General features: G+C 71.6%; 31 protein-coding genes and 2 pseudogenes (1 of these 33 running past the window's edge). 14 read left to right on the forward strand and 19 right to left on the reverse strand.

Translation table 11 applies throughout. From position 1 onward, the window contains the following. The 5 genes from ACZ7NC_RS18115 to ACZ7NC_RS18135 form a co-directional block, all read right to left on the reverse strand. Positions 1-2,245 carry the 5' portion of an NHLP bacteriocin export ABC transporter permease/ATPase subunit gene (locus tag ACZ7NC_RS18115; RefSeq protein WP_471489345.1) on the reverse strand. The gene continues 572 nt to the left of window position 1, outside the view, so the window shows 2,245 of its 2,817 coding nt (coding positions 1-2,245); its start codon is at positions 2,243-2,245; the stop codon falls past the left edge of the window. Position 2,246: 1 nt separating this feature from the next. Then, positions 2,247-4,469 (reverse strand): NHLP family bacteriocin export ABC transporter peptidase/permease/ATPase subunit, encoded by a 2,223-nt coding sequence (locus ACZ7NC_RS18120; RefSeq protein ID WP_471489347.1) that lies wholly within the window; start codon positions 4,467-4,469, stop codon positions 2,247-2,249. Continuing rightward, positions 4,466-5,272 carry a biotin/lipoyl-containing protein gene (locus ACZ7NC_RS18125; RefSeq protein WP_471489349.1) on the reverse strand — a complete coding sequence of 269 codons (807 nt, stop codon included), beginning with the start codon at positions 5,270-5,272 and terminating at the stop codon, positions 4,466-4,468. Before ACZ7NC_RS18125 ends, ACZ7NC_RS18120 begins: the two co-directional genes overlap by 4 nt. Positions 5,273-5,417: 145 nt before the next feature. Next, the gene (locus tag ACZ7NC_RS18130) at positions 5,418-5,633 is read right to left on the reverse strand and encodes a hypothetical protein (RefSeq protein WP_030052098.1); all 216 of its coding nucleotides are present in this window, start codon (positions 5,631-5,633) and stop codon (positions 5,418-5,420) included. Positions 5,634-6,107: 474 nt separating this feature from the next. Beyond that, positions 6,108-6,521, reverse strand: coding sequence for a PaaI family thioesterase (locus ACZ7NC_RS18135; RefSeq protein ID WP_471489351.1), 414 nt, complete (start codon positions 6,519-6,521; stop codon positions 6,108-6,110). Between the two features lie 188 nt (positions 6,522-6,709). On the opposite strand from ACZ7NC_RS18135, the gene ACZ7NC_RS18140 reads away from it, so the two are divergent. Next, complete coding sequence (locus ACZ7NC_RS18140; RefSeq protein ID WP_471489353.1) at positions 6,710-8,017, forward strand: S1 family peptidase; 1,308 nt, start codon at positions 6,710-6,712, stop codon at positions 8,015-8,017. Between the two features lie 171 nt (positions 8,018-8,188). Here the strand turns inward: ACZ7NC_RS18140 and ACZ7NC_RS18145 are convergent, their stop codons facing one another. Next, on the reverse strand, positions 8,189-10,339 hold the full coding sequence (locus tag ACZ7NC_RS18145) for a SpoIIE family protein phosphatase (protein WP_471489355.1): 2,151 nt from the start codon (positions 10,337-10,339) through the stop codon (positions 8,189-8,191). 291 nt (positions 10,340-10,630) lie between these two features. Here ACZ7NC_RS18145 and ACZ7NC_RS18150 point away from each other — a divergent pair. Beyond that, positions 10,631-11,191, forward strand: a pseudogene (locus ACZ7NC_RS18150) (response regulator); the annotation flags it as partial. On the opposite strand, the gene ACZ7NC_RS18155 reads toward ACZ7NC_RS18150, so the two are convergent. From ACZ7NC_RS18155 to lanKC, 4 genes are all read right to left on the reverse strand, one after another. Then, a complete protein-coding gene (locus ACZ7NC_RS18155; RefSeq protein ID WP_471489357.1) occupies positions 11,114-13,243 on the reverse strand; it encodes an ATP-binding cassette domain-containing protein in 2,130 nt (709 codons plus the stop codon). The pseudogene ACZ7NC_RS18150 and the gene ACZ7NC_RS18155 overlap by 78 nt on opposite strands. Then, a complete protein-coding gene (locus ACZ7NC_RS18160; protein WP_471489359.1) occupies positions 13,240-14,961 on the reverse strand; it encodes an ABC transporter transmembrane domain-containing protein in 1,722 nt (573 codons plus the stop codon). The genes ACZ7NC_RS18155 and ACZ7NC_RS18160 overlap by 4 nt, the downstream gene beginning before the upstream one ends. A 97-nt stretch (positions 14,962-15,058) precedes the next feature. Next, entirely contained in the window at positions 15,059-15,169 is a 111-nt protein-coding gene (locus tag ACZ7NC_RS18165; RefSeq protein ID WP_048578973.1) for a SapB/AmfS family lanthipeptide, read from the reverse strand. 46 nt (positions 15,170-15,215) lie between these two features. Then, entirely contained in the window at positions 15,216-17,930 is a 2,715-nt protein-coding gene (lanKC, locus tag ACZ7NC_RS18170) for a class III lanthionine synthetase LanKC (protein WP_471489362.1), read from the reverse strand. Between the two features lie 196 nt (positions 17,931-18,126). Here lanKC and ACZ7NC_RS18175 point away from each other — a divergent pair, with 196 nt between their 5' ends. From ACZ7NC_RS18175 to ACZ7NC_RS18195, 5 genes are all read left to right on the forward strand, one after another. Beyond that, entirely contained in the window at positions 18,127-20,577 is a 2,451-nt protein-coding gene (locus ACZ7NC_RS18175) for a SpoIIE family protein phosphatase (RefSeq protein WP_471489364.1), read from the forward strand. A 93-nt stretch (positions 20,578-20,670) separates the two neighbouring features. Then, complete coding sequence (locus ACZ7NC_RS18180; RefSeq protein ID WP_471489366.1) at positions 20,671-21,738, forward strand: glucose-1-phosphate thymidylyltransferase; 1,068 nt, start codon at positions 20,671-20,673, stop codon at positions 21,736-21,738. Then, complete coding sequence (gene rfbB / locus ACZ7NC_RS18185; protein WP_471489368.1) at positions 21,735-22,724, forward strand: dTDP-glucose 4,6-dehydratase; 990 nt, start codon at positions 21,735-21,737, stop codon at positions 22,722-22,724. The genes ACZ7NC_RS18180 and rfbB overlap by 4 nt, the downstream gene beginning before the upstream one ends. Next, a complete protein-coding gene (rfbD, locus tag ACZ7NC_RS18190; RefSeq protein WP_471489369.1) occupies positions 22,721-23,602 on the forward strand; it encodes a dTDP-4-dehydrorhamnose reductase in 882 nt (293 codons plus the stop codon). The genes rfbB and rfbD overlap by 4 nt, the downstream gene beginning before the upstream one ends. After that, positions 23,589-24,392, forward strand: a complete 804-nt coding sequence (locus tag ACZ7NC_RS18195) for a class I SAM-dependent methyltransferase (protein ID WP_471489371.1) — start codon at positions 23,589-23,591, stop codon at positions 24,390-24,392. Before rfbD ends, ACZ7NC_RS18195 begins: the two co-directional genes overlap by 14 nt. Positions 24,393-24,407: 15 nt before the next feature. Here the strand turns inward: ACZ7NC_RS18195 and rfbC are convergent, their stop codons facing one another. After that, positions 24,408-25,022 (reverse strand): dTDP-4-dehydrorhamnose 3,5-epimerase, encoded by a 615-nt coding sequence (gene rfbC, locus ACZ7NC_RS18200; RefSeq protein ID WP_471489373.1) that lies wholly within the window; start codon positions 25,020-25,022, stop codon positions 24,408-24,410. A gap of 4 nt (positions 25,023-25,026) precedes the next feature. Then, positions 25,027-26,964, reverse strand: a complete 1,938-nt coding sequence (locus ACZ7NC_RS18205) for a glycosyltransferase family 2 protein (RefSeq protein ID WP_471489375.1) — start codon at positions 26,962-26,964, stop codon at positions 25,027-25,029. 144 nt (positions 26,965-27,108) lie between these two features. On the opposite strand from ACZ7NC_RS18205, the gene ACZ7NC_RS18210 reads away from it, so the two are divergent. After that, positions 27,109-27,609, forward strand: coding sequence for a metallophosphoesterase family protein (locus ACZ7NC_RS18210; protein WP_471489377.1), 501 nt, complete (start codon positions 27,109-27,111; stop codon positions 27,607-27,609). 282 nt (positions 27,610-27,891) lie between these two features. Here ACZ7NC_RS18210 and ACZ7NC_RS18215 read toward each other — a convergent pair whose 3' ends face one another. Then, on the reverse strand, positions 27,892-28,992 hold the full coding sequence (locus tag ACZ7NC_RS18215; protein ID WP_471489378.1) for an XdhC family protein: 1,101 nt from the start codon (positions 28,990-28,992) through the stop codon (positions 27,892-27,894). A 17-nt stretch (positions 28,993-29,009) separates the two neighbouring features. After that, positions 29,010-30,146 (reverse strand): carboxylate-amine ligase, encoded by a 1,137-nt coding sequence (locus ACZ7NC_RS18220; RefSeq protein ID WP_471489380.1) that lies wholly within the window; start codon positions 30,144-30,146, stop codon positions 29,010-29,012. A gap of 291 nt (positions 30,147-30,437) precedes the next feature. On the opposite strand from ACZ7NC_RS18220, the gene ACZ7NC_RS18225 reads away from it, so the two are divergent. The 4 genes from ACZ7NC_RS18225 (at position 30,438) to ACZ7NC_RS18240 (ending at position 36,428) form a co-directional block, all read left to right on the forward strand. Then, the gene (locus tag ACZ7NC_RS18225; RefSeq protein WP_471489382.1) at positions 30,438-32,444 is read left to right on the forward strand and encodes a GTP-binding protein; all 2,007 of its coding nucleotides are present in this window, start codon (positions 30,438-30,440) and stop codon (positions 32,442-32,444) included. Between the two features lie 72 nt (positions 32,445-32,516). Further along, entirely contained in the window at positions 32,517-34,376 is a 1,860-nt protein-coding gene (locus ACZ7NC_RS18230) for a cellulase family glycosylhydrolase (protein ID WP_471489384.1), read from the forward strand. 64 nt (positions 34,377-34,440) lie between these two features. Further along, positions 34,441-35,232: a MerR family transcriptional regulator gene (locus tag ACZ7NC_RS18235; RefSeq protein WP_471489386.1), complete on the forward strand. Its 792-nt coding sequence runs from the start codon at positions 34,441-34,443 to the stop codon at positions 35,230-35,232. After that, positions 35,229-36,428: a glycosyltransferase gene (locus ACZ7NC_RS18240; RefSeq protein WP_471489387.1), complete on the forward strand. Its 1,200-nt coding sequence runs from the start codon at positions 35,229-35,231 to the stop codon at positions 36,426-36,428. The genes ACZ7NC_RS18235 and ACZ7NC_RS18240 overlap by 4 nt, the downstream gene beginning before the upstream one ends. On the opposite strand, the gene ACZ7NC_RS18245 is transcribed toward ACZ7NC_RS18240, so the two are convergent. After that, positions 36,429-37,679 (reverse strand): YncE family protein, encoded by a 1,251-nt coding sequence (locus ACZ7NC_RS18245; RefSeq protein WP_471489389.1) that lies wholly within the window; start codon positions 37,677-37,679, stop codon positions 36,429-36,431. It abuts the gene before it with no gap. Positions 37,680-37,864: 185 nt separating this feature from the next. Here ACZ7NC_RS18245 and ACZ7NC_RS18250 point away from each other — a divergent pair, with 185 nt between their 5' ends. Then, positions 37,865-38,527 (forward strand): TetR/AcrR family transcriptional regulator, encoded by a 663-nt coding sequence (locus ACZ7NC_RS18250; protein ID WP_471489408.1) that lies wholly within the window; start codon positions 37,865-37,867, stop codon positions 38,525-38,527. A 36-nt stretch (positions 38,528-38,563) separates the two neighbouring features. Here the strand turns inward: ACZ7NC_RS18250 and ACZ7NC_RS18255 are convergent, their stop codons facing one another. Both ACZ7NC_RS18255 and ACZ7NC_RS18260 read right to left on the reverse strand, forming a co-directional pair. Continuing rightward, positions 38,564-38,887, reverse strand: a complete 324-nt coding sequence (locus ACZ7NC_RS18255; protein ID WP_471489390.1) for a PepSY domain-containing protein — start codon at positions 38,885-38,887, stop codon at positions 38,564-38,566. A 100-nt stretch (positions 38,888-38,987) separates the two neighbouring features. Beyond that, positions 38,988-40,194: pseudogene (locus ACZ7NC_RS18260) on the reverse strand (glycosyltransferase). Between the two features lie 199 nt (positions 40,195-40,393). Here ACZ7NC_RS18260 and ACZ7NC_RS18265 point away from each other — a divergent pair. After that, positions 40,394-42,358 carry a ricin-type beta-trefoil lectin domain protein gene (locus ACZ7NC_RS18265; RefSeq protein WP_471489392.1) on the forward strand — a complete coding sequence of 655 codons (1,965 nt, stop codon included), beginning with the start codon at positions 40,394-40,396 and terminating at the stop codon, positions 42,356-42,358. A 10-nt stretch (positions 42,359-42,368) separates the two neighbouring features. Here the strand turns inward: ACZ7NC_RS18265 and ACZ7NC_RS18270 are convergent, their stop codons facing one another. Further along, a complete protein-coding gene (locus ACZ7NC_RS18270; protein ID WP_471489393.1) occupies positions 42,369-42,692 on the reverse strand; it encodes a hypothetical protein in 324 nt (107 codons plus the stop codon). Then, a partial coding sequence (locus tag ACZ7NC_RS18275) for a cytochrome c oxidase subunit I (RefSeq protein ID WP_471489395.1) occupies positions 42,689-43,666 on the reverse strand: 978 nt, incomplete at its 5' end. The genes ACZ7NC_RS18270 and ACZ7NC_RS18275, both read right to left, overlap by 4 nt.

Raw genomic sequence — 43,666 nt, forward strand, 5'->3', positions numbered from 1 at the left:
GCCTGAGCAGTGTCGACTTGCCGCAGCCGCTGGGGCCGACGATCGCCACGAACTCGCCCGGCCGGACGTCGAAGGAGACGTCGTCGAGGACCAGAGGGCCGTCGTCGGAGTACCGGAAGGACAGGCGGCGCGACTCCATCGCCCCGGTCAGCGGGCCCGGCCGGGTGCTCGCCGTGCGTACCTCCGGCGTGGCCTCCAGCACCGGCTTGATCTCCTCGAACAGCGGCAGCGCGGCCACCGCCGAGACGAACGCGCCGGTCAGCTGGGTGACCGAGGTCAGCAGCATCGTCACCGAGGTGTTGAAGGTCAGGAACGCCGCCGCCGACATCGACCCGCGCGCCGGTCCCGCGAGGAGCATGAACATCAGCAGCGTGCACAGCGGCAGATACACCGCGCCCATCACCGTGGTGAGGTTCTTGATCCGCCCCACCTTCTGCTGGAGCTCACGGCTGCGCGCGAACTGGGACGCCCAGGCCGCGTAGGCGTAGTTCTCCGCCGCCGCCACCCGCAGCTTCGGCAGTCCGCGCAGTGTCTGGAACGCCTGGTTGTTGAGCTTGTTGCTCAGTACCACCAGCCGCCGCTGCCAGCGCACCTGCCACAGTCCGAGTCCCAGGAACACGGCGGCGATGACGACGAGCATCCCGATCGCCGCCAGCGCCATCGGCACGCTGTACCAGAACAGCAGCGACAGGTTCATCGCGCCGACCGTCACCGACTGCGCGACGACCGGGCCGACTCCGGCCATCAGCCGGCGGATCGCGCTGATACCCATGGCCTGGCTCGCCAGCTCGCCGGTCGAGCGTTCGGTGAAGAACTTCGTGGGCAGTCGCAGCAGCCGGTCCCACAGGGCCGGCTGGAGCGTCGACTCGATCCGGCCCTCCAGGCGCAGGATCGTCAGGTTCTGCAGCAGCATGAACGCCGCGGCCACGACACTGCTGATCATCACGGCCAGACAGAACTGCACGATCAGCCCGGTCTGGGCCTTCGGCACGAACTCGCCGAGCACCTTGCCGGTCGCGATCGGCACCAGCGCACCGATCGCCACCGTGACCAGGCCGCTGATCAGGAGGTTCGTGAGGTCGCCGCCCGTGCCCCGCATGCTGAACCGCAGCAACCTCGCCGGGCTCAACGCGCGGTCGGGCAGCGGACGGTAGAACATCACCCCGCGCGGCTCGAACTCCTCCGCGTTGGCCTTCTCGATCGGCGTCTCACGACCGGTCGCCGGATGGACGGCGACATAGCCGCCGCGCCGCCACAGCAGCGCCACCGGGGCACCGGACAGCGCCCGGTGACCCACCAGCGGGCCGATGTTGTCCCGCCACCACCGTCCGTCGAGGCGTACGGCCCTGGTGCGCACCCGCGAGGCGATGGCCACGCGCTCCACCGGGTCGAGCCGGTCGCTCTCGGCGCCGCTCTGCGCGGGCTCGGCCAAGGTGATCCCGGCCGCCTCGGCGACCAGCTTGCACGCCGCGTAGCTGGCGTCCGCGTCGGCGGCAGTCGTGCGCTTGCCGTCGCGCTTGCCGATGGACGCCAGCAGGGTCCGGTCGGCCTGCGCGCGCACCGCCTCGCCGGCCTTGATGCCCTCCGCCGTACGCGTCTCGTGGGTGCGCTCCAGCTGCTCGATCCAGCGGTCCAGCGTGGTCAGCAGGCGGTACTGCTGGTCGACCATGGACTGCCAGACCGCCGGGTCCATCAGCAGATCGGCGGCCGCCTCGGCGCCGTACAGCGAGCCGTACTGCACACTGCCCGGCGGGACCTGCATCCAGAAGACGTCGTCGTCGGTCATCTCGGCGGCCCGCTCGGTGGCCATCGGCGCCTGGAAGAGGATGGAGAGGCTGCGGCCGACGCCGAGCGCGAGGGCGTACTCCAGCGGGCTCGTCGTCGGCGGGATGTACTGGGGGTTGCCGTACTCGTCGTAGGACCAGGTCTGGGTGTTCGCGGGCTGGTACAGCTCGCGCAGCCCGATGCGGTGCACCACGCAGTCCCTGAGCGGACGTGCGACCAGCGTGTGCTGGGGTCCGGCGACCGGGCCGAGCAGCAGCGAGCCCGCCTCCAGCCGGCCGAGGTGGTGCCAGTGGCCCTGCTGCCCGGCGTCGACCGCGAACAGGTCCACGGCGCCGGACGCGACCAGCCACAGCACCTGAGGGCCTTCCAGATCCAGGCGGTTGAAGCCGGCGCAGTCGATGCGCGTGCCCATCTGTCCGAGCGCGTTGAGAACGAGGTCGCCCTCGTGGACGGAGGTCATCTCACCGCTCCTTGACCAGTGCCGCGTACGCGCCGCCGCGCGCCACCAGCTCCTCGTGCCGCCCGCGTTCCACGATCGTGCCGTGCTGGAGTACGACGATCTCGTCGCTGTCGCGCACGGTGCTGAGCCGGTGCGCGATCACCACACAGGCACAGCCGCGCTTGCGCAGATTGTCCATCACGACCAGCTCGGTCTCGGCGTCCAGCGCGCTCGTCACCTCGTCGAGGACGAGGATGCTGGGGCGACGTACCAACGCCCGGGCGATCTCCAGGCGTTGGCGCTGTCCTCCGGAGAAGTTGCGGCCGTCCTGCTCGACCTTGCTCTGGATACCGCCGGGGCGGCGCATGACCACGTCGTACAGCGCCGCGTCGCGCAGCGCGTCCACCACCGCGTCGTCCGGGATCGACGGGTCCCACAGCGCCACGTTGTCGCGGACGGTGCCCTCGAAGAGGAACACCTCCTGGTCGACGAAGGAGACGGAGGCCGCGAGGGCGCCGCGCGGGATGTCCTCGATGCGCTGGTCGTCGATGCGGATGACGCCCTCCCAGGGGGCGTACAACCCCGAGATCAGCCGGGAGACCGTCGACTTGCCGCTGCCGGAGCCGCCGACCAGGGCCACCTGCTGGCCGGGTCCCACCGTCAGGTCGAAGCCCGTCAGCAGTGGCTTGTCGAGCGGGCTGTAGCCGAAGGTGATGTTCTGGAGCTCGACGTGGCCGTGCAGCCGGCGCGTCGACTCGCCGGTGCCGGGACGGCCGTAGAGCGGGTCCGCCTCGAAGTTCTCCACGTCCTTCAGACGGGCCACGTCGGCGGCGAAGTCCTGGATGCGGCCCGCGACGCCGTTCAGGCGGGTGATCGGGGCGGTGAAGCGGGTGACCAGGGCCTGGAAGGCGACCAGCAGGCCGACCGATATACCGCCCTCGACCGCGCGCATGCCGCCGATCCAGAGGATGAGCGCGCTGTTGAGCGTGGCGAGCGTCGGCGCGACCACGCCCAGCCAGGCGCTCGGCACGCCGAGGCGCTGCTGCTCCTCCAGTGTGGTGGCGTGCTGTCCGGCCCACTTGCGGAAGTAGCCGTCCTCGCCGCCGGTCGCCTTCATCGTCTCGATCAGCTGGAGGCCGGTGTAGGCGGTGTTGGTCAGCCGGGCGCTGTCCGCGCGCAGCTTGGCCGTGCGGGTGGCGCGCAGCCGGATGACGACGCGCATGGCGACGACGTTCAGCAGGGCGACGCCGATGCCGACGAAGGTGAGCTGGGGGTCGTAGGTGTAGAGGAGGATCGCGTAGAGGACGACGACCACCGCGTCCACGCCCGCCGCCGCGAGGTCGCGGGCCAGGGTCTCGGACACCGCGTCGTTCGACTGGAGGCGCTGCACCAGGTCGGCCGGGCTGCGCTGGGAGAAGAACGTCACCGGCAGCCGCAGCAGATGCCGTAGGAAGCGGGCGCTGGAGAGGGTGGAGGAGATGATGCGGCCGCGCAGCAGGTTCGCCTGTTGCAGCCAGGTCAGCACGACCGTGAGCGCGACGCAGGTCCCCATCGAGGCGAACAGCACACCCAGCAGGGAGGTCTCGCCGCCGATGAGGAACATGTCGATGTAGGTGCGGCTCAGGGCGGGGACCGCCGCGCCGACCAGGACCAGGAGCAGGCTCGCCAGGACGGCGGCGGGCATCGTGCCGGCGGTGCCGCGCAGACGGGCCGGCATCGCGCCGAGCACGCCCGGCTTGCGCCCGCCCCTGGAGAAGTCCGCGCCGGGCTCCATCACCAGGACGACGCCGGTGAAGCTGCCGTCGAAGTCCTCCATGGGCACGAAACGGCGGCCCTTTGCGGGGTCGTTGATGTAGACGCCCCGGCGGCCGAAGCGACGGCCCATGCCGTCGTAGACGACGTAGTGGTTGAACTCCCAGAACAGGACGGCCGGCGTCTTCACCTCGGCGAGGGCGGCCGTGTCCATCTGCATGCCCTTGGCCGTCAGACCGTAGCTGCGGGCGGCCTTCAGCAGGTTGCTGGCGCGCGAGCCGTCGCGGGAGACGCCGCACGCTATGCGCAGTTCCTCCAGCGGGACATGGCGTCCGTAGTGGCCGAGCACCATCGCGAGGGAGGCGGCGCCGCATTCCACGGCCTCCATCTGGAGCACGGTGGGCGTGCGGACGGTCTTCGACTTCCCCTTGGGAACGGGGCGCTTCGGCGGGGCGGCGCGGCGCCGGCTGCGGGTCTGCTGTGCGGCGCTCACGGCAGCAGCCAATCGACGGGACGCTGGTCGGCCAGCCGGATCGAGGCGTCGGCCGTGGTCATGGAGGTGAGGGAGAACGGCGGTCCGTCGGCGGACGACCACTTGTAGCCGCTCTCGGTGCTCGACTTCTTGTCCAGCCGCACCAGCACGGCCACCGGCCTGCCGTCCTTGGTGAACTGCTCGCCGAGCTGGTTGTCACCGAGGAACGCGGCGATTTGCTGTGCCGACTGCGCGGAGCGGTCCACCGACTTCACATGGCCGCGCAGCACGCCGTACTCCTGGGTGGGCACCGACTGCACGGTGAGGTCCACGGCGGCGTCGTCGGGTATGGAGGCCGCGTTCTCGGCGGGGACGTACACCGTGGCGTACAACGGGTCCTTGGCGTGGGCGACCTTCTCGACCGCGGCGACGTTCGCGCCGGTGGCGATGATCTGCCCGATGGTGGCGGCGAGCGCGGTGACCCGGCCGGCGGCGACCGTGCGGACGACCGTCTCGCCCTTGGCGGTACGGACCTTCAGCACGGGCGAGTCGGCCGGCAACTGCTGGCCCTGCTTGGCGAGGACCGCGGTGACCTGGCCGGCGACCGGACTCTGGAGGATGTAGCTGCCCTGGCCGTGCGTGAGGATGGCGGGCGCGCCGACGGTGGAGGCGACCGAACCGGTCACCGCCCACACGGAGGCGGCGGCCATGACGACCACCGTCACGGAGAGGACCAGCCACCCCTGCGGGCGGGCGAAGCGCACCGGAAGGTCGAGCTCCTCCGGTGACTGGAGCTTGGCGAGGGCCTGTTGGCGGAACTGCACGGAACTTTCCCTCACCTGAGGATGAGTGGAGACCGGCGCGCGTGGGCCGGTCGTGCTGCGGGGCGGTGCCTGCTTGTTTTGCGGCACCCGAAGAGTCCCGGAACCGGGAAACGGCTCCGGGACTCAGCGGTTGCAAAAGGTGCGATCAGAGACCGGCGACCAGGCCCGAGACCGGGGCGGTGTTCAGGCCGGTGACACCCTCCACGGTGCCGACGACCGTGTCGACCAGGCCGGAAACCGGGGCGATGCCGTTGACAGCGTCGAGGGCACCGTTCACGGCGTTGACCTGCAGGCCGCCGGAGACGTTGTCGAGCTCGGCGTCGGAGATCTCGACGGTCGCAACCTGGGGGGTGGAGTTCATGATGGAACTTCCCTTCCTAATGGATATTCACAAGGGGGAGCGGCCCCCTCTGGGGACAGATGACGGCCGCGACCGCGGGCGCCCGGCGCCCGTTTCCGGGAACCGTTCGTGGCCCCTGCGGTGCGATGGATCAAAGCACGCTGCGGGTACGGGCTTCCAATCAAACATCGGCCTCACCAGGGCATTTCGGCCCCAGCGGCCTCGTTCCGTGCAGACGTGCGCACGTCTCGTCGGCGACTTCTTCACATGCGTCACAGCATCGGCTCGGAAGGGTTGTTGCATCGGCTCGGGAGTACCCGGGCCATAGCTGTGGCGAATGCGACACTCCCGTCCCAATGACGTAACCGGCGGTAGCGGCATGTGCAGAACTCAGGTCCCCGGTGACTTCGTTGAGTATTGAATGTGCGGATTCGTTGAAGCCCTGATTCCGCTACGGGTTCACAACCGATCGTTACCGACCGGTAGCGGATCGTGTCAGCCCAGAAGCGCATACACAGTGCTCGCGCGGGCCGCGATTTCTCCCGAACTCCCGTCGGTCATCGCGATGTCGGCGAACGCCATACGGCGGCCCAGCTTGGTCACGACCGCTTCGATCAGGACATCCGAACCGATCACCGCGCGCTGGAACGAGGTCGACTGCTGCACCGTCGTCATCGGCCCGTACGAACCGCGCGCTGCGGACACGGCGATCACGGTGGCGGTGTCGGCGGCGGCCATCAGCGCCTGCCCCGACAGCGCGCCGCCCTCCCGCGCCAGCTCATCCGACCAGGGCAGTCGCAGAATCGCGCGGTGATCCTCCACCGCCTCGACGGACAGGCCAAGGCGGAGGACCCAGGGGGCGAAGTTGGCGGAGAGGATCTTGTCGGCTTCGGCGGTGGTCATCGTCATATGGGGGATTGTTCCCGCCGTCGGCGGTCAGGACGAGTTCCTTGGCCGGATAGGTGTCCCGAGTCGCTTGAGCGCAAACGGAATTGAACGCCCCACCCGGCTCCTGCGTACCCATGGCCAACCAGGCGCCCCGAACAGCTGCCGCAGAGACGGCGGCACAGACCCCGTCCCCCAGGAGGTCGAGAAGTTTGAGTCACAAGCGAATGCCGAAGCGCAAGGTCGCGATAGCCGCGGGCAGCGTGGTGGCGCTCGGAGCGGCCGCGATCCTGTTGCCCAACGCCAACGCGTCCCAGGACGACACGTCGGACGCCGCCGCCCCCAAGACCCTCAAGGCGGCGGCAGCCTCGGATCTCGCCTCGCAGCTCGCGGGAATGCTCGGCGACGCCTTCGCCGGTTCGTACTACGACGCCGAGAGCCAGCAGCTCGTCGTCAACGTCGTCCCCGGCGACAACAACAACGTGGTCGTCCAGGCGAAGAAGGCCGGCGCGAAGGTCCGCGAGGTCGAGAACAGCATCGACGAGCTCAAGTCCGGCGCGCAGACCCTGAAGTCCGAGGCGACCATCCCCGGCACGGCGTGGGCGGTCGACCCCAGAACGAACAAGATCCTCGTCACCGCCGACAGCACCGTCACCGGCGACAACTGGGACCAGCTGGAGTCGACGGTCGAGAGCCTCGGCTCGGACATGGCCACCATCAAGAAGTCGGCCGGCACCTTCAAGACGTTCCTCTCCGGCGGCGACGCCATCTTCGCCGGCGGCGCGCGCTGCTCCGCGGGCTTCAACGTCACCGCGGGCGACGGCACCCCCGCTTTCCTGACCGCGGGTCACTGCGGGGTCGCGGCCGAGCAGTGGTCGGACGCCGAGGGCGGTCAGCCGATCGCCACCGTCGACCAGGCCACCTTCCCCGGTGACGGCGACTTCGCGCTGGTCAAGTACGACGACCCGGCGACCGAGGCGCCCAGCGAGGTGAACCTCGGCGACCAGACCGTCGCCATCAGCCAGGCCGCGGATGCCGAGGTCGGCCTCCAGGTCTTCCGGATGGGCAGCACCACCGGTCTGAACGACGGTCAGGTCCTCGGCCTCGACGCCACCGTGAACTACCCGGAGGGCACGGTCACCGGGCTCATCCAGACCGACGTGTGTGCCGAGCCCGGCGACAGCGGCGGCTCCCTGTTCACCCAGGACGGTCTGGCGATCGGACTGACCTCCGGCGGCAGCGGTGACTGCACCGCAGGCGGCGAGACCTTCTTCCAGCCGGTGACCACCGCCCTGGAGGCGGTCGGCGCGACCCTCGGCGGAGACGCCGCGGGCGGCGGCGCGGGCGCCGGCGACGAGGCAGGTGCCGGTGACGAAGCGGGCGCGGGCGATGAGGCCGGCGCGGGTGAAGAGGCCGGCGCGGGTCAGGAAGCCGGTGCAGGTGAAGAGGTCGGCAACGGCAACGCCGACGGCACGGGCAACGGCCTCGGCGAGATCGTCGGCAACGGCGTCGGGAACTGACACCCCGGTAGCCGACACCCGCACTCCGGCACACGGATCCAAGTGATCCGGCCGGGAAGGAAGGAACGTGGTCCGGCCCTCCGGCGGGAGGGCCGGACCGCTCCGTTTCCGGGGGGCCGTCGGACATGCGAGGGGTGCACACACGTCGGCCATGTGCCCGCCCAACCCCCGTCAACCACCCGCCCGCAGCAACAACAGCGCCACGTCGTCGATCCGCTCCCGCACCGACCCGCTGTACTCCACGAGCAGGTCGGCCAGCTCGTCCAACGGCAGCTCCCCGGCCTCCGTCAGCACCCGCCCGAGGTCGGCGAGCGCGTCCTCGATGTCCAGGCCGGGGGACTCGATCAGCCCGTCGGTGTAGAGGACGAGCACACACCCGGGCGTGAGGTCGAACTCCGTCGTCGGATAGGTCGGCGAGCCGTCGATGCCCAGCAGCGGGCCACCGGCGAGATCGAGCACCCGCACCCGACCGTCCGGCCGCCTCAGCAGCGGCGGCGGATGCCCGGCACGGGCCATCACCGCCCGCCCGCGCTCCGGGTCGATGCGCAGATACAGACAGCTGGCGAACAGGTCGGAGCCCAGTTCGATCAGCAGCCGGTTGGTGCTGCGCATGACCTCCTCCGGCGAGTGCCCCACGGTCGTGTACGCCCGTACGGCGGTGCGGATCTGGCCCATCAGCCCGGCCGCGGTGACGTTGTGGCCCTGCACGTCGCCGATCACCGCCGCCGTCAGTCCCTCGTCCGTCGGCATCAGGTCGTAGAAGTCGCCGCCGATCTCCATGCCCTGAGTGGCGGGCAGATAGCGGGCCGCCGCCTCGATGCCGGGCAGCACCGGCAGGGTGTGGGGGAGCAGGGCGGCCTGGAGGCCGTGCGCCAGCTGGTGCTTGGCGTCGTAGAGCTGGGCGCGCTCCAGCGCCTGCGCGATGAGCCCGCCCAGACTGGTCAGGACCGCGCGCTCGTCCGCCGGGAAGGGGTGCGGCTCGGCATAGGCGAGCACACATGTGCCGACCGGCCGGCCGGAGGCGATGAGCGGCAGATACGCCCAGGCCGCGAAGCCGTCGGGGGTCGAGTGCCGAATCGGATACAGGCGCTCCAGCTGCTGCTGGGAATCGAAGAACGCGGGCACGCCGGTGCTCAGGGCATGGGCGCCCGGGGTCCGTTCCGCCAGCGGCAGCCCGTCGAACCGTTCGACGACATGCGGGTCGTGGTAGCCGCGATGGCCGAGCACATGCAGGCGTCCCGACCGCGAACCCAGCACGACGAGCGCCTGACTGCCGACGGCCGGGACGATCTCGTCCGCGACGAGCTGCACCACGTCCTGCACGCTCGCGGCCTCCGTGAGCGCCCCGGCCAGGCTCAGCACCTGCGAGATCGTCACCAGCCGGCTCGGCGCGTCGCCGGGCCCCGGTCCCTGGCGGCCCATCTCGGCCACCGCGCGTGCCCTGCTGATGCGCACGCTCAGTCCGGTCGTGCTCGGATACATGCGGAAGGACAGCCAGTCGCCGGGCGGGCGCAGCGCAACGAACGACGTGGTCTGCTGGCTGAGCAGCGCGGCCCGGTAACGGTCCTCGTAGACGGGGTCGTTGAGCCAGGGCACCGCCGCCCACAGCTGGTTGCCGAGCAGCCGGGCGACGGGTACGCCGATCAGCTCGGCCGCCGCGGCGTTGGCGAAGCTGATCCGGCCGTGCAGATCGAGCGAGCACAGTCCGTACGGCAGCCGCGACACCATGCGCGCCGCCTCCACCGTGCCGAACAGGCCGGACGTGCCCCCGAACGCCGGCCCGGCGAGCAGGTCGGGCTCCGGCAGGGGCGGACGGCTCTTGTCGAAGGCGCGCTCCAGCCGCATCGCGAGCCGCCTGCAGGCAGCGGTCAGATGCTCCCGGTCCCGGTCCGACAGCTCCGGAGGATGCGACCCGGGCCAGGTCACGAAGATCGCGCCGTAGGCGGTGGTCTCGGTGGCCACGGGCAGCGCGGCGAGCGCGAAGGGATACGGCAGCACGACCGCGATCCGCGGATACCGGGTCGCCATGTCCTCCTCGCCCCCGATCCAGACGAGCCGCCGCTCCCGCACCGCGTCGGCGACAGGGATCGGCGCGCTCAGCCCCACCCGCTCCCACGGCGCCGCGAACGCCCGGGGCAGCCCCGCCATCACCGCCATCTCCAGCACGGGCTCGTCGGCCGCGAGCAGGTACACGGCACCGGAGTGCGCGTGCACCTCCTCCATCATCGAGGCCAGCGCAAGCGACAGCAGCGGCCGGCCGACCCGCGTCTTCGCGGCCGCCGGCGCCTGAATGGACGTCTGCCCGTCGGACACGCCGACCACCTCCTCCGCGGAGCCGCGCGACGGGTCCCTGGGCTCAAATCTCCCTCCTCCGGGCTCGCCGCGCACGGCGAGCGGCCTGTGGACCGACCGAGGGGGCCGGGAGCCTCGCGTCGCGCCCGGGAGAGGGCCCGCCATACCCCTCGACCGACTGCCCATGCCCCCACAGTCGATGCGCGGCACGGCGTACGGGCGCCTGGCGTGCGCCCCCGCGCACCCTGATGGCCGGATCTTCGCGCCCGCAGGCTGTCATGAACGCCAACAATGGGGCACGCGCTCAACACCATGAAAGCGATGAACGCGGCGAACGGCGGGCTGGAGGGGGCAGCAGTGATCCGTGTCCTGGTGGTGCACGACACGTGTCTGGTGCGATCGGTGCTTGCGGAGTGGCTGCGCAGAGAACCCGACCTGGGGGTTTATGACGCGCCCTGGCGCAGCGCGCTCGCCCGGGTGCGATCGGTGCGCCCGGACGTGTGCGCGGCGGACCTGGACTGCTCGGACGCGTACGGCATCCCGCCGCTCGGCGAGCTGCGGGTGCGGGACGCGGGCATGCCCTCGCCGCACCTTGTCGTGCTTGCGAGCGCGAAGCGTCCGGGGCTGCTGAAGCGTGCCCTGGAGGCCGGGGCGCTCGGCTATGTCGACAAGGAGGGCTCGCCGGACCGACTGGTGCGCGCGATCCGCCGGGTGGCGGAGGGGGAACGTTTCGTCGACGACTCTCTGGGCTTCGGTTTCCTCAAGGCGGCCGAGATGCCGCTGACCCGACGCGAGCTCAGCGTGTTATCCCTCGCCGCGGAGGGGGCGTCCATCGCGGAGATCGCGGGGAACCTGCACCTGTCCCACGGGACCGTGCGCAACTACATGGCGGCCATCACCCGCAAGACCGGGGCCCGCAACCGCATCGACGCCATCCGGATCTCGCAGGGCGAGGGCTGGCTGTGACCGTTCGCGCGGTACGGGGGTCCAGGCGCCGACGAGTTCGCGGTAGCGCGCCGAGCACCGGACGAGCTCGTCGTGCGTGCCGTACGCCGTGTCCCGGCCGTCCATCATCAGCACCCGGTCGGCGCGGCGGGCCGAGCTGATGCGGTGGGCGACGACGACCAGGGTGCCGCCGGTGCGGGCCGCGAACGCGCGCTCGGCGCGTTCCTCCGCCCGCGCGTCGAGGTGGCAGGTCGCCTCGTCGAGCAGCGCGAGCGGAGCGTGCGCCAGGTAGGCCCGGGTCAGCGCGATCAACTGGCGCTCGCCCGCGGACAGCGCCGCGGGATCCACCAGGCCCTCAAGCCCGCCCAGCGTCTTGAGCAGCGGCACCAGCCCGACCGCCTCGGCGGCCGCGAGCAGCTCCGCCTCGGGGACGGGGTCCGGCCGCAGGTGGGCCAGGTTCTCGGCGAGGCTGCCGGTGAACACGTACGCCTCCTGCGGAATGAGCACACGCCGCGCGACGGCCTCCGGCCCCGGAACCGCTTCTCCGCAGACCCGGATCGTGCCGCGCCGGGGTCGCAGCAGACCGGCGACCAGTGCCGTCAGGGTGGACTTCCCGATGCCGCTCGGCCCGACGACGGCCAGGTGTGAGCCGGGCGGGAGGGTGAGGTCGAGATTGTCGATCACAGGAACCGAGGTCGGACCGTAGGCGAAGGTCACGGAGGAGAGAGTGAGGGCCGGGGGGTCGGTGGGGCGCGGACGATTCGTGGGTGGCCGTGGGGAGGGGACAGGCCGGGGGAGTGGTTCGGGGGTCTTGGCCGCCATGGATTCGACGCTCGGGTCGTTCACCGTGGGCTCGACGCTCGGGTCGGTCGGTGTCTCGGTTCGGGGCCGGCGGGGGGCGCCGATCGGTCCGGGCGCCTGGTGCGGGTCCGGCTCGTTGCCCGCGCCGCCCCCGCGCGGCCCCTGTAGGCCGTCCGGCGCGTCGGATGCACGAGCCCGGCTTCGCCCGCCCTGAGCGCCGGAACCGCGCCGGTCGTTACGACGCCCCGACCCGCCCCCTGGCGCCTCATCCGGCGCCAGCCGCCGCAGCACCACCGCCAGCCGTGAGCCGCTCGTGCCCAGGCCGTGGACCAGGTTGTGCAGGGCGGGGAGCAGGGACTGGGTGACATAGGACAGGGCGCCGATCAGGGCACCGGTGGTGACGTCCTGCCGCAGCAGCCAGGGCGCGGTCGCGAGCAGCAGCACGATCGGGAGGTGTCCGCCCAGCGCGAGGGCGGTCACGCGGACCACGCCGAAGCGGGCGAGGGAGCGGGCGGCCAGCAGTTCGGCGTGGACCAGGTTCTCGACGTCGGCGGACATCCGCTCCTCCGCTCCCGCCGCCGTGATGTCCCGCAGTCCCGGGCAGACGGTGCCGAGTCGGTCGGCCAGGGCCTCGTCGGCGACGAGGAACGCCTCCTGCCGGCGGGCCAGGGGACGCAGCGTCGCCGCGAACAGGCCCACTCCCGCGGCCAGCGGCGGCAGGACGACGAGCAGCAGCAGCGGGGCGAGCGAGAACAGGCCCACCAGCGCGCCCACCGCGGTGAACACGAACGACCGGGACACCATCACCAGCCCCGCGAAGGTGTCCCGCGCGATCTCCACCTGCTGGGTGAGCCCGGACAGCGACCCACGGTCCGCCTCGCGCACCCCGCGCCCCACGACCCGCCGCACGAGCCGGTCCCTCAGCGGTTCGACCAGCGCCGCGACGGCCGCGTACACACGAGCCGTGCCGTACGCGCCGACTACGACCCCGAGCCCGGCGACACCCAGCCAGCCGAGCCCGGTCCCCGTGCGGCCCTGAAGGAACCCGTCGTCCAGGGCGCGGGCCGGGGCGTAACCGATGAGGAAGCTCTGCCCCGTCTCCAGCACGGACAAGAGACCGAGCCGTACGAGAACCCGCCGACGGGCTCGCAGGAAACGGAGCCCGCGCGATTGGAGCCCGCCGGTCATGGACACGCTCCCTCGGTCGCCGGTTCCGCTCCGGTGAACGCCTCCCGGTACGCCGTGATCCCCCACAGCTCCTCGTGCCGTCCCACCGCTCGCACCTGCCCGCCGTCCAGCCAGGCCACCGTGTCGGCCCGGGCCGCCGTGGCCGCCCGGTGGGCGATCAGGAGTCGGGTGGCCGACGAGCCGCCGCCCGCCAGGGCCTCGGTGATGCGGGCCTCCGTCACCGTGTCGAGGCTGGACAGGGCGTCGTCGAGGATCAGCAGCCGGCCGCCGTGGGCGAACGCGCGGGCGAGACCGAGGCGTTGGGACTCGCCGCCGGAGCGCGGGGCGTCGGCCAGGGCGGTGGCGTAGCCGTTCGGCAGGTGGCCCACGAAGTCCTCGGTGCGGGCGGTGCGGGCGGCCTGCCGGATGAGCGTGGGTGAGGGGGAGGGCAGAGAGAGGCCGATCGCGTCCTCGATGGTGTCGCCGAGCAGGACGGGGCGTTCGAAGGCGTAGGCGATGGCCCGGCGCAGGTCGTCACGGGTCAGTTCGCTCAGGGGCACTCCGTCGAGCAGGACCTCGCCGCCGTCCGGGTCGGCCAGCCGCCCGGCGAGCGCGGCGAGCAGCGACTTGCCCGTGCCGGAGCGGCCGACCAGGGCGAGGGTGGTCCCGCCGGGTACGACGAGGTCCACCCCGTCCAGCACGGTGTGGCCCCCGCGCCGGGCGGTCACCCCGCGCAGCTCCAGCCGGCCGGGGCCGGGCGGCAGTCGGCGCCCGCCATGGCCGGGGGCGGGCTCGGTGACGACCTCGCCGAGGCGTCCGGCCGCCGCCCGGGCCCGGGCCACGCCCGCGAGCTGGGCGACGAGCATGCCTACGCCGGTCGCCAGCACCGCGTAGCGGGAGGCGGCGAGCACCTCGCCGACGGTCAGCCGGTGCCGGGCGAGCAGGACGCCGGCGACGGCGACCACGCAGAGCTGGAGGAGCGGTGCCACGGCGACCGCCCGGGCGGCGGCCCGGCCCTGCACCTGCCACATGCGGTGCCCCGCGCGGGAGAGTTCGGGCAGCGGCCGCAGGATCCGTGCCGTCTCCCGGTCCGCCGTACCCGCCGCCGCGATGGTGCGGTGACCGTCGACGGCCTCGGCGAGGGCCGCGGCGATCCGCCCCTGTTCCCGCTGGTACCGCGTCACACAGTGGGACGTGTCGCGGGCGAAGGCCCGCAGCAGAAGGGCCAGCACCGGCGCTCCGGCGAGGAACACGGCAGCGAGCCACGGGTCGATCAGGGCGAGGGCGACGATGCCCCCGAGCGGTCCGGCGAGCGCGGCGACCAGCGCGGCACGGGCGGCGGGCGCGGTGCCCGCCTGCGCGGCGTTGCCGACGAGGCGCGCCACGAGGTCGCCGGCCCCGAAGCGGGCGGTGGCCCGTGGGCCCACGGCCAGGACGTGTCGGGCAAGGTGTCCGCGCAGCCACGCGGTGGTGCGGGCGTCCACGGTGCCGACCAGGACGCTCTGGCACGCGTCGAGCAGGGCGAGCGACAGCACCAGTGCGGCGCAGCACAGCACCCAGGCCGTGGCGGGGGTCCGCGCCAGCAGGAGGTCGAGTGTCCGGCCGAGCGCCAGGGGCAGCAGCAGTCCGGCGCCGGTCGCGGCCGTGCTGACCAGGCACAGGGCCGCCGTACGGGCCGCGCTGTGCCGGGTGGCCGAGCGCAGCAGCGCCCGGGACGCATCGTCGGCAGGAGTCGTCATACGGCTGCGGCCTCGCTCCCCGGTCCGGGCAAGGGCCCCGGACGGCCCCTCCCGTGAGGGAGGGGGACCGCCCGGGGCCGCGGCTGCACGATGTGCGTCAGAGACAGAGCGTGATGCTGGCCTGGCTGGCGCAGAGCAGCAGGCTGGCCACGCTGCCGCCGCCGGTGTACTCCTCGGTCTCCATCGTCTGCAGGTCGAGCAGTGCCATGTCGTGTCCTCTTCTCTTGTGGGGACGGGGTTGTGTCACGACTCCGTCAGGTGGCGGAGCCGCGTTCCGGGTGCCGCTGTGGCGGCGGGAGGAAGGGCAGGTGGGCCGGGGCCGCGCCCGCGGTGTCGGCGCCGAGCGCCGCCTGGAGGGCGAGCAGGCACCCGGCCGTTCCGGTGCCCAGGTCCATGGAGAGCCGCATCATCTGGTGTCCGGGGAAGGCCAGTTGGCCCTGGTAGGACATCGCGTACCAGCCGAGCCCGGCGATCTGGGCGGCCAGCCGGTCGGCGCCGGCGCCCGGCGCGGTGGTGCGGCTGAGGTGGAGGATCATCCCGGCGCGTCCTTGGAAGAGGCCGGGCTGTGCGTAGAAGCGGGAGGTGGCGGCCGTGATGATGCCGGTGCGGGCGCTCTCCAGCGCGCCGGTCCCGTCGGCGGCGCGGTCCGGCTCGGACGCCTCGGCGTAGGCCCGCTCCAGCGCGTCGGCCCCGTCGTCCGCGCAGGCAAGATAGTCGTCCAGGACCATCCCGACGCCCACGCTGCCGTCGCCCAGATACGGCATGGTCCGCCAGCCCTCGTCGACCTCAAGCGAGCCGCCCTTCTGCACGACGCAGCACGCCAGGTCCCGGCGCAGTGCCTCGCCGGCCGCCGCCAGCAGCCGACGGTCGCCGGTCCGTTCGTAGCGCCGCAGCAGGAAGAGGGCCGGACCGCTCGCTCCCCGCATCAGCCCGGCGCGCGGCCGGGGCCCCTCCGGGGCCGGTTCGGAGAGACGCCGTACGAGGATCTCCGCGGCCTCCGCCGCCCGCTCGCGCAGCTCCGGCTCGCCCGTCGTGTGCGCCAGTCCGTCCAGGACCAGCCCCAGCCCGGCCAGCCCGCCGCGCAGGTCGGAGGAAAGGCGCTGCCACCTCTCGCGCAGGACCGTGTCGATCAGGTCCAGGGCCCGCTGCCGGTGGCCGAGCAGGTCGAGGACATGGGCCACGCCCGCGAGCCCGTCGTACAGACCCAGCGGGGTGCCGACCGGTGGCGGGTCGGTGCGGTCGAGCAGCCAGCGCTCGCCCTCGTCGTAGCGTTCGGCGCCCGTCGCGGCCAGGGCGTAGAGCACACCGGCCGCGCCATGGGCCAGACCCAGCCCGCCGCCGTCGGAGAACTGGGCGACGTCGCCGGGAAAGAGCCGGTCCTCGCGCTCCGGCGTGGCCGAGGCGAGCAGCGCCTTGACCATCGAGTCGCGGCTGTAGGGCCAGTCGCCGGGCTCCACGAACGACGCGGCGAGCGAACGGGCCGTAGACGGCGGCGGCGCTGCGGCGGCGTCCCGTCCGGCGTCGGGCACGTCCCGGGTGATCTCGGCGACCGCCTCGTCCAGGAACCGCCGCGGCACGTCCGGGAACTGGCCCGCGATCACCTCCGCCAGATGCGCCGCCTTGTCGCGGTCGACCACGAACAGGGTGGTGACCGGCAGGAACATCGCCAGTCTCAGACAGGCCAGCGCATAGCGGTCGACGTCCACGCCCCTGCGGTCGGGCGGGGCCAGGAAGCCGGGGTGGGCGACGACCTGGCGGCCCTGCTCGGCGACCGGGGCCGCCGCCTCGAAGTCGAGCAGGGAAACCGACTGCTCGTCGGGGGCGACCATGATGTTGAAGACATGCAGGTCGTTGAAGACGATCCCGCGCGCGTGCACGGCCTCCACGGCACGCTCGACCGCGCCGTGGATGCGCAGCGCCCAGGCCGTGTAGTCGGCGACGGCGCTCGGATCGGGGTCCGGGCCGATGAGGGGATGCCGTTCCGCGAAGAAGGAGTTGAGGGTGCGCCCCGCCACGAAGTCCATGACCAGGAAGCGGTGGTCGCCCAGCAGGAACCAGTCCCGCACCTCGGGCACCACCCCGGTGCCCGCCAGTTGCTCCAGCGCGTACTTCTCCCGCTCCAGCCGGGCCACGGCGTCCGCGCCGTCCGCCGCGAGGCCCGCGTGCGGCCGGCCCTCCTTCAGAACGACTCTGCGTCCGTCCCGGGTGTCGGTGCCCGAGTACACCCCGCCGCCGTTGGAGAAGTGCAGCGCCTTCTCGATGCGGTACGGCAGCTCGCCGACGGTCGTGGTGTTGCGGGCCGCCAGATGCGGCTCAAGGAAGGACGGCAGCGTCACCCACTCCGGCACCTGGAAGGACGGCGCCCGCCGGTCCGGCACCAGCCGCCCCTCGCCGTCCCGCACCGCCGGCACCAGCGAACCGCGCTCGTCGACGACGAAGAGCCGCGCGAAGGCGCCGTAGCGGACGTACAACGGGCCCTCGCCCCAGCGCAGGTCGGTGAGGACGTATGGCCCCTCGAAGCCCTCCAGCAGCCGTCCCAGCTCGCGCAGCACCGTGTGGAGCTGCTCCTCGTCGGCCGGGTAGACGGTGACGAACTTGCCGCTGGAGTCCCGGCCCGCGTACTTGGCGTTGCGCAGGTGCAGCAGGTGCCGGCCGGGCACGAACTTGAAGGCGACGGCCCGTGGAAGGCAGTAGTCCCACACGATCCGCGCGATCTTCTCCGCGTTCGTCAGGGTCGCCGAGACGTGGATCTTCCAGCCCTGGTCCCGATCGGGCAGCGCGGTGCCGTCCGGGCCGAGCGGCGCCAGTGTCAGCCAGTCGCCGATCCGCGCCGCCCGCCAGCCCTCCGGGACCTCGCGGCGTGCCGTCTCGAACAGGGGTGCGGTCCCCGGTCCGTCCACGGACAGCCGGTCGGGCGTCTCGTAGAAGTGCCTGTCGGCGAGCGCGTACACCTCGTAGCGCTTGTCCATGCCTCGCGTCCCCCTCTCCGCCGGTGCGGCACCGAGCCTTCCAGCGGGCCGACGGCCACGGACAGTCACTGCTGTCACGAGATCACCGTGCGGAACGCATGCGTAAAGTCTTGTTCGGCGCCTTTCGAGCACCGGCCCCCGGAACACTCCACGGAACGCTCACAGGGGCTGCGCAGGTGCCTCATTTGGCGCTGTAATGGCGGACGTGGTCAGTGAGGGCGCCGCGGGACGCAGGACGAGGAGTTCGCGCGTCGAGGGAGCCCTGAAGGCGCTTACCGTCGACCCGGCCTCGCCCGAGCGGCTGCGGCGGGTCCTCGAACTGGCGCTGGTCTTCGGCGGGGCGGCCTTCGTCGGCGTGTACACGCCGAGTGAGGACGGTGAGCTGCTCTGCCTGGCCGAGTCGGTCGGCGTGCCCCGCACCCTCTACGGCCTGCGTGACGCCTACACCCTGGCCGGGCGGTCCCCGATCGCCGACGCCCACCGCACCGGCCGTCCCCTCTGGCTCGGCCCACGGCAGCTCGCGGACCGCGCGGAGTCACGGCGGGCGCCCTCGTGGGACTTCTTCCTGGCCGCCCTGCCCGTCCACGGCGACGGCGGCTGCCTGCTCGCGGCGAGCGAGCGGCCCGGCGGCTTCGACACCGAGAACCGCGAGTCACTGGAGTTCATCGCCGCGGCCGTCGCCCTGCCTCTCCCGCGCGCGGCCGTCGAAGGGGGCGAGCTGCCGGTCGACGCCTTCAGCCTGGCCATGGACACCGGCCGCGTCGAGGTCGGCGAGGAGATCCTGGGACTGTTCGGCCTCGGCCCGCAGGAGTTCGACGGCAAGGTCGAGACCCTGCTCGGTCTGACCGTCCCCGAGGACCTGCCGTCGCTGATGTCGGTCGTCGAGGCCGACCACATGTCCATCGGCGACCGCGAACTGGAGTTCCGCGTCCTGCAGTCCGCCGGGCCGCCCAAGTGGCTCAGACTGCGCGGCCGCCTCGTGCCCGGCGGTGAGGGCAGGCCGGCCCGCCTCGTCGGCACCGTCGCCGACGCCTCCACACTGCGTCCCGAGGTCACCGACGTGACCCGGGTCCAGCGGCTCGCCGCCGCCCTCGCCACCGCCGGTACCGTCCGCGACGTCAGCCACGCCGTCGTCACCGCCCTGCGCATGCCGCTGCGCGCCGACCGCATCGCGCTCGCCCTGCTGGAGCACGACCGGCTCGTCGTCACCGTCCTCGATCCGCCCGAACCCGAGTCCTGGCCGGAGCTGTGGCGCCTGGAGTGGCGTAGCGAATGGCCGGACGCGCCCGTGCGGGCGATGCCCACGCTCGCCGCCGCCCTGCGCGAGGGACGTGCCCGGATCTGGCCCGCCGGCACCACGCTGGAACCCGCCCTCGCCGACGTCGGCCCCGGCGGCCTCGCCGTCCTGCCGCTGCCCGCCGGGGGCCGGATCGCCGGCGCCTGTCTGATCGGCTGGGACGCCCCGCACGAGTTCGGCGCCGACGAACGCGCCCTGCTCACCGCCTCCGCGGGCCTCGCCGGCCAGGCGTTGCTGCGCGCCCACGCCTTCGACGCCGAGCACGAACTCGTCGGCATGCTCCAGCGCCAACTGCTGCCGCGCCGGCTGCCCCGGCTGCCCGGTGCGAAGGCGGTCGCCCGCTATCTGCCGACCACGGCCGGCCTGGAGGTCGGCGGCGACTGGTACGACGTGATCCCGCTGCCCGACAACCATGTGGCGCTCGTCATCGGCGACGTCCAGGGCCACAGCGCGGCCGCCGCCACCCTCATGGGCCAGATGCGCACCGCGCTGCGCGCCTACGCCGCCGAGGGGCACCCGCCCGACGTGGTGGTCGACCACACCAACCGCCTCCTCATGGACATGGAGACCGACCTCTTCGCCACCTGCGCCTACGTCGACGTCGACCTGGAGGAGGGCTCCGCCTGGTGCGTACGCGCCGGCCACCTGCCGCCGATTCTGCGTCGGCCGGACGGCAGCACGGAGATCGCCGAGGCCGAGGGCGGACCGCCGCTCGGCGTGCTGCGGCAGGCCGGCTTCCCGATGAGCCCGCTGCGGCTGGCGCCCGGCACCGTGGTCGCCCTCACCACCGACGGCCTCGTCGAGTCCGCCGACGCCGACATCGACACCGGCATGGACCGGCTCGCCCGTGAGCTCGCCCGCTCCGACCCCGCCCACCTCGGCCTCGTCGCCGACGCCCTGCTGGTCGGGGCGCGCCGCAGCGACGACATCGCCCTGCTCCTGATGCGCTACGACGGCATGGCCGTACGTCCGCTGCGGGAGAGCTGGACGGTCTGGCGCGTCCCGGAGGCCGTCGGCCACGCCCGCCGCTTCACCCGCCGCACCCTGCGCGCCTGGGGCGTACCGCCGCAGGACCGGGACACCGTCCTGCTCGTCGTCTCCGAACTCGTCACCAACGCCCTTGTGCACACCGATGGCCGCGTCCGTCTCGACCTCACCCTGCTCAGCCAACGGATGCGCGTCGCGGTCGCGGACGCCTCGCCCCGCACGCCCGTCAGGCCGGCCAGCGTGAGCTGGGAGGCCACCGGCGGGCGCGGAATCCTCCTGGTCGAGGCCATGTCGGTGGCATGGGGAACCGTGCCGGTCAGTGGCGGAAAACAGGTGTGGAGCGAGATCGCGGTGGGCGACTGAGGGTGCACCGCGGTGAACACCGGACGGCTCCACGATGACGGACGAGCCAACCTCCCACCGTCAAACTGGCGGAATCGGGGCTAAGGTGAACCGATGAAGGCTCTCGTACTGTCCGGTGGTGCCGGTACGCGCCTGAGGCCGATCACGCACACTTCGGCCAAACAGCTCGTGCCCGTGGCGAACAAGGCCGTGCTCTTCTACGGACTGGAATCCATCGCCGCCGCCGGTATCACCGACGTCGGTGTGATCGTCGGTGACACCGCCCCGGAGATCCAGGACGCCGTCGGAGACGGCTCCAAGTTCGGTCTGGAGATCACCTACATTCCCCAGGAACGCCCGCTGGGGCTGGCCCACGCGGTGCTCATCGCCCGGGACTATCTGGGCGACGACGACTTCGTGATGTACCTCGGCGACAACTTCATCGTCGGCGGCATCGCCGACCTCGTCGACGAGTTCCGGCGCGGGCGCCCCGACGCCCAGATCCTGCTGACCCGGGTGCAGGACCCACGCGCCTTCGGTGTCGCCGAACTCGACGACACAGGCCAGGTCCTCGGCCTGGAGGAGAAACCGGAACACCCCAAGAGCGACCTCGCCCTCGTCGGCGTCTACCTGTTCACACCGGTGATCCACGACGCGGTCCGCGCCATCACTCCGTCCTGGCGCGGCGAGCTGGAGATCACCCACGCCATCCAGCACCTCATCGACTCCCGCGCCGACGTGCGCTGCACCGTCATCGAGGGCTACTGGAAGGACACCGGGAACGTCGCCGACATGCTGGAGGTGAACCGGACCGTCCTGGAGGGCCTCACCCGCCGCATCGACGGCGAGGTCGACGAGGCGTCGGAGACCGTGGGACGGGTGATCGTCGAAGAAGGGGCACGCATCGTCAACTCGCGCATCGTCGGACCCGCCGTGGTCGGCGCCGGGACGATCGTCGAGGACTCCTACGTCGGCCCCTTCACCTCCATCGCGGAGAACTGCCGTATCACCGACAGCGAGTTGGAGTTCTCCATCGTGCTGCGGGACGCCACGATCCACGGGGCCGGCCGGATCGAGTCCTCGCTCATCGGCCGGCACGTCGAGGTCACGCCCGCGCCCAGTGTCCCCAGCGCCCACCGACTCGTCCTCGGAGACCACAGCAAGGTGCAGATCCACCCATGAACCTTCTTGTCACCGGCGCCGCCGGCTTCATCGGCTCGACCTACGTCCGCACCCTGCTCGCCCGCGACGCGCCGGGCGCTCCCGACGCGCCCCGGATCACGGTGCTCGACAAGCTCACCTACGCCGGCACCCTCGACAACCTCGAACTCGACCACCCCCGGCTGGAGTTCGTGCGCGGGGACATCAGGGACGCCGAACTGGTCGACAAGCTGATGGCCGAGGCCGACCAGGTCGTGCACTTCGCCGCCGAGTCCCATGTGGACCGGTCGATCGCGGGCGCCGGCGACTTCGTCCTCACCAACGTGCTCGGTACCCAGACCCTGCTCGACGCCGCACTGCGCTACGGCGTCGAACCCTTCGTGCACATCTCGACGGACGAGGTCTACGGCTCCGTCGAGACGGGTTCCGCGAGCGAGGAGGCCCAACTGCGGCCCAGCTCGCCGTACTCCGCCTCCAAGGCCTCCTCCGACCTGCTCGCGCTCGCCTACCACCGCACCCACGGCCTCGACGTCCGCGTCACCCGCTGCTCCAACAACTACGGCCCGCACCAGTTCCCCGAGAAGGTCATCCCGCTGTTCATCACCAACCTCCTCGACGGTGAGCGGGTCCCCCTCTACGGCGAGGGCCTCAACGTCCGCGACTGGCTGCACGTCGACGACCACTGCCACGGTGTCGAACTCGTGCGCACCAACGGCCGCCCCGGCGAGGTCTACAACCTCGGTGGCGGCACCGAGTTGAGCAACAAGGACCTCACCGCGCTGCTGCTCCGGTCATGCGGCGCCGGCTGGGAGCGGGTGCGGCACGTCGAGGACCGCAAGGGTCACGATCTGCGCTACTCCGTCGACTGGACCAAGGCCCGCACCGAACTCGGCTACCGACCCCGCCATGACTTCGCGTCAGGCCTCGCCGCCACCGTCGACTGGTACCGCGAGCACCGCGACTGGTGGGAACCCCTCAAGCGCCGCGTGGGCCAGGAGCACGGATGAGGTGGCTCGTCACCGGCGCCGGCGGCATGCTCGGCCGAGACGTGGTCGAGGAACTCCTCGCCCGCGGCGAGCAGGTGACCGGCCTCGACCATGCCGCTCTCGACATCACCGACTCCCGCGCTGCCGACCGCGCCCTTGCCACCCGCCACCCCGAACTGGTCGTCAACTGCGCCGCCTACACGGCCGTCGACCAAGCCGAGACGGACGAGGAACAGGCCCTGCGCGTCAACGGCGACGGCCCGCGCCTCCTCGCCAGGGCCTGCGCCGCGCACGACGCCCGTCTCATCCACGTCTCCACCGACTACGTCTTCGCCGGAGACGGCCGAACCCCCTACGCGGAGGACGACCCCCCGGCCCCGCGCACCGTCTACGGCCGCACCAAACTGGCGGGCGAGCGGGGAGTGTCGGACGAACTCCCGGCCGCGAGCGCGGTGCTGCGCGCCGCCTGGCTCTACGGCGTCCACGGCCGCAGTTTCGTCCGGACGATGATCGAGCTGGAGGCCCGCCGCGACACCGTGGACGTCGTCGACGACCAGCGCGGCCAGCCCACGTGGAGCGCCGACGTCGCCGCGCTCGTCGCCGACCTCGGCCCGCGCGTCGGCCGTGACGCGACCGGCGTACTCCACGCCACCAACTCCGGCGAGGCCACCTGGTACGACCTCGCCCGCGAGGTGTTCCGGCTGCTCGACGCCGACCCCGACCGGGTGCGCCCCGTCACCAGCGAGGCGTTTCCCCGGCCGGCGCCCCGCCCCGCGTACAGCGTTCTCGCGCACGGCCGTCGGGAGCGGCTGGGCCTCACGCCGGCGCGCGACTGGCGCACCGCCCTGCACGAAGCACTGCCCCGGATCCGCAAGGAGACCCTTCGTGAAACGCCATGAGTTCCTGAGGGAACTGCACAAGGTCAGCGGCAACCGCAACTACCTGGAGATCGGCGTCAACGACGGCCGCAGCCTACGGCTGTCCCGCGTCCCCACCATCGCCGTCGACCCCGCCTTCAAGGTGGTCACGGAGATCCGCTGCGACGTGCACCTGGTGAAAGCCACCAGCGACGACTTCTTCGCCCGCGACAACCCGCTCATCCACCTCAGGGGCGGCCGTCATCCGCTGCGCAACCTGCGGCGCGGGCGCCGTCCGCTCGGGTACTGGCGCCGCCCCGTCCTCGACCTGTCGTTCATCGACGGCATGCATCTGTTCGAGTACGCGCTGCGGGACTTCATGAACATCGAGCGGCACTCGGACTGGACGAGTGTGATCGTCTTCGACGACATGCTGCCGCGCAACGTCGACGAGGCTGCGCGGGATCGGCACACCGGGACGTGGACCGGGGACGTGTACAAGATCGCCGAGATCCTCGGGCGGTATCGCCCCGATCTGGTGACGGTGCTCGTGGACACCCAGCCCACCGGGCAGCTCGTCGTCTTCGGGGCCGACCGCCGCAACACGGTATTGCGGGACCGGTACGACGAGATCGTGGCCGAGTACGACGTGCCCGATCCGCAGAAGGTGCCCGAGACGATTCTGGATCGGGCGGGCGCGGTGGCACCGGAGGCGTTGCTCGGGGCGAGCTTCTGGAAGCCGCTCGCGAGGGCCCGCTCGCTGCGGGTCGGGCGGTCGCGGGGGTGGGAGCCGTTGCGCGCGGCAGTCGAGCGGTTGGTGGCACCGGGATGAGCAGTCCCGCGCCCGCTAGGGCGTAGCCGAACCGTTCCCGCCGCGCAACTGGTCGTAGCGGGCTTTGCAGTCCACGTACGACGGCAGCAGTCCGGCCTCTCGGGCCTGCGCCAGCGAAGGAGCCCGCGCGTCCTTGGGGGACAGCAGCGGTGGGATGTGCTCGGGCCAGGCGATGCCCAGCTCGGGGTCCAAGGGGTCCACGCCGTGTTCGTGCTCCGGGGCGTAGCCGGTCGAGCACAGGTAGACCACCGTCGCGTCGTCGGTGAGGGCCATGAAGGCGTGGCCCAGGCCCTCCGCGAGGAACACCGCGTGGTGGCTGTCGTCGTCGAGGCGCAGTGCCTCCCAGCGGCCGAACGTGGGTGAGCCGACGCGGATGTCGACCACCACGTCGAGGACGGCGCCGCGCAGACAGGTCACGTACTTGGCCTGTCCGGGCGGCACATCGGAGAAGTGCACGCCGCGCAGCACGCCCCAGCGGGAGACCGAGCAGTTGGCCTGGGCCAGCGACAGGTCGTAGCCGGTGGCCTCGCGGAACTCCGCGCCCCGGTACCACTCGTGGAAGCTGCCCCGTTCGTCCGGGAAGACCTTGGGCTCCAGCGCCCAGGCGCCTTCGATGCCGAGGGACCGCATGGCGTCACCTCCTCCGGGCCGCGCGAGCCCGCAGCCGGGTCGCCGTTCGGCCCAGTGCCGTACCGAGTTTGCGTCGCGCCCTGCGGACCAGCCGCCGTAGCGCACTGGGGCGGGCGGTGCGCACGACCTGCACCCCGCCGTTTCCGGCGCGCAGGGCGAGCGGTAGCGGGAGGAAGCGGGGTCCCGGCGCGCCGAGAGCCACTCGCCACGTCGACCCTCTCAGGTCACCGAGGGGCAGCACGGCCTCCAGCAGTGCGCCGGAGCCCTGGGGGGACAGTGCGGCGGGGACGTCGTGGGCGGTGTGGGGCGAGGTGAGGCGGAGTGACACCTCGGTGCCGTCGTGGGGGACGTACAGCGGGAGCCGTGCGCGCAGCCTGTCGCCCGACGCCGTGACGTCGCCCGGTGCGAGGGTGCCCAGGCCGAGGCGATGGGTCGCCCGGTCGACGTCCAGGGCCAGATGTGCGTGCGGGGAGGTCCAGTAAGGCAGGACCAGATGGCCGCCGGCCAGCCCGGGGGAGAGGGTGGGGCGGTCCGCTCGCGGGGCCGGGCCCAGGCGGCACTCCTTGGTCCAGCCGCCCAGCTTGACCCGGACGAAGGTGTCCCACAGACCGGCGCGGGTGAGGCTGCCGGGGTCGACGGCGGCGGTCGCGCGCAGCACCAGACGGACCCGGCCGTCGTCCCCGGCCGGCACCTCCTCCCGGGTGAACTCCACCGGCTGGAAGTACTGGGCGGCACTGACGCGCTCGCGCACCAGCAGGTCTGCGGTGGCCTGGCCGAACCGGCCCACGGTGTCCGCGCCGACCCAGGCGACGGCCGCGGCCACGTCCTCGGGCGGTCCGTCGAGGGGCGTACGGGCCGTGCCGGCGGCGAAGGTCATCGGCTCTCCGGCGGAGGTGTACTCGGCGGTGAAGGCCACCCGCAGCACCCCGTCCTCCCAGGCCACGCGCTCGGGGACGGCCGTCAGCGCGATTGCCGCCTCCCACTCGGCGAAGGCCTCGACGTCGTCGTACCGGTCCGCGGCGATCAGCGCGGCGACGACCTGCTGCGTGGGCTGGAGCCCGGCCGCGACACCGGGTCCGAAGCGCTCCACGACGACCTGGTGCATCTCCTCGAACAGCTCCCGGCGATAGTCGGCCGGCAGCGCGAGCAGCCGCCGCGCGCGCATCCGCTCGACCATCTCCACCCGCAGCCAGCGCCGGAAGAGCCGGTCGCGCAGCGGGCCCGGCTCGGTGTACTGCTCGACGACGTCCAGGGCCTCACGGAGGTTCTTGAAGTAGCCACCCGGGTCGAAGCGCTGGAAACCGGCGTTCGAGGCGTCGTCCCGGCGCACGTGGTAGTAGCAGACGTAGTCGCCGAGCACCGAGACGTTGGCCGCGCGCAGGTACGCCTCCGTGACGAAGACATGGTCCTCCAGGCGCCGCCTGCCCTCGGGGAAGCGCAGGCCGATGTCGTCGAGGAAGGCGCGGCGGAACATCTTGTGCGGGGTGAGGCTGTCGATCAGTGGCGCGTTTCCGACGGTGGCACGCGGGTGATTGCGGCGGAACAGCTCCACCGGCACCCCGCGGCCCTTGCCGGCCATCTTGCCGACCACGACATCGGCGCCGTTGGCCACGCCGTAGTCGTACATCCGCTCAAGGGCCTCGTCGCCGAGGTAGTCGTCGTTGTCGACGAACATCACGTACTCGCCCCGCGCGGCTTCGATGCCGACGTTGCGGGGCTTGCCCGACCAGCCGGAGTTCTCCTGGTGGACGACGGTGACCCGGGGCTCCGCGGCGGCGAGCGCGTCCAGCCGGGCGGGTGTCTCGTCGGTCGAGCCGTCGTCGACGAAGATCACTTCGTACTCGTCGGGCGGCAGCGACTGCCGGAGCAGTGAGGTGACGCAGTCCTCGATATAGACCCCGGGGTTGTACACGGGGATGACGACGCTGACCTTGACCGGCATCCGGCTTCGAGCCCCCTAGGGGTCGCTGTGCGTTAACGTCGGATTGTGGTGCTCGTGGCCAAATCCTAACCCTGTCACCGGCTTTGTCCACCGCTCAACCATGGCGACCCCGCATGGCGATCTTCTCGCCGGTAGCCTGACGGCGTGCGCCTGCTGCTGATGTCGGACACCCATCTGCCCAAGCGCGCCAAGGCTTTGCCGGAGGCGCTGCTCGCCGAAGTGCCGCGCGCCGACGTCGTGTTCCACGCGGGGGACTGGGTCGACACGGCCACGCTCGACCTGCTGGAGAGCCGCTGCGCCCGGCTCGTCGGGGTCCACGGCAACAACGACGGCCCGGACCTGCGTGCCCGGCTCCCCGAAATGGCGTACGTCGAGCTCGGCGGCCTGCGTTTCGGCGTCGTACACGAGACCGGCCCCGCCCAGGGGCGCGAGGCGCGCTGCGCCGCCCGCTTTCCCGACCTGGACGTCCTGGTCTTCGGGCACAGCCACATCCCGTGGGACACCACCGCCCCCACGGGACTGCGCCTGCTCAATCCCGGCTCTCCGACGGACCGCCGCCGGCAGCCCCACTGCACCTACATGACCGCGACCGTGGCGGAGGGCCTGCTCAGGGATGTGCGGCTGCACCGGCTGCCGCAGCGCTGAGGGCCCCGACACAAGATCCGGGCCGCTCCATCCGTTGGGAAGCGGCCCGGACACTGCTGATGCGCTGTCATGGACCTCCTTCCCATTCAGAGGCTCTGCTCGGAGGCATATGCCTCCGTTGTGCGGGGACTACCCTTCTGCGCCCGCCTTACACACCCTGAAGGTGGTCACTTCTGTCCCGCCCGTCACATCGCCGGGTGAGCGCGCAGATCACCGTGCGCTCGTCGGCGTCGATGCCGCCCGCAGCGAGTCGGGCGGTGCGTCCGGCTCTCGCCCCGGCTGCTACGACGACGGATGGATCGCGCCCGCCGTGGCCGTCAGCGGGGCGCCCGTGCCGCCCCACCGCAGCGCGACGATCTCGGCGGCGACGGACACGGCGACCTCCTCGGGGGTGCGGGCCCCGAGGTCGAGCCCGACCGGGGAGCGCAGCCGGGCCAACTCGCCCTCGTCGAGCCCGGCTTCGGCCAGCCGCTTCATCCGGTCGTCGTGCGTACGGCGGCTGCCCATCGCCCCGATGTACGCCGCGGGGCGACGCAGCGCCTCCTGTAGCAGCGGCACATCGAACTTGGGGTCGTGGGTGAGCACACAGATCACCGTGCGCTCGTCGGTGTCGGTGCCGCCGAGGTAGCGGTGCGGCCAGTCGACGACCACCTCCACGGCCGCCGGGAAGCGTTTCGGCGTGGCGAAGACCGGGCGGGCGTCGCACACCGTGACCCGGTAGCCGAGGAAGGCGCCGATGCGGGCGACCGCGGCCGCGTAGTCGATCGCGCCGAAGACCAGCATGCGGGGCGGCGGGGCGAAGGAGTGCAGGAAGACGGTGACCGTGTCCTCGCGGCGCTCACCGTGCGGGCCGTAGTGCCTCAGGCCCGTGGCGCCGAGGGCGAGTTCGCCGCGCGCGTCGGCGGTGACCGCCACGTCCAGGCCGGGCGTGCCGAGGGTGCCGGCGACCCGGTCCGGCCACACCGCCAGCGTCGCTCCGCGCGGGGCGGGCCCGTCGGTCACCGTCGCCAGGGTCACCGGACCGCCCGCCGCGACCGACTCCGCGACCTCCCCGAACGACGGATCGCTCTCCGGCGTCACGGACCGCACCAGCAGGGTGATCTCGCCGCCGCAGGTGAGCCCGACCGCGAAGGCGTCCTCGTCGCTGTACCCGAAGGTCTCCAGCCGTGCCTCGCCGCTCGCCACCACCTCCCGCGCGAGCTCGAAGACGGCTCCCTCGACACAGCCGCCGGACACACTGCCCACGACCTCGTCGTCCGGGCCCACGGCCATCGAGGCTCCGGGGTCGCGCGGGGCGCTGCGGCTGGTGGCGACCACCGTGGCGAGCCCGAACGGAACGCCGGCCGTGTACCAGCCGCTGATCGCCGGGAGAATGTCACGCATATCCGTATGTTCGCAGGTCAAATTTGACTGGTCGGCTCTTCGTCCGCGTATTGGCTCGCTCGGGGTGTCGTGCTCTCCGCGCCGATGAGGTCGGTGACTGCCCGGAGGCCACCGTCGGCGAGGGCGGCGCGCTGTCGGTCCGCGCCGGTTCCGTCCTGCAGGAGGCGGTGGATCAGGGCGGCCACGTGCCGGGTGTCGCCGGAGGCTTCGAGCGCGGGAGTGACGTGGCGCAGGAGCTGGTACAGCACGTCGCCCGCGCCGCGTGCGTTGCCGTCGAGGTCGTGCACGGTGTCGCTCAGACCGTGCCGGGCGGCGTGCCACAGCGTGGCACTGAGCAGCTCCGGGGCCCAGTCGGGCGCCGGGGAGCCGGCGGACACCGCCTCCAGCTCCGTACTCACCAGGGCACGCACCAGGCCCGCCAGCATGACCGCGTCATCGACACGCAGCTGGACGTCGAAGCACCGCACCTCGATGGTGGGGTACTGCGCCGAGAGGCGGGTCTGCCAGTACAACTGCCCGGGGTCCGAGATCAGCCTGCTCTTCACCAGCCGCTGCACGCGTCGGTCGTAGTCGGCCACGTCATGGAAGTACGGCGGCATGCCGCTGACCGGCCAGCGACTGAAGACCACGGTGCGCCAGCTGGCGAAGCCGGTGTCGTGGCCTTCCCAGAGCGGGGAGTTCGCCGACATCGCCGTCAGCGTCGGCAGCCAGACCCGGAGCCGGTTCATGACCTGCACGCCCGCCTCCCGGCTGGGTACGGCGACATGCACATGCATACCGTTGACCAGCTGCTCCGCCACCAGTTGGGGCGCTTGCGTGCGCATGGCCCGGTAGCGAGCCTTGTCGGTGACGGCCACGGGCCGGCCGTGGCGCAGCGGCGAAGTCCCGCAGGCCGCGAGCCGGCACTGGTACCGCTCGGCCGCCGCCGCGACGGCGTGCCGCAGCCGCCGCAGATGCGCCCCGGCCTCCTCCAGCGTGCTGCACACCGGGGTGGCCACCTCCACCTGCGCCTGCAGCAGTTCGCTCTGCACCTCCTGGGCGGCCACGAAGGGCGCCAGGCCCGCCGCGGCGCGTACCTTCTCGGCCAGGGGCACGGGCAGTCCCGTGACCGGGTCGAGCAGCAGGTACTCCTCTTCCACACCGATCGTCGTCATCGGCCGCCTCTGACTAGTCCCGTTGCCTGAGTCCGGATCCCGCCGTGGCGGCCACCAGGTACCTGCACGCGCGCGGGAGATCCGAGTGCCGCGGTCGCCGCGGGTCAAACCATGGGTGGCCGGGTCCGGGCCGCTGACCGGGCGGCTCGGGCATTAATCCGTTGCTGTCGGCCGCGGCGGTCTGCTGCACTGCACGGGACCGATCGCCGAAGATCCAGGAGAAGAAGATGCGCACTGCGTTCATGTCCACCCAGGAAGGAACGACCCCCTCACCGAAGGACATGACGTTTCGTGCATTTGCTCAACCTCGGGATCCTCGCCCATGTCGACGCGGGTAAGACCAGCCTGACCGAGCGCCTGCTGCACTCGGCCGGCGTGATCGACGAGATCGGCAGTGTCGACGCCGGGAACACCCAGACCGATTCCCTCGCGCTGGAGCGGCAGCGCGGCATCACCATCAAGTCCGCCGTCGTCTCCTTCGCGCTCGACGACGTGACCGTCAACCTCATCGACACCCCCGGCCACCCGGACTTCATCGCCGAGGTGGAGCGGGTGCTCGGCGTGCTCGACGGCGCCGTGCTGGTCGTCTCCGCCGTCGAGGGCGTCCAGCCGCAGACCCGGGTCCTGATGCGCACGCTGCAGCGGCTGCGCATCCCGACCCTCGTCTTCGTCAACAAGATCGACCGACGCGGGGCGGACCACGACGCCGTCCTGCGAGCCGTCTCCGAGCGGCTGACGGCGGCCGTCGTGCCGATGGGCACGGCCCACGCCCTCGGCACCCGCGAAGCGGGCTTCGTCCCCGGTCTCGCGCCGTCGGCGATCGACGTCCTCGCCGACCACGACGACGAACTGCTGACGGCATACGTCGAGGGCGCGGTCTCCTACGACGATCTCCGCACCGCCCTCGCCGAGCAGACCCGGCAGGCGCTTGCCCACCCCGTGTACTTCGGGTCAGCCGTCACGGGCGCGGGCGTCGGGGCACTCATCGACGGCATCAGGGAACTGCTGCCCGCCGCCGACGGCGACGCCGACGGACCGCTCTCGGGGACCGTCTTCAAGGTGGAGCGGGGTCCGGCGGGGGAGAAGGTCGCGTACGCGCGGATGTTCTCCGGGACGCTGCGCACCCGCGACCGCATCCGCTTCGGCGCCGCCGGGGACACCGCGGACACCGGCGATCCCGGGGAGTCCCGCGCCGAAGGCAGGATCACCGCGATCAGCGTCTTCGACCGTGGCACCGACGTCAGGGACGAACTGGTGGCGGCGGGCCGGATCGCCAAGCTGTGGGGCCTGGGCGACATCCGGATCGGCGACGCCATCGGCGAGCCCCGCAAGGCGTACGGGCAGTTCTTCGCCCCGCCCACCCTCGAATCCATCGTCGCCCCGGCCGACGGCACGGACCGGCGTGCGCTGCACCGGGCACTCACCCGGCTGGCCGAACAGGACCCCCTGATCGACCTGCGCCACGACGAGGTACGGCAGGAGACCTTCGTCTCCCTCTACGGCGAGGTGCAGAAGGAGGTCATCCAGGCCACGCTCGCGGACGATTTCGGTCTCGACGTCACCTTCCGCGAGACGACACCGCTGTGCGTGGAGCGGCCGGTCGGCTCGGGCGGGGCGGTCGAGTTCAACAAGAAGGACGGCAACCCCTTCCTCGCGACGGTCGGCCTGCGCGTCGATCCGGCGCCCGTCGGATCCGGCGTGGAGTTCCGCCTGGAGGTGGAGCTGGGCTCCATGCCGTACGCCTTCTTCAAAGCTGTCGAGGACACCGTCCGCGAGACGCTCGGCCAGGGACTGTACGGCTGGCAGATCCCCGACTGCACGGTCACCATGACGCACTCCGGCTACTCGCCCCGGCAGAGCCATGCGCACCAGGGCTTCGACAAGAGCATGTCCAGCACCGGGTACGACTTCCGCGGTCTGACCCCGCTGGTCCTGATCGAGGCGCTGCGCGAGGCGGGCACCCGGGTCCACGAGCCCATGCACCGCTTCCGCCTGGAGGCCCCCACCGACACCCTGGCCGCGCTGCTGCCGGTCCTGACCAGGCTGCGCGCGGTGCCGCAGACCACGGAGACACGGGGGGCCTCCTGCTCACTGGAGGGCTCGGTGCCGGCGGCCCATGTGCACGAACTGGAGCAGCAACTGCCGGGTCTGACACGCGGCGAGGGCGAGCTGGAGAGCGCCTTCGACCACTACGCCCCGGCCCTGCGCGGCGCTGAACCCGAGCGCCGGCGCACCGACTTCAACCCGCTGAACCGGAAGGAGTATCTGTTGAACCTGACGCGCAGAGTGGGCAGTTGAGCCGCCGGAGCCGCAACTTACTCATGGGTCAGAAGTATTGACGGTGTCCTGATATCACCGGACTGTAGTGGAATGCCGAACTTACGGGCGCGTCTGCTGGTTGTGCTGGTCGTCCTCCTCGGATCCCTCACGGTGGCGGGCCCCGCTCCCGCCACCGCCGCCCCCCTTCCCGACTCCCTCTGGTTCGACGAAACGCCCCTCACCGTGCAGAACGGCCGCTTGACCGACGGCCACGGCCGCGAGGTCGTACTGCGCGGCTACAACGTCTCCGGCGAGACCAAGCTGGCGGAGAACCGCGGCCTGCCCTTCGCCTCGGTCGCCGACGCCAAGAAGTCCGCGACCGCGCTGCGCGCCCTCGGCGGCGGCAACTCGATCCGCTTCCTGCTGTCCTGGGCCTACGCGGAACCCGTCCGTGGCCAGGTCGACACCGCGTACCTGTCCGCCGCCACCGCCCAGATGCGCGCCTTCCTCGACGCGGGCATCCGCGTCTACCCCGACTTCCACCAGGACCTCTACTCCCGGTACCTGTTCGACCCCGACAGCTGGTACTCCGGCGACGGCGCCCCCAAGTGGGCCGTGGACGCCGGAGACTACCCGGACGAGTCCTGCGGGATCTGCCTCTTCTGGGGTCAGAACATCACCCAGAACGAGGCGGTGAAGCAGGCGTCGTACGACTTCTGGCACAACGAGCACGGCCTCCAGGACGCGTTCCTCGCCACCGCCCAGAGGACCATGGCGTATCTCAAACAGAACATCTCCGCCGCCGAGTTCGCGGGCGTCGTCGGCTTCGACCCCTACAACGAGCCGCACGCCGGCAGCTATGACTCCGGCCAGACCAGCCGCGCCTGGGAACGGGACGTCCTGTGGCCGTTCTACGAGAGGTTCCGGGCCCGGATGGACGCGGCCGGCTGGCAGGACAAGCCGCTCTTCGCCGAACCGAACCTGTTCTGGAACGCCAACCTCGACTTCCAGAAGCAGGAGGGCGGACTGCTCGACGCGGGCACGCTCGGGCCGCGGTACGTGTTCAACACCCACTTCTACGACCAGAAAGCCATCTCCGGCATCTTCATGTGGGGCAAGGCGAAGGACGGCCAGTACGCCGGTGACTTCGGGACCGTCCGCGACCGCGCCGCGGCCACCCGCACGCCCGCGATCGTCAGCGAGTTCGGCCACCCGCTGTCGGGCTCGGTCTCCGACAAGGCGCCGACCGTGCTCAAGGCGATGTACCAGGCCCTCGACTCCCGTGTGCCGGGCGCGAGTTGGTGGTCGAACCCGGCAGGCTCCGGCCCGGTGCTCTCCGGTACGCAGTGGCAGTGGGACCTCTACAACGGGCGGCACCACGAGCTGATGAACGACAACCCCGACAAGGTACTCACCACCGGTGACGCCTGGAACGACGAGGACCTGTCCGCCGTACGCCTCGACGACTCCGGTGCGCCGACGCTGCGCCAGGACGCCCGGCTGCTCGACCGGGTCTATCCGAGCGCCACCTCCGGGACGACCGTCGCCTTCACCTACGAGGACCGCTCCCGGGACGGCGACACCACGCTGACCTGGAACCCGGTGCCGAGCTCGCTGCCGAACGTGGCACAGCTGGTGGGATCGGGACAGTACGGGCTGCTGGTCTGGCGCTCGAACAGCGGCTCGGCGCCGACCGAGCTGCACCTTCCGGCGTCCTTCCCGATCGGGTCCACCACCGTGCTCTCCGACCTGGGCGCGGTGTACTCGCCGCCCTCGTACACCTCGACCACCCCGGTCGGCGTCGCCGCCGAACCGGGCGGCACGGGCAGCCGCCGCCTGATGCTCACCGACACCGACTCCGGAGCCCCGCACTACGCGCTGGTGACCAACGGGGCGACCGCTCCCTCCACCACACTGCTGAACGCCGCGCGGTCCGAACTCGCCGCCTGGGCCGCGCGGAACGCCGGGTGACGACCGCCGTTTGACCCTCCCCTTACGTCAGGCCGCACGCTGTACCCGACGAAAGGGCAGGTGAATGAGCTATTCCGTGGGGCAGGTCGCGGCCTTCGCCGGGGTGACCGTGCGCACGCTGCACCACTACGACCGGGCGGGCCTGCTCTCGCCCAGTGGCCGCAGCGGCGCCGGTTACCGGCTGTACGAGGACGTCGACCTGGCCCGGCTCCAGCAGATCCTCTTCTACCGCGAACTCGGCTTCTCCCTCGACGAGATCGCCGAGATCCTCAAGGACCCGCAGGCCAACGCCCTGGAGCAACTCCGGGGCCGGGTACGGCAGCTGGCCGAGGAGATCGGCCGGCTGCGGCGGCTGGCCGAGGTGGCCGAGCAGGCGATCGAGGTCCAGCAGACGGGCGTGGAGCTGACTCCCGAGGAACGCTTCGAGGTCTTCGGCGAGATCGGCTTCGATCTCTCCTACGCCACCGAGGCCCAGCTCAAGTGGCAGGACTCGGCCGGGCAGAAGGAGTCGATGGCGCGCGCCGCCGCCCACACCAAGGAGGATTGGCACCAGCTCATGGGCGAGGCCACCGCCTGGCGAGCGGAGCTGCTCGCGGCCTTCGACGAGGGTGAGCCGGCCGACGGCGAGCGGGCGAGGGACCTCGCCGAGGAGCACCGGCTGCACATCGCCCGCTGGTTCACCACCTGTCCGCCCGACATGCACCGGCGTATCGCGGACGACTTCGCCACCGATCCGCGCGCCTTCGCGCTCGTCGTACCGCCGTCGCAGCAGCGGCCGGGCCTCGCGGCCTATCTGTGCCGGGCCGTGCACGCGAACGCGGCCCGCCGGGCGCAGCGTGAGGAGGAGGACGGATGAGGATCCTGATCGCCGCCGCCGGATCACGCGGCGACGTCGCGCCGTACACGGGGCTGGGGGCCGGCCTGCGCGAGGCCGGGCACGATGTCACGCTCGCCACGACGGACGCCTTCGCGCCCTTGGTGGGGGAGGCCGGCCTGGAGTTCCGTAGCCTGCCCAGCCGCCCGCAGGGCCGAGGCGGGGTCGAAGGCCGACGCGAACTGCTGCGCGCCGCCGCCGCGTTCGTCACCGAGCTGGGCCGCGGCTTCGCCGACGCCGTGGACCAGCGTACGGATCTGCTCCTGCTGTCGACCACCACGGCACCGCTCGGCCGGCATGTGGCCGAGGCCATGGGCATCCCGGCGATCGACGCCCACCTCCAACCCACCACCCCGACCGGCGACTTCCCTCCCACCGTCATGGGAACCCGCTCCTTCGGCCGGCTCGGCAACCGCGTCGCCGGGCGTTTCGCCCTGCGCATGGCCGACCGGGTCTACACCGAGGCCGTCACCGAACTGCGCCGCCGCCTCGACCTGCCGCCGCCGGCTCCGGCCCGGATGCGCCGCCGCCAGGAGCGGGCGAACCGGCCCGTTCTGCACGGCTTCAGCACGGCGCTGGTGCCGCGCCCGGCCGACTGGGGCGCGGGACTCGACATCGTCGGCAACTGGTGGCCCTACCTCGCCTCCGACCGTCGGCTGCCCGCCGAACTGGAGGACTTCCTCGCGGCCGGGGCGCGCCCGGTGTTCATCGGCTTCGGCAGCATGGCGGCCGGTCATGGCGAGCGGCTGAGCGAGCTCGCCGTCCAGGCGCTGCGCCGCGCCGGGCTGCGCGGTGTCGTCCAGGCGGGCAGCGCGGGGCTCGCCGTCACCGGCGACGACGTCCTGACCATCGGCGACGTACCGCACGCGCTGCTCTTCCCGAGGATGGCCGCGGTGGTTCATCACGCAGGGGCCGGGACGGCGGCAGCCGCACTGCGTGCCGCGGCGCCCGCGATCCCGGTGCCGGTGACGGCGGACCAGCCCTTCTGGGCGGCACGGCTCGCCGCGATCGGCGCGGCCACCGACCCGATTCCCTTCGCGTCCCTCACCGCCGAACGGCTCGCGGACGCGCTCGGGCGGACCGTGCGGCAGCAGTCGTACGCCCGTGCCGCCTCGGTCGCCGCGCGGCACATGGCGACCGAGGACGGCGTGGGGGCCGTGCTGAAGGCCCTCGGCTGATCAGCCGGCGGACGGACTCGTCCAGGCGGCCTCCACCTGGCCGAGCCGGACCCGCTGCGGGTGGTCGCCGACCGGGACGGACACCTGCTTCCTGCCCGTCGCGAAGTCGATGGCCGTGACCTGGTCGGTGCCGCTCTCGGAGACCACGCAGGACTTGCCGTCACCGCTGACCGTGGCCCAGTAGGGCTTGGAGGCGGTGACGAGCGGGCCCTCCTGGAGGGTGGAACGGCTCACGACGGTCGCATAGTCGTCCATCGTGCCCGCGACACAGAGCTTGCTGCCGTCGGGGCTCATCGAGATGCCGTGGTGGCGTGAGTCGTTGACGAAGGTGGTGCGGTCGTCGCTGGTCGCCGGGTTCTTCGGCAGGGTCTTGGTGCGGGTGATCTTCTCGGTGGCCAGGTCGTACTCGAAGAAGCCGTTGAAGAACGACACCTGGAAGTACAGCTTCGACTCGTCCGGCGAGAACACGGCGGGACGGACCGCGTCGGAGTGGTCCGTCAGACCGATCGCGTCCAGCTTCGGGCGCATGTCGATGACCTTGACCTGCTGGTACGTGGTCGCGTCGACGACGGTGATGCGGCGGTCGCCCTTCGTCCAGTCCAGCCAGGGGGCGTCGGTCTGGGTGTTCACGTCGCCGATCGCCATGTTGTAGATGTACTTGCCGTCCTTGGTGAAGATGTTCTCGTGCGGCTTGTCGCCGGTGGCGAACCTGCCGAGCTCCCTGCCGGTCTCGATGTCCAGCACATGCACGGTGTTGGAGGTCGACGCCGAGACCGCGACCCGCCTGCCGTCGGGGGAGACGGCCATATGGTCGGCGCGGAAACCGGACACGGGGAACCGCCAGTTGACGTCCCCGGTGGCGAGGTCGAGGGACACGACGTCAGCGAAGCTGGGGCGGGAGACGACCACGGACTTGCCGTCCGGCGTGGAGTACATGTCGTCGACGAACTGGTCGTGGCCCTCACCGACACTGTTGCGGATCGCCATGAAGTAGATCCACTTGATCGGATTGGCGTTGATCTCCGCCATCCGCTCGTCCTTGTCGGGGATGACATTGACACGGCCGATCTTCGCGAAGTCGCCGGAGGACTTGATGACATCGGCGGTGCCGTCCCAGTTGTTGCCGACGAACAGCACCTCACGCAGGGCGGCGGAGGAGTCGGCGGCCGTGGCGGCGGTCGCGGGGGCGGTGACGGTCAGGGCGAGGGCGGCGGCTACGGAGCACAGGTGCCTGGGTCTGATGGCAGGCATGACTGCTCTCTTCCTCTGAGGGGGGCGGGCGTCATGAGTGGGGCATGCCAAAGCAGCGCGGTGAATCTGAACACAGGTGCTTTCAGAGTCAACTTACTGAAAAGTAAGGAGGGGGCGCCCTTCTCCACAAGACTCCGTACACGACAAACTTGACCGACGGGTCCGCGAGGCGGTGGGAGGACAGCGTGGCGGGCAGGCTCAAGGCGCCCACCGGCCGCTATGGCGGCAAGTCGGCCGAGGAACGGCAGGCCGAGCGGCACCGTCGCTTCCTCGACGCGGCACTGCGGCTCTTCGGCGACAGCCCCGGCTACCGGGGCACGACCGTGGCGGCACTCAGCGAGGCCGCCGGGCTGTCGACCCGTCAGTTCTACGAGGAGTTCCGCACCCTGGAGGATGTGCTGGCCGCCCTCCATCTCCAGGTCAACGGGTGGGCGGAGGAGGCCGCGCTGGCCGCGGTGGCGGAGGCGGTCGACCTGCCGCTCGCCGAACGCGCCACCGAGATCTTCCGTGCCTACGCCGCGAACGTCACATCCGACCCGCGCCGCATCCGCATCACATTCGTCGAGATCGTCGGTGTCAGCCCCCGCCTGGAAGAGCAGCGGCTCGCCCGCCGCGCCCGCTGGATCGACCTGGTCTGCGCCGAGGTGGCGGGCGCCGTGGCACGAGGTGAGGCGGCGCCGCGCGACTACCGTCTCGCCGTCACGGCGTTCATCGGCAGCGTCAACGGGCTGCTGCACGACTGGAGCGCGGGCTGGGTGGACGCGACCCTCGACGAGGTGGTCGACGAACTCGTCCGCATCCTCCTGGGCATCCTCCAGCCGGTGGGGCCGCCGCTCGCCGGGCCCTGACGCGTGTGCCGTGACGGCACCGCGGACATGCCGGGGTCAGTCCCTGTCGTTCTTCTCGTTCTCGCTGTCCGCCTTGGTGCCGATGACCTTGAAGTCCTTGTCGAGGTGGACGTCGGTCCGCTTGCCGTCGGGCAGCGTGACCTCGACCTCGTAGTACCCGTCCTCGTCGCCGACCTCGGTGTCCGTGACCTTGCCGCCACCCGTGTGTTCCAGCGCGGCGGCGCTCGCGCTTTCGAGCGCGCTTCCCGTGATGGGCTTCTCGGAGTCATCGCCGGCCGTGGCCACGGCGAGTCCGGTGCCGCCGCCGATGAGCACGGCCGAGACCACGCCCGCGACGATCCACTTGCCCTTGCGCCTCATGTCCACTCCCTGTGCCGCACCAGTCCCTGCGCCTGGTCCTCTGCGGTTCCAGGATGCGATGCCGCCGCTGAACGCCCGCTGAACGAAGCTGAACAGCGATTCAGCCGCAGAGCCGGTCCACGGCGTCGAGCACGGGAGCAGCCCCGTCCTCGGCGCGCAGCCCGTCGGCCAGGTCGCGGGCGCGACGGCCGTAGGAAGGATCCTCGGTCGCCTGCCGTACGGCCGCCGTCAGCGCCTCGGTCGTGAACCCGCGCAGCGGGACCGCGCGGGGCGCCACCCTCAGGGCGACCAGGCGGGCGGCCCAGAAGCCCTCGTCGAACTGGATCGGCAGCGGCACCGCCGGCACCCCGGCCCGCAGCCCGGCGGCGGTCGTGCCCGCCCCGCAGTGGTGGACCACGGCGGCCATCCTCGGGAACAGCGCGGAGTGCGGCACCTCGCCGATGGTCAGCACGTCGTCCCCGGCGGCCTCCAGCCCGCCCCAGCCCCGCTGGATCACTGCGCGCAGCCCGGCCTTGCGTACAGCGCGCACGACATCGGCGCTGAGCCGCGCCGGATCCGGCACGGTCGCGCTGCCCAGGCCCACGAAGACCGGCGGCGGGCCCGCGTCGAGGAAGTCCAGCAGCTCGCGGGGGAGTTGAGTCTCGCGGTCGTACGGCCACCAGTATCCCGTCACGCGCAGGTGCGGGCGCCAGTCGTACGGCCGGGGCACCACCAGGGGGCTGAAGCCGTGGAACACCGGGCCGCTTCGCCCGCCCCGGGACCGTGTGCGGGGCAGCCCGAGCCTCGCGCGTGCTTCGGGTACGGCCGCCGAGAAGACCCGCTCGACGGCCAGGGTCACCCCATGTCCGGCGACCCGGTTCCCGAGGCTGCCCCAGGAGCCGCCTCCGAGCATCGGTGGCGCGAACTCCCGGGTGGGGGCGAGCGGTTGCAGCGGGAGGTCGACGCAGGGCAGCGACAGGCCCTCGGCGATGGCGTGTCCCAGCGGCGCGGTGGAGCCCGCCAGGAGCAGGACGTCGCTCGTGCGCGCGGCGGCCAGCATGTCGTCGGTCATCCGCCCGGCCAGGCTCCGCGCCATCCCCACCACGCGCACGAGCTTGCCCACGCCGGTCCCGCTGCGATGCAGACTCCGCCCGCGCGCTGACTCCAGCTCGTGGATCCAGCGGCAGTGCATGGAAAAGCACGCCCGATCCCGCCACCAGCGGTTCGAAGCGGCCGTGCGTCACCAGGGTCACCTCGTGTCCGGCCCGGACCAGGGCGTGCCCGAGTCCGGTGTAGGGGGCCACATCGCCCCGGGAGCCCACCGTCATGATCGCTACCCGCACCCCGCCAGTATGGCGGCCTCGGCCGTGGTGAGCGCCAACTTGCCGCGCGAACGGGCGACTTCAGGTCTGTCCCATCCGTTGACTTCCCCCTCCCGCGGCTCTACTTTCGGCGCCACATGTTCGATGACTCGACTTCTGTTCGAAATCACGAACTCTGTGCCTTCCCCCCGCATGAAGGAGCCGCATGTACCCCCCTCCTCGCGTCGGCCCCGTCCGCCGCCGCAGATCCGCCGTCGCGCGGGTCCTGGTCCTCGCGCTCGCCGCGACGGCCGCCCTGCTGTTCGCCGGCCCCGCACCGGCCCAGGCGGCGACGACGGCCCGGCAGATCCCGGTGCCCACCGCCCCCATGGGCTGGGCCTCGTGGAACGCGTTCGCCGCGAAGGTCGACCACAACGTCATCAAGCGGCAGGTCGACGCGTTCGTGGCGGCGGGTCTGCCCGAGGCCGGCTACGAATACATCAACATCGACGAGGGCTGGTGGCAGGGCACCCGCGACAGCGCCGGCAACATCACCGTCGACGAGGCCGAGTGGCCGGGCGGCATGAAGGCCATCGCCGACTACATCCACGGCAAGGGCCTCAAGGCCGGCATCTACACCGACGCCGGCAAGGACGGCTGCGGCTACTACTTCCCGACCGGCCGCCCGGCCGCGCCCGGCTCGGGCAGCGAGGGACACTACGAGCAGGACATGCTCCAGTTCTCGCGATGGGGCTTCGACTTCGTGAAGGTCGACTGGTGCGGCGGTGACGCCGAGGGCCTCGACCCGAGGACGACGTACCGGGCGATCAGCGACGCCGTGGCCACCGCGACCGCCACCACCGGCCGCCCGCTCGCCCTCTCCCTGTGCAACTGGGGCTACGACAACCCGTGGAACTGGGCGCCGGGCATGGGCCCGATGTGGCGGACGAACACGGACATCTTCTTCCACGGCGGCACACCGTCGTACAGCAGCGTCCTGACCGCCTTCGACCGCAACATCCACCCCACGGCCCAGCACACCGGCTACTACAACGACCCCGACATGATGGTCGTCGGGATGAACGGCCTGACCGCCGCCCAGAGCCGCAGCCATATGAACCTGTGGGCGATCTCCGGCGCCCCGCTCCTCGCCGGCCTCGACCTCACCACCCTCACCGCCGAGACGACGGGCATCCTCACCAACCCGGAGGTCATCGCCGTCGACCAGGACCCGCGCGGCCTCCAGGGCGTCAAGGTCGCCGAGGACACCACCGGCCTCCAGGTGTACGGCAAGGTCCTCGCCGGCAGCGGCAACCGTGCCGTCGTCCTCCTCAACCGCACGTCGGCCACGCAGAACATGACCGTCCGCTGGTCCGACCTCGGCCTGACGAACGCCTCCGCGACCGTCCGCGACCTGTGGGCCCGGCAGAACGTGGCCACCACCGGCACGAGCCACACCACCAGTGTCCCGGCCGGCGGTTCCGTGATGCTCACGGTCACGGGCGGCACCGAACAGTCCGCGAGCACCTACGGCGGCACATCGAGCTTCTCCGGCGTGGTCGCGGCCAGCGCCGGTCTGAAGACGGTCGAGGTCTCCTACACCAACAACGCGTCCACGGCCCGCACGGCCACGCTCACCGTCAACGGCCAGACCCCCACGAAGGTCTCCTTCCCGCCGACCGGCTCAAGCCCGGGCAACATCTCCGTCAACGTCTCCCTCGCCAAGGGCAGCGCCAACACGATCGCCTTCTCGGGCGCCCCGACCTTCGAAGGCATCGTCGTACGGCCACTGCCCGGCAGGAACGGCACGCTGATCACGGGCACCGGGTCCGGCCGCTGCGCCGACATCGACGACAACACCATCGCCAACGGCACCGACGCCCAGCTGTGGGACTGCAACGGCGGCCAGAACCAGGTCTGGCAGTACAACAGCACCCGCAAGGAACTGGTCGTCTACGGCAACAAGTGCCTCGACGCCTACGACCTCGGCACCACCAACGGCACCCGCGTGGTCATCTGGGACTGCAACGGCCAGAACAACCAGAAGTGGAACCTGGGCAGCGACGGCACCCTCACCAACGTCAACGCCGGGCTCTGTCTGGACGCGTACGGCGCGGCGACGGCCAACGGCACGAAGCTGGTGCTGTGGACCTGCAACGGCCAGGACAACCAGAAGTGGACGGTGAGCTAGCGCGGCGGACCTAAGCGAGGCACACGACAAGAACACCGAGAGCCACGGCGCAGGTCAGCAGCCAGCCGGCCAGCAGACGGCGCCGCAGGTCGCGGTACCTCGCCTCGTACTCGTCCCGCAGTCTCCCGGCGCGCTCGGCCGTGCGCTGCCAGGAGACGCGGGCGAGTGCGAGGTACTCCGCCTCGAACCGCCGCTCCACCTCGCCCCGTTGCGCGTCCGTCAGCCAGTGCAGCGGGGCGCTGAAACGCGCGGCGGCCGTACGGCCTTCCTCCCGGGTCGCGGCGAGCAGCAGATGTCCCTCGATGTCGTTCAGGAACTCGTCGGTGACGCTCACAGAGCCGTCAACTCCTTCTCCGCCGCGGGCGCGTGATGCAGATCGAACGCCGGGGACTCGGACCGGATCCGCGGCAGGGTCAGGAAGTTGTGCCGCGGCGGCGGGCAGGAGGTCGCCCATTCCAGCGAGCGGCCGTATCCCCACGGGTCGTCGGCCTCGACCTGTTTTCCGTACTTGGCCGTCTTCCAGATGTTGTAGAAGAACGGCAGCAGCGACGCACCGAGCACGAACGAGAAGACGGTCGACAGCGAGTTGAGCGTCGTCAGGCCCTCCACCGCCAGATAGTCGGGAATCCGGCGCTGCATTCCGTTCACGCCCAGCCAGTGCTGGACCAGGAAGGTGCCGTGGAAGCCGACGAACAGCGTCCAGAAGGTCATCTTGCCAAGGCGCTCGTCCAGCATTTTGCCCGTGAACTTCGGCCACCAGAAGTGGAAGCCGGCGAACATCGCGAACACCACCGTGCCGAAGATGACGTAGTGGAAGTGCGCCACGACGAAATAGGTGTCGGAGGTCGGGAAGTCCAGCGGCGGTGAGGCGAGCATGACGCCGGTGAGTCCGCCGAAGACAAAGGTGACCAGGAATCCGAAGGCCCAGAGCATGGGGGTCTCGAAACTCAGTGAACCGTTCCACATCGTTCCGATCCAGTTGAAGAACTTCACGCCGGTGGGTACGGCGATGAGGAACGTCATGAAGGAGAAGAACGGCAGCAGGACGCCTCCGGTGACGTACATGTGGTGCGCCCACACCGTCACGGACAGACCCGCGATCGCGATGGTCGCCGCGATCAGACCCATGTAGCCGAACATCGGCTTGCGGGAGAAGACCGGGATGACCTCACTGATGATGCCGAAGAACGGCAACGCGATGATGTACACCTCTGGATGCCCGAAGAACCAGAACAGGTGTTGCCACAGCAACGCCCCGCCGTTCGCGGCATCGAAGACATGGGCGCCGAACTTGCGGTCCGCCTCCAG

The sequence above is a fragment of the Streptomyces sp. NPDC111802 genome (assembly GCF_055634335.1).

Bases quoted from the DNA above. Each gene is read 5' to 3' on its own strand.
- ACZ7NC_RS18165 (WP_048578973.1), bottom strand. From the start codon at position 15,169: ATGGCACTGCTCGACCTGCAGACGATGGAGACCGAGGAGTACACCGGC.
- rfbC (WP_471489373.1), bottom strand. From the start codon at position 25,022: ATGCGGTCCCTCGGCATCGAAGGCGCCTGGGCGCTGGAGCCCAAGGTC.
- ACZ7NC_RS18245 (WP_471489389.1), bottom strand. From the start codon at position 37,679: ATGCCTGCCATCAGACCCAGGCACCTGTGCTCCGTAGCCGCCGCCCTC.
- ACZ7NC_RS18175 (WP_471489364.1), top strand. From the start codon at position 18,127: ATGGCGGACGTGGTCAGTGAGGGCGCCGCGGGACGCAGGACGAGGAGT.
- ACZ7NC_RS18230 (WP_471489384.1), top strand. From the start codon at position 32,517: ATGCCGAACTTACGGGCGCGTCTGCTGGTTGTGCTGGTCGTCCTCCTC.
- rfbB (WP_471489368.1), top strand. From the start codon at position 21,735: ATGAACCTTCTTGTCACCGGCGCCGCCGGCTTCATCGGCTCGACCTAC.
- ACZ7NC_RS18265 (WP_471489392.1), top strand. From the start codon at position 40,394: ATGTACCCCCCTCCTCGCGTCGGCCCCGTCCGCCGCCGCAGATCCGCC.
- ACZ7NC_RS18155 (WP_471489357.1), bottom strand. From the start codon at position 13,243: ATGACCGGCGGGCTCCAATCGCGCGGGCTCCGTTTCCTGCGAGCCCGT.
- ACZ7NC_RS18180 (WP_471489366.1), top strand. From the start codon at position 20,671: ATGAAGGCTCTCGTACTGTCCGGTGGTGCCGGTACGCGCCTGAGGCCG.
- lanKC (WP_471489362.1), bottom strand. From the start codon at position 17,930: ATGGACAAGCGCTACGAGGTGTACGCGCTCGCCGACAGGCACTTCTAC.
- ACZ7NC_RS18135 (WP_471489351.1), bottom strand. From the start codon at position 6,521: ATGACGATGACCACCGCCGAAGCCGACAAGATCCTCTCCGCCAACTTC.
- ACZ7NC_RS18220 (WP_471489380.1), bottom strand. From the start codon at position 30,146: ATGACGACGATCGGTGTGGAAGAGGAGTACCTGCTGCTCGACCCGGTC.
- ACZ7NC_RS18160 (WP_471489359.1), bottom strand. From the start codon at position 14,961: ATGACGACTCCTGCCGACGATGCGTCCCGGGCGCTGCTGCGCTCGGCC.
- ACZ7NC_RS18205 (WP_471489375.1), bottom strand. From the start codon at position 26,964: ATGCCGGTCAAGGTCAGCGTCGTCATCCCCGTGTACAACCCCGGGGTC.
- ACZ7NC_RS18255 (WP_471489390.1), bottom strand. From the start codon at position 38,887: ATGAGGCGCAAGGGCAAGTGGATCGTCGCGGGCGTGGTCTCGGCCGTG.
- rfbD (WP_471489369.1), top strand. From the start codon at position 22,721: ATGAGGTGGCTCGTCACCGGCGCCGGCGGCATGCTCGGCCGAGACGTG.
- ACZ7NC_RS18130 (WP_030052098.1), bottom strand. From the start codon at position 5,633: ATGAACTCCACCCCCCAGGTTGCGACCGTCGAGATCTCCGACGCCGAG.
- ACZ7NC_RS18240 (WP_471489387.1), top strand. From the start codon at position 35,229: ATGAGGATCCTGATCGCCGCCGCCGGATCACGCGGCGACGTCGCGCCG.
- ACZ7NC_RS18235 (WP_471489386.1), top strand. From the start codon at position 34,441: ATGAGCTATTCCGTGGGGCAGGTCGCGGCCTTCGCCGGGGTGACCGTG.
- ACZ7NC_RS18215 (WP_471489378.1), bottom strand. From the start codon at position 28,992: ATGCGTGACATTCTCCCGGCGATCAGCGGCTGGTACACGGCCGGCGTT.